45 protein-coding genes are annotated in these 45,120 nt (G+C 72.9%); 18 read left to right on the top strand and 27 right to left on the bottom strand.

What is annotated here, in order from left to right; genetic code table 11:
- Positions 1 to 73: 73 nt before the first annotated feature.
- The 5 genes from lpqB to A5643_RS07520 all read right to left on the bottom strand — a co-directional run bounded on the left by lpqB (position 74) and on the right by A5643_RS07520 (position 6,316).
- Positions 74 to 1,822 (bottom strand): MtrAB system accessory lipoprotein LpqB, encoded by a 1,749-nt coding sequence (gene lpqB / locus A5643_RS07500; RefSeq protein WP_066853544.1) that lies wholly within the window; start codon positions 1,820 to 1,822, stop codon positions 74 to 76.
- A complete protein-coding gene (gene mtrB, locus A5643_RS07505; protein WP_066853545.1) occupies positions 1,819 to 3,462 on the bottom strand; it encodes an MtrAB system histidine kinase MtrB in 1,644 nt (547 codons plus the stop codon). The genes lpqB and mtrB overlap by 4 nt, the downstream gene beginning before the upstream one ends.
- A 22-nt stretch (positions 3,463 to 3,484) precedes the next feature.
- The gene (mtrA, locus tag A5643_RS07510) at positions 3,485 to 4,171 is read right to left on the bottom strand and encodes a two-component system response regulator MtrA (protein WP_082948803.1); all 687 of its coding nucleotides are present in this window, start codon (positions 4,169 to 4,171) and stop codon (positions 3,485 to 3,487) included.
- Positions 4,172 to 4,251: 80 nt separating this feature from the next.
- On the bottom strand, positions 4,252 to 4,884 hold the full coding sequence (locus A5643_RS07515; protein ID WP_066853548.1) for a dTMP kinase: 633 nt from the start codon (positions 4,882 to 4,884) through the stop codon (positions 4,252 to 4,254).
- A 28-nt stretch (positions 4,885 to 4,912) separates the two neighbouring features.
- Positions 4,913 to 6,316, bottom strand: a complete 1,404-nt coding sequence (locus A5643_RS07520; RefSeq protein WP_066853550.1) for a WS/DGAT/MGAT family O-acyltransferase — start codon at positions 6,314 to 6,316, stop codon at positions 4,913 to 4,915.
- A 219-nt stretch (positions 6,317 to 6,535) separates the two neighbouring features.
- On the opposite strand from A5643_RS07520, the gene A5643_RS07525 reads away from it, so the two are divergent.
- Positions 6,536 to 7,591, top strand: a complete 1,056-nt coding sequence (locus A5643_RS07525; protein ID WP_066853551.1) for an Acg family FMN-binding oxidoreductase — start codon at positions 6,536 to 6,538, stop codon at positions 7,589 to 7,591.
- Here the strand turns inward: A5643_RS07525 and A5643_RS07530 are convergent.
- From A5643_RS07530 to A5643_RS07585, 12 genes are all read right to left on the bottom strand, one after another.
- The gene (locus A5643_RS07530) at positions 7,524 to 9,287 is read right to left on the bottom strand and encodes a GAF domain-containing sensor histidine kinase (RefSeq protein ID WP_066853553.1); all 1,764 of its coding nucleotides are present in this window, start codon (positions 9,285 to 9,287) and stop codon (positions 7,524 to 7,526) included. The two genes, A5643_RS07525 and A5643_RS07530, sit on opposite strands and share 68 nt — an antisense overlap.
- Before the next feature lie 7 nt (positions 9,288 to 9,294).
- Positions 9,295 to 9,939 (bottom strand): hypoxia response regulator transcription factor DosR/DevR, encoded by a 645-nt coding sequence (gene dosR / locus A5643_RS07535; protein WP_066853554.1) that lies wholly within the window; start codon positions 9,937 to 9,939, stop codon positions 9,295 to 9,297.
- A gap of 87 nt (positions 9,940 to 10,026) precedes the next feature.
- Positions 10,027 to 11,484: an adenosylhomocysteinase gene (gene ahcY / locus A5643_RS07540; RefSeq protein ID WP_066853556.1), complete on the bottom strand. Its 1,458-nt coding sequence runs from the start codon at positions 11,482 to 11,484 to the stop codon at positions 10,027 to 10,029.
- Between the two features lie 92 nt (positions 11,485 to 11,576).
- Complete coding sequence (gene alkX / locus A5643_RS07545) at positions 11,577 to 12,206, bottom strand: TetR family transcriptional regulator AlkX (RefSeq protein ID WP_066853558.1); 630 nt, start codon at positions 12,204 to 12,206, stop codon at positions 11,577 to 11,579.
- Between the two features lie 53 nt (positions 12,207 to 12,259).
- On the bottom strand, positions 12,260 to 12,442 hold the full coding sequence (locus A5643_RS07550) for a rubredoxin (protein WP_066853560.1): 183 nt from the start codon (positions 12,440 to 12,442) through the stop codon (positions 12,260 to 12,262).
- Positions 12,439 to 13,725, bottom strand: coding sequence for an alkane 1-monooxygenase (locus tag A5643_RS07555; protein WP_066853562.1), 1,287 nt, complete (start codon positions 13,723 to 13,725; stop codon positions 12,439 to 12,441). The genes A5643_RS07550 and A5643_RS07555 overlap by 4 nt, the downstream gene beginning before the upstream one ends.
- A 77-nt stretch (positions 13,726 to 13,802) precedes the next feature.
- On the bottom strand, positions 13,803 to 15,338 hold the full coding sequence (locus A5643_RS07560; protein ID WP_066853564.1) for an amino acid permease: 1,536 nt from the start codon (positions 15,336 to 15,338) through the stop codon (positions 13,803 to 13,805).
- Positions 15,335 to 16,261 (bottom strand): cation diffusion facilitator family transporter, encoded by a 927-nt coding sequence (locus A5643_RS07565; RefSeq protein WP_066853566.1) that lies wholly within the window; start codon positions 16,259 to 16,261, stop codon positions 15,335 to 15,337. Before A5643_RS07565 ends, A5643_RS07560 begins: the two co-directional genes overlap by 4 nt.
- Positions 16,258 to 17,499, bottom strand: coding sequence for a mannose-6-phosphate isomerase, class I (gene manA, locus A5643_RS07570; RefSeq protein WP_066853568.1), 1,242 nt, complete (start codon positions 17,497 to 17,499; stop codon positions 16,258 to 16,260). Before manA ends, A5643_RS07565 begins: the two co-directional genes overlap by 4 nt.
- Positions 17,500 to 17,508: 9 nt before the next feature.
- Positions 17,509 to 18,579, bottom strand: a complete 1,071-nt coding sequence (locus tag A5643_RS07575) for a TobH protein (protein ID WP_066853569.1) — start codon at positions 18,577 to 18,579, stop codon at positions 17,509 to 17,511.
- Between the two features lie 10 nt (positions 18,580 to 18,589).
- A complete protein-coding gene (locus A5643_RS07580) occupies positions 18,590 to 19,978 on the bottom strand; it encodes a phosphomannomutase/phosphoglucomutase (protein WP_066853571.1) in 1,389 nt (462 codons plus the stop codon).
- Between the two features lie 90 nt (positions 19,979 to 20,068).
- Positions 20,069 to 20,461, bottom strand: a complete 393-nt coding sequence (locus A5643_RS07585; RefSeq protein ID WP_082948800.1) for a DUF3499 domain-containing protein — start codon at positions 20,459 to 20,461, stop codon at positions 20,069 to 20,071.
- Positions 20,462 to 20,592: 131 nt separating this feature from the next.
- Here A5643_RS07585 and A5643_RS07590 point away from each other — a divergent pair, with 131 nt between their 5' ends.
- On the top strand, positions 20,593 to 21,015 hold the full coding sequence (locus tag A5643_RS07590) for a metallopeptidase family protein (protein ID WP_066853574.1): 423 nt from the start codon (positions 20,593 to 20,595) through the stop codon (positions 21,013 to 21,015).
- 38 nt (positions 21,016 to 21,053) lie between these two features.
- On the opposite strand, the gene A5643_RS07595 is transcribed toward A5643_RS07590, so the two are convergent.
- Positions 21,054 to 21,392, bottom strand: coding sequence for a WhiB family transcriptional regulator (locus A5643_RS07595; protein ID WP_156628624.1), 339 nt, complete (start codon positions 21,390 to 21,392; stop codon positions 21,054 to 21,056).
- 404 nt (positions 21,393 to 21,796) lie between these two features.
- Between A5643_RS07595 and cofD the strand changes: the two genes are divergently transcribed.
- The 4 genes from cofD to A5643_RS07615 all read left to right on the top strand — a co-directional run bounded on the left by cofD (position 21,797) and on the right by A5643_RS07615 (position 25,110).
- Positions 21,797 to 22,783, top strand: a complete 987-nt coding sequence (cofD, locus tag A5643_RS07600; RefSeq protein ID WP_066853578.1) for a 2-phospho-L-lactate transferase — start codon at positions 21,797 to 21,799, stop codon at positions 22,781 to 22,783.
- Positions 22,780 to 24,141, top strand: a complete 1,362-nt coding sequence (locus A5643_RS07605) for a coenzyme F420-0:L-glutamate ligase (RefSeq protein ID WP_066853580.1) — start codon at positions 22,780 to 22,782, stop codon at positions 24,139 to 24,141. Before cofD ends, A5643_RS07605 begins: the two co-directional genes overlap by 4 nt.
- Entirely contained in the window at positions 24,138 to 24,680 is a 543-nt protein-coding gene (locus A5643_RS07610) for an NUDIX hydrolase (RefSeq protein WP_066853582.1), read from the top strand. Before A5643_RS07605 ends, A5643_RS07610 begins: the two co-directional genes overlap by 4 nt.
- Before the next feature lie 145 nt (positions 24,681 to 24,825).
- Positions 24,826 to 25,110 (top strand): hypothetical protein, encoded by a 285-nt coding sequence (locus tag A5643_RS07615; protein WP_066853584.1) that lies wholly within the window; start codon positions 24,826 to 24,828, stop codon positions 25,108 to 25,110.
- 4 nt (positions 25,111 to 25,114) lie between these two features.
- Here the strand turns inward: A5643_RS07615 and manB are convergent, their stop codons facing one another.
- Genes manB through rfbD form a run of 3 tightly spaced genes read right to left on the bottom strand, consistent with a single transcriptional unit; the run spans position 25,115 to position 27,953 of the window.
- Positions 25,115 to 26,212, bottom strand: a complete 1,098-nt coding sequence (gene manB, locus A5643_RS07620; RefSeq protein ID WP_066853586.1) for a mannose-1-phosphate guanylyltransferase — start codon at positions 26,210 to 26,212, stop codon at positions 25,115 to 25,117.
- A complete protein-coding gene (locus tag A5643_RS07625) occupies positions 26,209 to 27,066 on the bottom strand; it encodes a glycosyltransferase family 2 protein (RefSeq protein WP_197497676.1) in 858 nt (285 codons plus the stop codon). Before A5643_RS07625 ends, manB begins: the two co-directional genes overlap by 4 nt.
- Positions 27,067 to 27,080: 14 nt before the next feature.
- Entirely contained in the window at positions 27,081 to 27,953 is an 873-nt protein-coding gene (gene rfbD / locus A5643_RS07630; RefSeq protein WP_231995489.1) for a dTDP-4-dehydrorhamnose reductase, read from the bottom strand.
- A 118-nt stretch (positions 27,954 to 28,071) separates the two neighbouring features.
- Between rfbD and A5643_RS07635 the strand changes: the two genes are divergently transcribed.
- The 7 genes from A5643_RS07635 (at position 28,072) to A5643_RS07665 (ending at position 35,732) form a co-directional block, all read left to right on the top strand.
- Positions 28,072 to 29,538, top strand: a complete 1,467-nt coding sequence (locus A5643_RS07635; protein ID WP_066853592.1) for an LCP family protein — start codon at positions 28,072 to 28,074, stop codon at positions 29,536 to 29,538.
- Positions 29,539 to 29,581: 43 nt separating this feature from the next.
- Positions 29,582 to 30,265: a TIGR03089 family protein gene (locus A5643_RS07640; RefSeq protein WP_066853594.1), complete on the top strand. Its 684-nt coding sequence runs from the start codon at positions 29,582 to 29,584 to the stop codon at positions 30,263 to 30,265.
- Between the two features lie 64 nt (positions 30,266 to 30,329).
- Positions 30,330 to 30,614, top strand: a complete 285-nt coding sequence (locus tag A5643_RS07645; protein WP_066853596.1) for a DUF1490 family protein — start codon at positions 30,330 to 30,332, stop codon at positions 30,612 to 30,614.
- 28 nt (positions 30,615 to 30,642) lie between these two features.
- On the top strand, positions 30,643 to 32,811 hold the full coding sequence (gene ctpC / locus A5643_RS07650) for a manganese-exporting P-type ATPase CtpC (protein WP_502686223.1): 2,169 nt from the start codon (positions 30,643 to 30,645) through the stop codon (positions 32,809 to 32,811).
- Positions 32,812 to 32,936: 125 nt separating this feature from the next.
- Positions 32,937 to 33,764, top strand: coding sequence for an SDR family oxidoreductase (locus A5643_RS07655; protein ID WP_066853600.1), 828 nt, complete (start codon positions 32,937 to 32,939; stop codon positions 33,762 to 33,764).
- Positions 33,751 to 34,977: an acyl-CoA dehydrogenase family protein gene (locus A5643_RS07660; protein ID WP_066853602.1), complete on the top strand. Its 1,227-nt coding sequence runs from the start codon at positions 33,751 to 33,753 to the stop codon at positions 34,975 to 34,977. The genes A5643_RS07655 and A5643_RS07660 overlap by 14 nt, the downstream gene beginning before the upstream one ends.
- 2 nt (positions 34,978 to 34,979) lie before the next feature.
- The gene (locus A5643_RS07665; RefSeq protein WP_066853603.1) at positions 34,980 to 35,732 is read left to right on the top strand and encodes an SDR family oxidoreductase; all 753 of its coding nucleotides are present in this window, start codon (positions 34,980 to 34,982) and stop codon (positions 35,730 to 35,732) included.
- Between the two features lie 16 nt (positions 35,733 to 35,748).
- Here the strand turns inward: A5643_RS07665 and A5643_RS07670 are convergent, their stop codons facing one another.
- Positions 35,749 to 36,411 carry a cation efflux transmembrane domain-containing protein gene (locus A5643_RS07670; RefSeq protein ID WP_066853617.1) on the bottom strand — a complete coding sequence of 221 codons (663 nt, stop codon included), beginning with the start codon at positions 36,409 to 36,411 and terminating at the stop codon, positions 35,749 to 35,751.
- A gap of 190 nt (positions 36,412 to 36,601) precedes the next feature.
- Here A5643_RS07670 and A5643_RS18415 point away from each other — a divergent pair, with 190 nt between their 5' ends.
- From A5643_RS18415 to A5643_RS07690, 4 genes are read left to right on the top strand one after another with little or no spacing between them, the layout of a single operon-like run.
- Positions 36,602 to 37,837: an ABC transporter substrate-binding protein gene (locus tag A5643_RS18415; protein ID WP_082948802.1), complete on the top strand. Its 1,236-nt coding sequence runs from the start codon at positions 36,602 to 36,604 to the stop codon at positions 37,835 to 37,837.
- A gap of 59 nt (positions 37,838 to 37,896) precedes the next feature.
- Positions 37,897 to 38,937 carry a FecCD family ABC transporter permease gene (locus A5643_RS18420; protein WP_066853622.1) on the top strand — a complete coding sequence of 347 codons (1,041 nt, stop codon included), beginning with the start codon at positions 37,897 to 37,899 and terminating at the stop codon, positions 38,935 to 38,937.
- Positions 38,934 to 40,667, top strand: a complete 1,734-nt coding sequence (locus A5643_RS07685) for an ATP-binding cassette domain-containing protein (RefSeq protein ID WP_066853605.1) — start codon at positions 38,934 to 38,936, stop codon at positions 40,665 to 40,667. Before A5643_RS18420 ends, A5643_RS07685 begins: the two co-directional genes overlap by 4 nt.
- The gene (locus A5643_RS07690; RefSeq protein WP_066853607.1) at positions 40,664 to 41,242 is read left to right on the top strand and encodes a DUF7676 family protein; all 579 of its coding nucleotides are present in this window, start codon (positions 40,664 to 40,666) and stop codon (positions 41,240 to 41,242) included. Before A5643_RS07685 ends, A5643_RS07690 begins: the two co-directional genes overlap by 4 nt.
- Before the next feature lie 131 nt (positions 41,243 to 41,373).
- Here the strand turns inward: A5643_RS07690 and A5643_RS07695 are convergent, their stop codons facing one another.
- The 3 genes from A5643_RS07695 to A5643_RS07705 are packed head-to-tail and all read right to left on the bottom strand — an operon-like array spanning position 41,374 to position 43,322.
- Positions 41,374 to 41,994, bottom strand: a complete 621-nt coding sequence (locus tag A5643_RS07695) for a TetR/AcrR family transcriptional regulator (protein ID WP_066853609.1) — start codon at positions 41,992 to 41,994, stop codon at positions 41,374 to 41,376.
- A gap of 6 nt (positions 41,995 to 42,000) precedes the next feature.
- Entirely contained in the window at positions 42,001 to 42,237 is a 237-nt protein-coding gene (locus tag A5643_RS07700; protein ID WP_066853624.1) for a hypothetical protein, read from the bottom strand.
- A gap of 11 nt (positions 42,238 to 42,248) precedes the next feature.
- Entirely contained in the window at positions 42,249 to 43,322 is a 1,074-nt protein-coding gene (locus A5643_RS07705) for an oxygenase MpaB family protein (RefSeq protein ID WP_066853611.1), read from the bottom strand.
- 102 nt (positions 43,323 to 43,424) lie between these two features.
- Between A5643_RS07705 and A5643_RS07710 the strand changes: the two genes are divergently transcribed.
- A complete protein-coding gene (locus A5643_RS07710; RefSeq protein WP_066853613.1) occupies positions 43,425 to 43,862 on the top strand; it encodes a hypothetical protein in 438 nt (145 codons plus the stop codon).
- A gap of 6 nt (positions 43,863 to 43,868) precedes the next feature.
- Here the strand turns inward: A5643_RS07710 and A5643_RS07715 are convergent, their stop codons facing one another.
- The gene (locus A5643_RS07715) at positions 43,869 to 44,453 is read right to left on the bottom strand and encodes a maleylpyruvate isomerase family mycothiol-dependent enzyme (protein ID WP_066853615.1); all 585 of its coding nucleotides are present in this window, start codon (positions 44,451 to 44,453) and stop codon (positions 43,869 to 43,871) included.
- Between the two features lie 97 nt (positions 44,454 to 44,550).
- Positions 44,551 to 45,120: acyl-CoA dehydrogenase family protein (locus tag A5643_RS07720; protein ID WP_286143646.1), on the bottom strand; the 570-nt coding region annotated here is incomplete at its 5' end.

Raw genomic sequence — 45,120 nt, forward strand, 5'->3', positions numbered from 1 at the left:
ACCACCGAGCCCACTCCGCCCTCGGAGGCCGGCCACCGGTCACCCGACTGACCAACCTCCCCGGACATCACAGCTAGCCGGGCAGCACCGGCACCGCGCCGGGGTCCTGGAACGGCGGCACCGGCGTCCAGGCCGGCTCCTCCGGCGGGTTGACCGCCGAGAGCACCATCACCCCGCGCGGGTCGGCGACGTAGACCGCCGACGGGTCCGCCGCGATCACCGACACCGGCATGGTCAGGTTGCGGCTGGTGGCGTCGGAGTTGACCCCGTCGAGGTTGACGTAGGACACCGGGTGGTCGGGGTCGGTGCGGCTGACCGCCATGTCGTCGCCGGTGCGCCAGGACAGCGACACCACTGACGAGCCCAGCCCGAAGCCCAGCCGGCGCGGATAGACCAGCGCGAACTGCCCGGTCGAGGTCTGCTCCACCCCGGCGAGCACCACCTGCCCCTCGATCACCATCGCCGCGCGGGTGCCGTCGCGGGAGAGCTGCAGTTCGCTGATCTCGCCGGGGAACCGGGCGGCGACCGCCGAGCTGTCCACCGGCAGGTGCGCGGGCCGACCGGAGCCGGCCTCCCGGATCACCCGCAGCACCAGTTTGCCGTCGACGACGACCCACACCGCGTCGTCCAGCGACCAGCTGGGCCGCGACAGGGTGCGGCCCTCGGCGGCCTGCCCGGCCCCGCCGCCGAGCTCCCCGATCCACAGCGACGCCTTGTCGGGCTCGCCGACCACCGAGGCGGCGCGGCGCCCGTCGCGCGACAGCGCCGCCGACAGCTGGTGGGTGGTGGCCCCGAACGCGCCGGGCACCACGACCGAGCGTTGGCCGTCGATGCCGGCCAGCGCCCCGCCGAGCAGGGCGTGGATGCCCGCGGCGGCGCCCTCCGCCGAGCCGGGGTCGGTGGCGGCCACGTCGCCGGTGCTCCAGCCGTCGGCGAACCGGTCATCGAGGGCGGTGCCGTCGGTGTCGATCACGTACGGACCCTTGATGTCGGCGCGCACCAGCGTCCAGATGAGTTGCGCGGCCAGCAGTTTGGTGCTCTGCGGGTCGGTGGTGGTCAATCCCTGCAGGTCGATGCGCGCCCCGCCGTAGCCGCGGCCGATGCCGGTGCTGCCGCCGTCGGCGCGGGTGACCGGGCCGTTGAGCCGCAGCGGCGCGGCCAGCAGGTTGCGCACGCTGCGCTCCATCTCCGGGCGCGGCCCGGCGATCAGCTTGGACACCAGCTCGGTGGCCAGCTGGTCGGGATCGGAGACCGCCACGTAGCGCGGGTCGGGCACCATGGTCTGCCCGGTGGGGTCGACGAAGTACAGGGTGTTGCGCTTGTAGGTCTCCTGGAACTGCTGCCAGTCCAGGAAGACGCCGTTGGGCAGCCGGTCGATCCGCCAACCCTCGGCGGTCTTGACCAGTTCGATCGGGCCCGGGTCGGGCAGCCGGCCGGCGGCGGTCTCGAACACCCCCATGTCCGACAGGGTGCCGAGGATGTCGGCGCTCATCGCCACCGACACCTGCTGCGGGCCGCCGGTTTGCACGAACTGCACGTTGTCGATCAGGGTGGCGCGCCCGGCGTCGTCCCAGCCGTCGGAGGCGGACTGGGTGAGGAACTGCCGGGCGGCCAGGTGCCGGTTGGCCGGGTCGGCGGTGGCCTTGAGGAATTCGCGCAGCAGCACCTCAGGGTCCATGTCCGGGGTGGGCTTGGGCAGGTTCGGCGGCGCGGCGCGCTTGACGGTGCCGATCGCCTGCGGCGCCGAGGAGCTCGGCACCCCGGCGCAGCCGGCCAGCGCCAGCATCGCGGCCAGCAGCACGCTCAGCAGCCGGGCGCTCATCGGCTGTCCTCGGCCGGTTCGGGCGCACGGTCGCCGGGGTTACGTTCGGGGGCAATGGGTTTCAGTGGAAGCGGGCTGGTGGTGACCTTGTGGCCGCGCACCAGCGGCAGGGTCAGCCGGAAGCAGGCGCCGTTGCCGGGCTCGCCCCAGGCTTCCAGCCGGCCCTGGTGCAGCCGGGCGTCCTCGACGCTGATGGCCAGCCCCAGCCCGGTACCGCCGGAGCGGCGCACCCGCGACGGGTCGGCCCGCCAGAACCGGCTGAACACCAGCTTCTCCTCGCCGGGGCGCAACCCCACGCCGTGGTCGCGGACGGTGACCGCGACGGTGTCCACGTCGGCGGCCATCCGGATCTGCACCGGCTTGTGCTCGGCGTGGTCGATGGCGTTGGCGATCAGGTTGCGCAGGATGCGTTCCACCCGGCGGGTGTCGACCTCGGCGATCACCTCGTGGTCGGGCAGGTCCTGGCGCAGTTCGACTCCGGCGTCGGCGGCCAGGTGCCCGACGCTCTCCAGCGCCCCGCTGACCGTGGCCCGCAGGTCGATGGCCTCCACCGACAGCTCGGCGACGCCCGCGTCGTGGCGGGAGATCTCCAGCAGGTCGCCCAGCAGCAGTTCGAACCGGTCGAGTTCGTTGACCATCAGCTCGGTGGAGCGGCGTAGCGCCGGATCCAGTTCGTCGACGTGGTCGTAGATGAGGTCGGCGGCCATCCGCACCGTGGTCAGCGGGGTGCGCAGCTCGTGGCTGACGTCGGAGGTGAAGCGACGCTGCAGGTTTCCGAACTCCTCCAGCTGCTCGATCTGCCGGGACAGGCTTTCGGCCATGTCGTTGAACGACACCGCGAGCCGGGCCATGTCGTCCTCGCCGCGCACCGGCATCCGCTCGGACAGGTAGCCCTCGGCGAACCGTTCGGCGGTGCGGGCCGCCGCCCGCACCGGCAGCACCACCTGCCGCGACACCAGCAGCGCGATGCCGGCCAGCAGCACCAGCAACACCAGTCCCCCGGTGGCCATCGTGCCGCGCACCAGTTTGATCGTGGTCTGCTCGCTGTTGAGCGGGAAGATCAGGTACAGCTCGAGGTTGCTGACCTTGGACATGGTCGGGCTGCCCACGATCAGCGCCGGCCCGGAGAAGCCGTCGGTGTGCACGGTGGTGTATTGGTAGCTGACCTGCCCGGCACGCACGAAGTCGCGCAGCGCGTCGGGGACCTGGTCGACCGGGCCCGCGGCGGTGGCCGCGCGCGGGCCGTCGCCGGGCACCACCAGCACCGCGTCGAACGGGCCGGCCAGCCCCGCCCCCGAACTCGGGTCGGTCTTGGAGGTCAAGGTGTTGCGGCCCAGCTGCAGGCTCGAGGAGAGCGAGCGGGCCTCCTCCCCGCCGACGATGCCGCTGACCGTGGTGCGGGCGTGCTCGATCTGCTCGGTGGCCGCGCGCACCTTCACGTCGAGCACCCGGTCGGTGACCTGGCTGGTGAGCACGAACCCCAGCGCCAGGATCACCGCCAGCGACAGCCCCAGGGTCAGCACCACCACCCGCAACTGCAGGGAGCGGCGCCACACCACGCTCACCGCGCGGCTCAGCGCCGTCAGGCCCCGCAGCAGCGGGGTGGAACGACGGATGCGCCGCCGTGAGCTCCAGATCATCGGCGGCGCTCCCGGGCACCGGTCACGGAGGTCCGGCCTTGTACCCCACTCCCCGGACGGTCAGCACCACCTGCGGGTTCTCCGGGTCCTTCTCCACCTTGGCCCGCAACCGCTGCACGTGCACGTTCACCAGCCGGGTGTCGGCCGGGTGCCGGTATCCCCACACCTGCTCGAGGAGCACATCCCGAGTAAACACCTGCCGCGGCTTGCGGGCCAGCGCCACCAGCAGGTCGAACTCCAGCGGGGTGAGCGAGATCTGCTCCCCCTGGCGGGTCACCTTGTGGGCGGGCACGTCGATCTCGATGTCGCCGATCGAGAGCAGCTCGGCGGGCTCGTCGTCGTTGCGCCGCAGCCGCGCCCGCACCCGGGCCACCAGCTCCTTGGGTTTGAACGGTTTGACGATGTAGTCGTCGGCGCCGGACTCCAGGCCCAGCACCACGTCGACCGTGTCGCTCTTGGCGGTGAGCATCACGATCGGCACGCCGGAGTCGGCGCGCAGCACCCGGCAGACGTCGATGCCGTTCATGCCGGGCAACATCAAATCCAGCAGCACCAGATCCGGCCGCAACTCGCGCACGGCGGTCAGCGCCTGGGTGCCGTCACCGACGACCGCGGTGTCGAAACCCTCCCCACGCAGCACGATGGTGAGCATCTCGGCCAACGAGGCGTCGTCGTCGACGACAAGGATCCTTTGTTTCATGGCGTCTATGGTGTCACCAGATCGTGACAAAACCCGGCTACCACACGCCGGTAGCTGCACCGATCAGCCCGAAACGGGTGTTCGGCCGCTCACTCGGCGATGAGCTCGCCGGCCAGCTCCGCCGGGTCGGTGTCGGCGCCGGCCACCTGCCAGCGTCCGCCCCAGCCGGCGGCGGCCAGCTCCGCGTAGACCGCCCCGGTGCGCGCCTGCAGGCCGGTGTCGCGTTCGTAGCTGTCGCGGGCCCGGTCGGCCTCCTGCTGCGCGCGGCGCCGGGCCCGCTGGCCGGCCACTTCGGTGGGCACCGCCAACAGCAGCTGCCGGTCCGGGGCGGGCAGGTCCAGCCGGCCGTACTCCAGCCGGTGCACCCAGTCGACCACCGGCCCGCCGGCGTCCTGGTGGAGGCGGGCGGCGCTGTAGGCGGCGTTGGAGGCGACGTAGCGGTCCAGGATGACCACGTCGTGGTCGCGGCGGGCGGCGGCGATCTCCGCGCGGGCGGCGGCGCGGTCCAGGGCGAACAGCACCGCCATCGCATACACCGAATCGGCCAGGTCGCCGTGCTCGCCGTGCAGCGCCTCGGCGGCCAGGTCGGCGGTGATCGACTGCCGGTAGCGGGGGAACGCCAGGGTGGCCACCGTGCGGCCCTGCCGCTCCCAGCGCGCCCGCAGCCCCGCCGACAGCGTGCGCTTGCCCGCGCCGTCCACCCCTTCGATCGCGATCAGCATCCGCGCAGCGTAGCGCGGCGCCGCGCGGTCAGGCGTTGACCACCAGTTGCAGGCCGCGGCGATCGCGCGCGGTCTTGCGCCGCTTGCTGGCCGCCACCAGCCGGGCGACCGCGACCCGGATACCGCCGACCAGGTCGTCGATGTCGGGCAGCGCGTCGAAGTCGGCCAGCACCCCGAAATACAGGTCGTCGGCGTAGCTGAGGATCGCCACCCCGGTGCGCAACCGCATCGCGATCGGCGGCACCGGCAGCACCGCCAGCACCCGGCAGCCCAGGATCGACAGCGGCCGGGGCGGCCCGGGCACGTTGGTGGCCAGCGCGACCACGCCGCGCTGCGGCAGCCGGGTAGCCAGCCGCACCGCCCACGCGGTCAGCGGGTAGGGCACCACCGCGTTGGCGATCCCCACCGCCGCGCTGCCGGCCTGCTGCTGCCCGGCGGACTTGGTCCGCGCCATCCGGGCGCGCACCATTCGCAGCCGCTGCACCGGGTTCGCCTCCTCCACCGGCAGATACGGCAGCATCACCGAGACCCGGTTGTCGGTGCGGTCCGCCTCGCCGTCCCCGCGCACCGAGACCGGCACCAGGGTGCGCAGCGAATCGTGCTGCGGGATCTCGCCGTGCCGGATCAGGGTGTCGCGGTAGCTCTCGGCGAGCGCCGCCAGTGCCACATCGTTGACGGTGACGTCGAAAGTGCGGCAGACCCGCCGGATGTCGGCCAGCGGCACCCGGACCGCCGCGTAGCGGCGGCGGCCCGACATCGGGCCGTTGAGCGACGAGGTGGCGGCCGGCCGCAGCAGCCCCGCGGTGATCTCCCCCGCCCCGCGCACCGCGCGGGCGGTGGCCGCGGCCGCCGCCACCGACGCGTCACGCAGCCCGGCCAGCCAGCCGGGGGAATCGCCGGCGGGGCGCGCGGGCGGTCGCACCGCCGGCGGGTCGCCGTCGGGTGCCGGGTAGGCGGCGGCCACACCGTCGTCGGACAGCCCGGCGAGCATGTGCGCGGTGGCGATGCCGTCGGCGATGCAGTGGTGGACCTTCATCAGCATCGCCCACCGGTGCTCGGCGAGGCCTTCGATGACCCAGATCTCCCACAGCGGCCGGGCGCGGTCCAGTCGCCACGACATCATCTCGGCGACCAGCGCGTGCAGTTCGGTCTCGCCGCCGGGGGCGGGCACGCCGATGCGTCGCACGTGGCGGGTCAGGTCGAAATCGTCGTCGTCGACCCATTCGGGGGGACCGATGTCCAACGGGCGCAACCGGACCCGCTGCTTGAACCGGGGGCAGGCGGACATCCGCGCACCCAGCGTCGTCAGCAGCCGGTCGTAGTCGGGCGCCGGCCCGTCCAGCACCGCCAGCCCGCCGATGGCCAGGCTGACGTGGCGGTCGGAATCCTCGGCGTGCAGGAAGCCCGCGTCGAGTACTCCCATGCGATCCATGGCGGTGACCTCCCGGGAACTCGGGGTTGATGCGCTACGACCCACGACTTCACTATCGGCGGTGCCGGGTCGTCGTCACCAGGGCCGGAAGTCCCGACCTGGCGGGGAAAGTCCCTCCCGGGCGGGACCTTCGGCCCCTGCCGGTCGCGGCCGGGGCGCCGCCATGCTGAGAGCAGCAGCCGGGCGGCACGCCCGGCGCCACCGGAAAGAGGGCCGCCCATGGACGCCGAATTCCCCGACGCCGCAACGGTGGACACCGCTGTGGAGTTGGCCGTGCGGGCGCCGTCGGTGCACAACTCGCAGCCGTGGCGCTGGCGAGCCGACCCCCGCGACCGGGCGCGGGTGCACCTGCTCGCCGACCCTGCGCGCCGGCTGCACCGGGTCGACCCCGCCGGCCGGGATCTGCTGATCAGCTGTGGCGCCGCCCTGCACCACGCGGTGGTGGCGTTCGCCGCGCTGGGCTGGCACGCCACGGTGCGCCGCCTGCCCGACCCGGCGGACCCGACGCACCTGGCGGTGCTGGAGTTGCGGCGCGACCGGGCCGAGGCGGCGACGGTCGGGCTGGCCGCGGCGATCCCGCGGCGCCGCACCGACCGCAGGCTCTACAGCAGCTGGCCGGTCGCCGACGGCGACATCGCCCTGATGGCGGCCCGGGTCGCGCGCGGCGGGGTGATGCTGCGCCGGCTTGTGGCGATGGACACCCTGCGGCCGCTGATCGCGGCGGCGGTGCGCCACCACGTCGCGGACGCGGCGTATCTGGCCGAGCTGACCGCGTGGAGCGGGCGGTACGGCTCGACCGCGGGGGTCCCGGCGAGCAACACGCCCCGCCCCGAGCCGGCGGCCGGGGTGCCGGCCCGGGTGTTCGCCGGTCCGGCGTTGGCGCAGCCGCCCGGGGCCGAGCCCGCCGACGACCACTCGGTGCTGCTGGCGCTGGGCACCGCGGCCGACGACGCGACGGCGTGGCTGCGGGCCGGGGAGGCCACCAGCGTGGTGCTGTTGACCGCCACGGCGCTGGGGTTGGCCAGTTGCCCAGTGACCGAGCCGCTCGAGGTCGAGCAGACCCGTGCGGCGGTGCGCACCGACGTGTTCGGCGACGCCGGCTACCCGCAGATGCTGGTGCGGGTCGGGTGGGCGCCGGTCAACGCCGATCCGCTGCCCGCCACCCCGCGCCGGGCGCTGGCCGAGGTGTGGCAGCCGGCCGACTCCGCTACCCGGTCACCAGCGGCGCCGACCACCGCAGCACGGTCCCGCCTGCCGGCCGGCTGTTCACACTGAATCGGCCGCCGCTCTGTTCAGCGCGCCGGGCCAGGTTGCGCAGCCCGCTGCGGCACACCACCTCGGGCATGCCGCACCCGTTGTCGCTGACCTCGATGCACAATTCGTCGTCGACGCGCACCTGCACCGCCAGCGTCGACGCCTGCGCGTGACGCACCGCGTTGCTCACGGCTTCGCGGACCACCGCCGCGGCGTGGTCGGCCAACTCCCCGTCGACCACCGACAGCGGGCCGGTGTACTGCACGCTGCTGCGCGGCCCGGCCCCGGCGAAATGCGCGATCACCTCGTCGATGCGCTGCCGCAGTCCGGGGGTGTCGCTGCCGTGCAGGTCGAAGATGGTGGTGCGGATGTCGGAGATGACGTCCTGCAGGTCGTCGACGGCGGCGGAGAGCCGGTCGGCGACCTCCCCGGCGCGCAGCCGCGGGATCGTGCCCTGCAGCGACAGTCCGACCGCGAACAGCCGCTGGATGACCTGGTCGTGCAGGTCGCGGGCGATGCGCTCCCGGTCGGCGACCACGTCGAGCTCGCGCATCCGGCGCTGCGAGGTGGCCAGCTGCCAGGCCAGGGCCGCCTGGTCGGCGAAGGCGGCCGCCATCTCCAGGTGGTCGTCGCGAAACGGCACCGCGTCGGGTCCGCGCAGCACCACCACCACACCGGCGACGGTGTCGGTGGCCCGCATCGGCAGCACCAGCGCCGGGCCGAGCGGGCCGGCCTCCGCCAGCACGGGCGCCGGGGCGGGCGCCAGAACGGCCTCCGGGACGGGATCGAGGGTGAGCCGGTCCAGCCGCTGGGGGGCGCGGTCGGTGAAGGCTTGCCCGATCACGGTGCCGGCCACCGGCAGGTCCCGGCCGGCCAGCGCGGCGAGGGCCGGGCCGGTGGTCTCGACCACCCGCAGCACTTCGGGGTGGGCGTTGTCGGTGTCGGTAGGGACCGCGACCAGGGCCGCGTCGGCGCCGGTCAGTTTCGCCGCGTCCTCGGCGATGACCCGGAACGCGTCGGCCGGGTCGGACCCGGAGAGCAGTTCGGTGGCGATGTCGCGGGTGGATTCGATCCAGGACTGGCGGGCCTTGGCCTGCTCGTAGAGCCGGGCATTGGCGATGGCGCTGCCCGCGGCCGCGGCCAGCGCCTGCACCAGCACCTCGTCATCCTCGGTGAACGGCTGGCCGCCGGCCTTGTCGGTGAGGTACAGGTTGCCCAGCACCCGGGTGCGGATCCGGATCGGCACCCCCAGGAAGGTGCGCATCTGCGGGTGGTGCGGCGGGAAGCCCACCGCCGCGGGGTGCTCGGCGATGTCGTCGAGCCGGGTCGGTCGCGGGTCGGTCATCAGCGCCCCGACCACGCCGCGGCCGCGCGGGCGTTGGCCGATGCGCGCCACGGTCTCCGCGTCGACGCCCTCGTGGACGAACTCCATCAGCCGGTTGTCGCGGCTGTGCACCTCGATCGCGCCGTAGCGGGCGTCGACGAGGTTGGTGGCGGCGTGCACGATCGCGCGCAGGGTGGCGTCGAGGTCCAGCCCGGAGGTCACCAGCAGCATCGCCTCGATCAACCCGTCGAGGCGGTCGCGGCCCTCGGCGATCTGCTCGACGCGCTCCTGCACCTCGCCGAGCAGCTCCCGCAACCGCAGCTGCGAGAGGGTGTCGCGCATCTGCCGGTGCGGGTCGGCGGGGTCGCTGCCGGGGCCGGGTGCGGTGGTCATCGTCGGCTCATCGGGGCGGCTGGTTCTGGGCCAGTTTGGTGGCGAACACCGCGGCCTGGGTGCGCCGCTGCATGCCGAGTTTGGCCAGCAGCCGCGACACGTAGTTCTTGACGGTCTTCTCCGCGAGGAACATCCGGTCGGCGATCTGCTTGTTGGTCAGGCCCTCGGCGAGCAACCCGAGCAGGGTGCGTTCCTGGGCGGTGAGGTTCGACAGCGGGTCGGCGGGCTCGTCGGTGCGGCGCAGCGTGGCCATCAGGGCCGCCGCGGCCCGGTTGTCCAGCAGCGAGCGGCCGGCGCCGACCTCTTTGACCGCCCGCGCCAACTCCATGCCCTTGATGTCTTTGACCACATAGCCGCTGGCGCCGGCCAGGATGGCGTCCAGCATCGCCTCGTCGGAGGTGAACGACGTCAGGATCAGGCACCGCAGGTCGGGCAGGCGCGACAACAGCTCCCGGCACAGTTCGATGCCGTTGCCGTCGGGCAGCCGGACGTCGAGCACGGCGACATCGGGGCGGGCGGCCGGGATGCGGGCCAGCGCCTCGGCCACCGTGCCGGCCTCCCCGACCACCTCGAGCTCCGGGTCGGCGCCGAGCAGGTCGATCAGGCCGCGGCGCACCACCTCGTGGTCATCGACCAGGAACACCGTGACCACGCCTGCCTCCTCGCCTACCCCGGGACGTCGCACCAATTGTCCGATGCGACGGCGGCGGGGGCAACGAGGTCCGCCCCGGCGGGTCGGTCAGTAGCGGTAGTGGTCGGGCTTGTAGGGGCCCTCGACGTCGACGCCGATGTACTCGGCCTGGTCCTTGGTCAGCTTGGTCAGCGTGCCGCCGAGCGCCTCGACGTGGATGCGGGCCACCTTCTCGTCGAGGTGCTTGGGCAGCCGGTACACCTCGTTGTCGTACTCGTCGTTCTTGGTCCACAGCTCGATCTGGGCGATGACCTGGTTGGAGAAGCTGTTGCTCATCACGAACGACGGGTGGCCGGTGGCGTTGCCCAGGTTGAGCAGCCGGCCCTCGGAGAGCACGATGATCGAGCGGCCGGTGTCCGGGAAGGTCCACTGGTCGACCTGCGGCTTGATGGTGTCGCGGACGGCGCCGGAGCGTTCCAGGGCGGCCATCTGGATCTCGTTGTCGAAGTGGCCGATGTTGCCCAGGATGGCCTGTTCCTTCATCGCCTTCATGTGCTCGAGGGTGATGATGTCCTTGTTGCCGGTGGTGGTGATGACGATGTCGGCCTCGCCGATCGCCTGCTCGACGGTCTTGACGTCGAAGCCCTCCATCAGCGCCTGCAGCGCGTTGATCGGGTCGATCTCGGTGACGATCACCCGGGCGCCCTGCCCCTTGAGCGACTCCGCGGAGCCCTTGCCGACGTCGCCGTAGCCGCAGATCAGCGCGGTCTTGCCGCCGATCATGACGTCGGTGCCGCGGTTGATGCCGTCGATCAGGGAGTGCCGGCAGCCGTACTTGTTGTCGAACTTGGATTTGGTGACCGAGTCGTTGACGTTGATCGCCGGGAAGGTCAGCTCACCGGCGGCGGCGAACTGGTAGAGCCGCAGCACCCCGGTGGTGGTCTCCTCGGTGACGCCCTTGACCGACTCGGCGATGCGGGTCCACTTGGTCTTGTCGGTCTCGAACCGCTGCGCGAGCCGGGTGAGGAAGACCTTCCACTCGGCCGGGTCGTCCTCCTCGATCGGCGGCACCACGCCGGCCTTCTCGTACTGGGCGCCGCGCAGCACCATCATGGTGGCGTCGCCGCCGTCGTCGAGGATCATGTTGGCCGGTTCGTCCGGCCAGGTCAGCGCCTGCTCGGCGGCCCACCAGTACTCCTCGAGGGTCTCGCCCTTCCACGCGAAGACCGGGGTGCCCTGGGGTTCCTCCGGGGTGCCGTGCGGGCCGACGACGACCGCGGCGGCGGCGTGGTCCTGGGTGGAGAAGATGTTGCAGGAGGCCCACCGGACCTCGGCGCCCAGGCTCACCAGCGTCTCGATCAGCACCGCGGTCTGCACGGTCATGTGCAGCGACCCGGAGATGCGCGCCCCCCGCAGCGGGTTGACGTCGGCGTACTCGCGCCGCAGCGCCATCAGGCCCGGCATCTCGTGTTCGGCCAGCCGGATCTCCTTGCGGCCGAACTCGGCCAGCGACAGGTCGGCGACCTTGTACTCGATGCCGTTGCGGCTGTCGGCGGTCACAGTCATCAGGGGCCCTTCGTCGATGTCGAATCGGATAGCTCGCCTACACGTTACCGACGGCGCTGGGCGCCCCCGCTGCCGGTGCGGGTGCCGGTGCGCTAGGGGTGGCCGCCGTCGGGACCCCAGGCCGCCGCGTCGTCGCGCACGGTGCCGTAGGCCTCGGCCGCCGGGGTGAACAACCGGGCCAGATCGGCGGCGACGTCGTGGTCGGATTCCGGCGGCATCGACACGTAGCTGATCGCCAGCCGCACGATCGCGCGGGCCAGGATCCCGGCGTCGGTGTCGCTGACCTGCACCCAGCTGCGGGTGAAGGTGGCGGTCAGCCGCTGCGAGCAGTGGGTGATGATCGGGGCGCTGTCGGTGGTGATGATCTGCAGCAGGTCCGGTTTGGCGACACCGGTGAGCAGCGAGATCACCAGCGGGTCGGCGGCCGACTGGGCGAAGAACAGCCGGAAGCCCTCCAGGAAGGCGCCGTGGATGTCGCCGACGTTGTTGTCCAGGGCGGCGTCGATGACGTCGACGAGTTGGTCGGCCAGGCGCAGCGCGTAGCCCTGCGCCAAGCCCTGGCGCGACCCGAACTCGTTGTAGATGGTCTGGCGGCTCACCCCGGCCGCCCCGGCCACGTCGGCCAGGGTGACCGCCGACCAGTCCCGGTTGAGCAGCAGTTCGCGCATCGCGTCGAGCACCGAGTCCCGCAACAGCGCGCGGGATGCCTCGGCGTAGGGCATCCGCGGGTTTCGGCTCACCCGGGCGAGACTAGTCGCTGCCGGCCCTGCGGCGGTCACGGCCGGACGACTTCGACCATCTCGAAGTCGGCTTTGGCGGCGCCGCAGTCCGGGCAGCTCCAGTCCTCGGGGATGTCGGCCCAGCGGGTGCCGGGCTCGATGCCGTCCTCGGGCCAGCCCTTGGCCTCGTCGTACTCGAAGCCGCACTGTACGCAGACGAACAGTTTGTAGTCGCTCATCGGGTCACCTCCAGGGCGGGTCCGGCCGCGGCGGCCGGGGCGTAGCGGGCGAGCACCTTGTCGCGCACCCGCGGGTGGATGTTGGCCCGGGTGATGTCGCCGTCGTAGTGGTCGAGCACCCGGTGGTCCATCAGCCGGCGCCACAGCGGCGGGAAGTAGGTCAGCCCGATCAGCGACGCGTAGCCGCTGGGCAGGTTCGGCGCCCCGTCCATGCTGCGCAGCGTCTGGTAGCGCCGGGTCGGGTTGGCGTGGTGGTCACTGTGGCGCTGCAGGTGGTAGAGGAACAGGTTGGTCACGATGTGGTCGGAGTTCCAGCTGTGTTCGGGGGTGCAGCGCTCGTAGCGGCCACTGTCGCGTTTGCGGCGCAGCAGCCCGTAGTGCTCGAGGTAGTTCACCGACTCCAGCAGCGAGAACCCGTAGACGGCCTGGATGAGCACGAACGGGATCAGGCCGGGCCCGAAGACCGCGATGAGCGCTCCCCACAGCACGATCGACATCGCCCAGGCGTTGAGCACGTCGTTGCCCGGCCAGGTCAGCGGGTTCCACGGGTTCTTGCCGGCCCGGCGGATGCGCTGGGCCTCCAGGTGCAGCGCCGAGCGCAGGCTGCCGAACACGGTGCGCGGCAAGAACTCCCAGAACGTCTCGCCGAAGCGGGCCGACGCCGGGTCCTCCGGGGTGGCCACCCGCACGTGGTGGCCGCGGTTGTGCTCGACGTAGAAGTGGCCGTAGCCGGATTGCGCCAGGGTGATCTTGGACAGCCACCGCTCCAGGGACTCCTTCTTGTGCCCCATCTCGTGGGCGGTGTTGATGCCGATGCCGCCGAGCGCGCCGATCGACAGGGCCAGCCCGATCTTGGCCGGCCAGCCCAGGGCGCCGTCGAAGCCCAGCCAGCTCAGGTTCGCGGCGGTGAACAGGTAGGCGCCCAGCACCACGCTGGCGTACTGGAACGGAATGTAGGCGTAGGTGCAGTAGCGGTAGTACTTGTCGTTCTCCAGCTGCGCCATCACCTCGTCGGGGGCGTTCTGGCCGTCGGCGCCGAACCGCAGGTCCAGGATCGGCAGCAGCACGTAGATCAGGACCGGCCCGATCCAGAACAGGGACTGCGCGGCGGTGTGCCAGCCGGCCTGGTTGAGCGCCCACACGATCGGCAGCACCAGGAACAGCGCGGTGGGCGCGATCAGGCCGAGCAGCCACAGGTAGCGCTTCTTGTCCCGCCAAGCCGGTGTCTCGGCGCTCGCGGGGGTGATCGCTTCGGTCGCCTGGGCCGGCGATTGGGTGCTCATCGGCAAACCTCCTTGTGAGTACCACCACTCACCAGTGGACGTTACTGCCGTCTATGTCTTTTGTCTAGACATTTGCCCTACGTTTGTAAAACTCGTTGGTCGGGGCTGTCCGGGTCGCTGTCGGGGTCGCTGTCCGGCTCCGCCCGCTGGCCGGCGAGGCGGGCCGCCAGCACCGAGTGCCGCCTGCCGTAGCCGAGGTAGACCGCCACCCCGGCGACCATCCAGACCCCGAACCGCACCCAGGTCAGGGCGGTCAGGTTGAGCATCAGCCACAGGCAGGCCGCGATCGACACGATCGGCAGCACCGGCACCCACGGCGCCCGGAAGCCGCGGGGCAGCTCCGGGCGGGTGCGGCGCAGCACCAGCACGCCCGCCGAGACCAGCACGAAGGCGAACAGCGTGCCGACGTTGACCATCTCTTCGAGCTTGTCCATCGGGAACACCGACGCGGCGACGGCCACCAGCACCGCGACCAGCACCGTGATGCGCACCGGGGTGCCGCGCGCGCCGGTGCGGGCCAGCGGCCGCGGCAGCAGCCCGTCGCGCGACATCGCGAACAGCACCCGCGACTGGCCGAGCATGAGCACCATGACCACGGTGGTCAGTCCCGCCAGCGCGCCGATCGAGATCACCCCGCTGGCCCAGCCGACCCCGTTGAGCACGAAGGCGGTGGCCAGGTTCGGCGGGGCGCCGCCCGCGCCGGCGCGCAGTTCGGTGTAGGACACCATCCCCGAGAGCACCACCGAGACCGCGAGGTAGAGCACGGTCACCACCCCGAGGGTGGCCAGGATGCCGCGCGCGACGTCCTTCTGCGGGTTACGGGTCTCCTCGGCGGTGGTGGCCACCACGTCGAAACCGATGAAGGCGAAGAACACGATCGCGGCGCCCGCCAGCATCCCGTACCAGCCGTACTGGCTGCCCTGCGCGCCGGTCAGCAGCGACAGCACCGACTGGTCCATCCCGGTGCCGGTGGTGCCGCCGGTCTCGGGCGGTGGCACGAACGGGGTGAAGTTGGCCGCCTTGACGTAGCCGGCGCCGACCACCACCACCAGCAGCACCACGCCCACTTTGATCGCGGTGACCACCGCGGAGAACCGGGAGGACAGTTTGGTGCCCGCGGCCAGCAGCACCGCGACCAGCACCACGATCAGCAGCGCGCCCCAGTCCACGGTGAGCGAGCCCAGCGCCACGGTGCCGCCGCCGAAACCGAAGACGGTGCCCAGATAGCTCGACCAGCCCTTGGCGACCACCGCGGTGCCCAGGGCGAACTCCAGCACCAGGTTCCAGCCGACGATCCAGGCGACGAACTCGCCGAAGGTGGCGTAGGAGAAGGTGTAGGCGCTGCCGGCCACCGGCACCGTCGAGGCGAACTCGGCGTAGCACAGTGCCGCGAGCCCGCAGGTGACCGCCGCGATCACGAACGACACCGAGATGGCCGGGCCGGTCAGGTCGGCTGCGGTCGAGGCGGTGACGGTGAAGATGCCCGCACCGACGACCACCGAGACGCCGAAGACGGTCAGGTCCCGCCAGGTCAGGTCGCGGCGCAGCCGGGTGCCGGCCTCCTCGGTGTCGGCGATGGACTGTTCCACCGACTTGGTGCGCCACCGGTTCATCGCTCACCTCCGGTTGTCGAGCGGTCCAGGTCCGGTTCCAGGTAGATCAGCCGCGCGGCGGGCACCGCGGCCCGGATGCGCGCCTCGGCGGCGTCGATGGTGGCGGCGACGGTGGCCAGGTCGACGTGGGCGCCCAGCGCGATCTTGGCCGCCACCAGCAGTTCGTCGGGGCCCAGGTACTGGGTGCGCAGGTGGATCAGCCGCTCGACGTGTTCGGTGCCGGCCACCGCGGCGCGGATCGCGGCGTCCTCGGCGCCGGTCGCGCCCTCCCCGATGAGCAGGCTGTACATCTCGACCATCAGGATCACCGCGATCACCCCGAGCAGCGCCCCGATCCCGACGGTGGCCACGCCGTCCCAGACCGGGTCGCCGGTGAGCACGGTCAGCCCCACCCCGGCCGCCGCGAAGACCAGCCCGACCAGCGCCCCGGTGTCCTCCAGCAGCACGACCGGCAGCTCCGGGCTGCGGGAGGTGCGGATGAACTGCCACCAGCTGCCGGATCCGCGCAGCGGCCGCGACTCGCGGACCGCGGTGGTGAAGCTGTAGGTCTCCAGCCCGATGGCGACCGCCAGGATGCCCAGCGCCACCACCGGAGCGGTGACCGGGGTGGGGGCGACGATCTTGTGGTAGCCCTCGTAGAGCGCGAAGACCGCGCCGAGGGTGAACAGCACCAGCGCCACCACGAACGACCAGAAGTAGCGGGAGCGGCCGTAGCCGAACGGGTGGGTGGGGTCGGCGGCGCGGCGGGCGGCGCGCTGGCCCCACAGCAGCAGCGCCTGGTTGCCGGTGTCGGCCACCGAGTGCACGGCTTCGGCCAGCAGCGCCGAACTGCCGGTGATCGCGAACCCGGCGAACTTGGCGGCGGCGATGCCGGCGTTGGCGGTCAACGCCGCCAGGATGGCGCGGGTGCTGCCGCTGCTCACGCGCCCACGGTGACCCGGAACACCGTCGCAGGCCCGCGGGCCAGCAACCGGATCGGCCCGTCCTCGGCACCGACCCAGGCGGCCATGCCCCGCTCCAGGGTCAGGGTGGTGGCCTTGGCGTGCACCGTCATCGCGCCCTCGGTGCAGACCAGGATCTGCGGCCCGTCGTAGGGGCAGGGCGCGTCGACCTCGTGGCCCAGGTCGGCCCCGTCGAGGCGGAGGGCGGCCACCGCGAACTCCTCGGCCGGGGTCTGGTAGATCCGGGCGAAGCCGTCGCAGCGGGTCGGGGTGCGTAGCGCCGCCTCGGCGGTGGGGCTGAAGTCGAGCACCCGCAGCAGTTCGGGGACATCGACGTGCTTGGGGGTCAGCCCGCCGCGCAGCACGTTGTCGGAGTTGGCCATCACCTCCAGCCCGACACCGTTGAGGTAGGTGTGCAGGTTGCCGGCGGGCAGGAACAGCCCCTCCCCCGGCGCCAGCCGGATCCGGTTGAGCAGCAGTGCGGCCAGCACCCCCGCGTCGCCGGGGTAGCGTTCGCCCAGCTCCAGCAGGGTGCGCACCTCGGCGCTGAACTCCTCGGCGCCCGAGGCCGCGTAGTGGATCGCGCCGTCGAGCACCGCGGGCACCAAGACGTCGAGGTCGGGCTGCGGTGCGGTGATCCAGGTGGTGAACAGGGCGCGCAGCCCGTCGGCGTCGGACTGGCCGCCGTCTGAATTGGCACCGAGCAGGTCGATGAACGGGTCCAGGTCGGAGACCGCCAGCGCGCGCAGCAACCCGATGGTGCGGGCCACCGGGCGGAACCCGGCCAGCGCTTCGAACGGCTGCAGCGCCACCAGCAGTTCGGGCTTGTGGCTGCTGTCGCGGTAGTTGCGGACCGGGGCGTTGACCGGCACCCCGGCCGCCTCCTCCCGTCGGAAGCCGTCCACCGCCTGCGCGGCGCTGGGGTGGGCCTGCAGCGACAGCGGTTCGTCGGCGGCGAGGATCTTGACCAGAAACGGCAGGGTGTCGCCGAACCGGTCGCAGGTGGCCGCGCCGAGTTGCCCCTCCGGGTCGGCGGCCAGGGTCTCCAGCAGGGAGGTCTCCCCGCCCTCGGTGGCCAGATAGGCCGAGTCGCCGGGGTGGGCGCCCAGCCACAGCTCGGCCTCGGGATGCACGGTCGGGACCGGACGGCCGGTGAATTCGGCGATGGCGGTCCGCGACCCCCAGGCGTAGGTGCGTATCGCACCGCGTAGCAGTTCCACTGTCTTGAACTATCCCCGTCTCTCCCCGCGCAGCCGCAGGTACACCGCGGCCAACTCCAGCCGGACGGCCAGCACGGCCGCCTGCTGCTCGGCGGGCACCCGGTCCGCCGCGGCGGCCGGGTCGCGGTCGTCGGCGGCGGTGTCGTCTGCGGTGACCAGGTCGACGTCGGCGAGCCCGGCGACCCGGGCGGCCACCACCGTCCGGTGCTCGGCCAGCGCCAGCGCCAGCACGCGCAGCCGGGCCGGTGCCGGCCCGTCGATCTGATCGTCGTGGAAGATGCTAGCGGTCGGCGCCGACCGCAGCGCCGCAACCGCGTCGCCGAGCCCGCCCGCCGCGGCCGGGGTGCGGGCGATGCGCAGCAGGGCGGCGCTGCCGTGCCGGGCCAGCGCGAGCGTGGTGGGGTCGTCCCCGGCGAGCGCGACCGACCGTCCGGCCAGCCGCTCGGCCAGGTTCTTCGCCGGGTTGGTGAACACCTCGCGGGCCGGCCCGTCGCGCAGCGCCTCGGCGTCGAGCGCATCGGCCACCGCCGCCAGGTCGGCCCGGGTGCGCGGTCCGACGGCACCGAGCGCCGCCAGCCCGGCGGCCAGGTGCCCGGCGAGCCGGAATTCGTCGGGGACCGCGATGCGCGGCGCCAGCACCGCCGCCCGGCCGGCGGCGGCGTCGCGCAACGGCCCCTCGTACGGCGCGGCGATCACCACCCGGGCGCCGCGGCGCACCCCGGTCGCCGCGCCGGTGACCAGCGCCGGGTCAGCGGGATCGTCGCCGGCGACCAGCAGCACGTCCAGCGGGCCGATCCACGGCGGCACCTCGCCGGCCTGCACCAGCGGGGTGGCCGACGAGCCGGACTGGGTGGCGGCCAGCAGCGCGCCCGCGGTGCCGGCGCCGCCCCGCCCGGCCAGGTGGATCAGGGTGCGCGCCGGGTCGTCGCCCAGCGTCGCGAGCGCGCCCTCCTCGACCGCGGCGGCGACCGCCCGCACCTGCGCGCCGGCCATGGCGGTCGCCCGCAGCAGGCCGTCGGTGTCCGCGGCGAGCAGGTCGTCGCCGTCATCGAGGTCGATCGCCGCGTGGCGGGCGGTCACCGCGGCGCCTTCACCGCGGTGCCTTCTGGGAGGCGGTGATCTCCGCGCCGACCCGGTCCACCAGTTCGGTCACCTCGTCGACGCCGGGGGCTTCGACATTGAGACGCAGCAGCGGCTCGGTGTTGGAGCTGCGCAGGTTGAACCAGCTGCCGTCGGTGAGGTCCACGGTCACCCCGTCGAGGCGGTCGACGTCGCGGACGCGCCCGTCGAGGGCGGCCAGCACCGCGGCCACCGCGGCGTCGGCGTCGGCGACGGTGAAGTTGATCTCGCCGGACGCCGCGTAGCGCTGGTAGTCGGCGGTCAGCTCCGACAGCGGCCGCTGCTGCCCGCCGAGCGCGGCCAGCATGTGCAGGGCGGCCAGCATGCCCGAGTCCGCGCCCCAGAAGTCGCGGAAGTAGTAGTGCGCGGAGTGCTCCCCGCCGAAGACCGCGCCGGTCTCGGCCATCAGCGCCTTGATGTAGGAGTGCCCGACCCGCGAGCGCACCGGGGTGCCGCCGCGTTCGGTGACCAACTCGGGTACGGCGCGCGAGGTGATCAGGTTGTGGATCACCGTGGCGCCCGGTTCCCGGTCCAGCTCGCGGGCGGCCACCAGCGCGGTCACCGCCGACGGCGAGACCGGCTCGCCGCGTTCGTCGATGACGAAGCACCGGTCGGCGTCGCCGTCGAACGCCAGCCCGATGTCGGCGCCGGTCTCGCGGACGTAGGCCTGCAGGTCGCGCAGGTTCGCCGGGTCCAGCGGGTTGGCCTCGTGGTTGGGAAAGGAGCCGTCGAGCTCGAAGTACAGCGGCAGCACGGTGAGCCCGGCGATCGGGTCGAGCACCGCCGGCGCGGTGTGCCCGGCCATCCCGTTGCCCGCGTCGACCGCCACCCGCAGCGGGCGCAGCCCGGTGGTGTCGACCAGCGAGCGCAGGTGGGTGCCGTAGTCGGCCAGCACGTCGGTGTCGGTGATCGAGCCGGCCGGGCCGTGGTGGACGGGCACCCCGGCGATGACGGCGTCGCCGATCTCGCGGAGCCCGGTGTCGGCGCCGACCGGCCGCGCCGCCGCCCGGCACAGCTTGATGCCGTTGTAGGCGGCCGGGTTATGGCTGGCGGTGAACATCGCGCCGGGGCAGTCGAGCGCCCCGGAGGCGAAGTACAACTGGTCGGTGGAGGCCAGCCCGATCCGCACCACGTCCAGGCCCTGCGCGCGCACCCCGCCGGCGAACGCGGCCGCCAGCGACGGCGAGCTGTCGCGCATGTCGTGGCCGATCACGACTTGGCTTGCGCCCTCGGCGCGCATCAACGCCGCGAACGCGGCGCCCACCTCGGCGACGAACGCCTCGTCGAGTTCGCTGCCGACCAGACCGCGCACGTCGTACGCCTTGATCACGCGGTGGACAGCCGCGGCGGGCCGGGACATGGCGGTGCTCCTGACGGTGACGGACTCGACTCGTGTGGCTGTCAGCCTACCGGCCGGCCTCCGCGGTGCGGGCCACCTCACCGCGTGAAATCAGCTGGGGTCGGGCAACACCCGCAGGTGCCCGCGGCGCCGGCCGCCGCCGCGCGGCGGACCACCGGGCTCGTGGGGCTGCGGGCCGGGCGGCGGGACGAATCCGGCCGCCGTGGCGGCGACCCCGGTGCGGCTCTCCCGCACCGCGTCGGCCAGGGCGACCAGGTCGTCGTCTTCGGAGGGCGCGGTCAGCGGCCCGGCGTGGCGGACCAGCTCCCAGCCGCGGGGAGCGGTGATTCGCCCGGCGTGGCTGACGCACAGATCCCAGGAGTGCGGTTCGCGTGCGGTCGCCAGCGGGCCGACCACCGCGGTGGAATCCGAGTAGACGAACGTCAACGTCGCCACCGCGTAGTGCGGGCATCCGGGCCGACAGCAGCGACGAACAACAGTCACGCCGGAAGGCTATCGTGGGCACCCAGCCGCGCCGCGCCGGACACGCGCGGGCGGGGGTGCGGCGATGTGGAACCGTTATCATCGGCCCGATGAGGGATCGGCGTGCCGCCGCCGCCCGGCGCGGCCGCGAAGTGCGGGGCCCGCTGTTGCCGCCGACGGTGCCGGGCTGGCGCAGCCGGGCGGAACGTTTCGACATGGCGGTGCTGGAGGCCTACGAGCCCATCGAGCAGCGGCTCGGCTCGCGGATCGCGGAGTTGGACATCGCGGTCGATGAGATTCCGCGGATCTCCCCGCGCGACCCGGAGAACGTGCAGTGGCCGCCGGAGGTGGTCGCCGATGGACCGATCGCCCTGGCCCGGCTGATTCCCGCGGGGGTGGACGTGCGCGGCAACGCAACCCGCGCGCGGGTCTTGTTGTTCCGCAAGCCGATCGAGCGGCGCGCCAAGGATTCCGAGGATCTCACCGACTTGCTGCACGAGATTCTGGTGGCCCAGGTCGCCACCTATCTGGACGTGGATCCGTCGGTCATCGACCCCACCATCGACGACCGGTGAGCGCCGCGGGTTAGCCGCTGCGGGTTAGACGTTGCCGGCTAGACGATGCCGCGCTTGAGGCGGCGCCGCTCGCGTTCGGAGAGCCCGCCCCAGATCCCGAACCGCTCGTCGTGGGCCAAGGCGTACTCCAGGCATTCGCCGCGCACCGGGCAGCGCTGGCAGATCTTCTTGGCCTCCCGGGTCGACCCGCCCTTCTCCGGGAAGAAGGCTTCCGGGTCGGTCTGGGCGCACAGCGCCTGGTCCTGCCACTCCTCGCGGGTGGCGGTCCCGCCGTCGAACAGGTCCTCATCGAAGCCCCCGGCGAAACCGGCATCGAAGCCTCCCTCGAAGGCTCCGGGGGCCGGTTCGGACACCAGGCTCAGATGCGGTCGTGTCATTCCCCCCGTGGTCGGCAAATCGGTATTAGTGTGCGGTGCTGGTCCCGTGACGCCCGGAAGGTGTTCGATCGACACGCTCCGCCTCCTCACCCTGGTCTCGTTGGTCAATCTCGCGCACTGTGTGTTGATGTCCGGCCACTTCACTTCGAACAGGTGATCGAAACTCGGTCTGCGACACCGATTTCGGCTGGCCAACCGGGAAATGACACTGATGTGATTAGACACGGGATGTCTGCTCCGGTCAAGCTTTCGCGCGCGTTTCCATATCATCTCGTGACCGAACCCGGGCGTGTCCGTGATCGGCGAGTCGGTGTCGTGTTGGCCACATCCGCCCCCGCGCCCGCTTCCGCACCCCGGTGCCGCCCTCGAATGCCGGCCCCGAACGGGCAGTACTGTCGTGCGGTGTGAAGGTCACGGTACTCGTCGGCGGCGTCGGCGGCGCCCGCTTTCTGCTCGGCGTGCAACGGCTGCTCGGACTCGGCCGGTTCGGCGCCGGGGACGGTTCGGCCCATGAGCTGACCGCGGTGGTCAACGTCGGCGACGACGCCTGGATGCACGGCGTGCGCATCTGCCCCGACCTGGACACCTGCATGTACACCCTGGCCGGCGTGGTCGATCCGGAGCGCGGCTGGGGGCACCGCGACGAAACCTGGAACGCCAAGGAGGAGCTGGCCCGCTACGGGGTGCAGCCGGACTGGTTCGCCCTGGGCGACCGCGATCTGGCCACCCACCTGGTGCGCAGCCAGATGCTGCGGGCGGACTACCCGCTCTCCCAGATCACCGCCGCGCTCAGCGACCGCTGGCCGCTGGGGGCGCGGCTGCTGCCGGCCAGCGACGACCGCTGTGAGACCCACGTGGTGATCACCGACCCCGACGACGGCGAACAACGCGCGATCCACTTCCAGGAGTGGTGGGTGCGCCACCGGGCCCGGGTGCCGACCCACAGCTTCGCGTTCGTCGGCGCCGAAGGCGCCACCGCCGCCCCCGGGGTCGCCGAGGCGATCGCCGAGGCCGACGTGGTCCTGCTGGCCCCGTCGAACCCGGTGGTCTCCATCGGGGCGGTGCTGGCCGTGCCCGGGATCCGCGGGGCGTTGCGCTCCACGGCCGCACCGGTGGTCGGCTACTCCCCCATCGTCTCGGGAAAACCGGTGCGCGGCATGGCCGACATCTGCCTGGAGACGATCGGGGTCCCCACCACCGCGGCCGCGGTCGGCGCCCTGTACGGCTCCCGGCGCGGCACCGGGATCCTGGACTACTGGCTGGTCCACGACGGCGAGCAGGCCGAGATCGACGGCGTCACGGTGCGTTCGGCACCCCTGTTGATGACCGATCCCGACGCGACCGCGGCCATGGTCCGCGCCGGCCTCGACCTCGCCGGCGTGGCCCCGTGAGCGCGCCGGCCGAGCACGGCAGCGCCGCCGTGATCGAGTTGCTGCCGGTGCCGGGTCTACCCGAGTTCGCCCCGGGTGACGACCTCGCCGCCGCCCTCGCCGACGCCGCGCCCTGGCTGCGCGACGGCGACGTCGTGGTGGTCACCAGCAAGGTGGTCTCCAAGTGCGAGGGCCGCATGGTGACCGCCCCACGCGATCCCGAAAAGCGAGACGCCCTGCGGCGCAAGCTGATCGACCAGGAGGCGGTCCGGGTGCTGGCCCGCAAGGGGCGCACCCTGATCACCGAGAACCGGATCGGTCTGGTGCAGGCCGCCGCCGGGGTGGACGGCTCCAACGTCGGCGCCGACGAGTTGGCGCTGCTGCCGATCGACCCCGACGGCTCGGCGGCCGCGCTGCGCGCCGGGCTGCATGCGCTGCTCGGCGTCGACGTCGCGGTCGTGATCACCGACACGATGGGCCGGGCCTGGCGCAACGGGCAGATCGACGTCGCGATCGGCGCTGCGGGCCTGGCCGTCCTGCACGGCTATGCCGGCGCGGCCGACCGGCACGGAAACGAACTGCTGGTCACCGAGATCGCGGTGGCCGACGAGATCGCCGCCGCCGCCGACCTGGTCAAGGGCAAGCTGACCGGGATCCCGGTGGCGGTGCTGCGCGGCTTCGGCCCGGCCGACGACGGTTCGACCGCGCAGGCGCTGATCCGCCGCGGCAGCGACGACCTGTTCTGGCTCGGCACCGCCGAGGCGGTGGAGCTGGGCCGCAGCCAGGCCCTGCTGATGCGCCGCTCGGTGCGCCGCTTCGCCGCCACCGCGGTGCCCGATCAGCTGATCACCGCGGCCGTCGCCGACGCCCTCACCGCCCCCGCGCCCCACCACACCCGCCCGGTGCGGTTTCTGTGGCTGCAGACCGCGGCGCTGCGCACCCGGCTGCTCGACGCGATGGCCGACAAGTGGCGCGCCGACCTGGCCGGCGACGGCAAGTCCGCCGAGTCCATCGAACGTCGGGTGGCGCGCGGCCGGATCCTCTACGACGCACCGGAAGTCGTCATCCCGTTCCTGGTTCCCGATGGCGCGCACCACTATCCCGACCAGACGCGAACCGCCGCCGAACACACCATGTTCACGGTGGCCGTCGGCGCCGCCGTGCAGGGGCTGCTGGTCGGATTGGCGGTACGCGGTCTGGGCAGCTGCTGGATCGGGTCGACGATCTTCGCCGCCGAGGTGGTACGCGCCGAACTCGACCTGCCCGAAGACTGGGAACCGTTGGGCGCCATCGCGATCGGCTACCCCGACGACGATTCCGACACGCCGGCGCAGCCGCGCCCGCCCGCCGCCACCGAGAACCTGCTGGTGCGCAAGTGAGCGTGCGGGATTCGGCGATCCGGCTGCTGACCGATTGGGCTGCACCCGATCCCGGCCAGGATGCGCTACGCCATGCCGTGCTCACCTTCCTGCACGCCCGCGACGATGCGTGTCTGCGCGAATGCGTGCCCGGCCATATCACCGCCTCCACCCTGGTGCTCGACGACACCGGCGGGCAGGTGCTGCTGACCTTGCATCCGCGGCTGGGCCGCTGGGTGCAACTCGGCGGGCACTGCGAGCCTGAGGACCGCGACATCTTCGCCGCCGCACTGCGCGAGGCCACCGAGGAATCCGGCATCGACGATCTGGCGCTCGATGCGGGCTTGGCCGCCATCCATGTCCACCCGGTGACCTGTTCACTGGGAGTCCCGACCCGTCATCTGGACCTGCAATTCGTCGCCCGCGCTCCGGCCGGCGCGACGATCGGGATCAGCGCGGAGTCGCTGGATCTGCGGTGGTGGCCGGCGACCGGGCTGCCCGACGGCACCGACGCCGCATTGGCCTATCTGGTGGCCACCGCGACCCACCGCGGCAGCTGACCGGGCCCGCCGCGGCGACCGCGAAATACGACCGCTACGCGGTTTTTCTACGCGCTTTGGCCGATGTTTCGGGTCATCCGGCCCGGCAGAGTCGGCATCAGGCGACGCGTGGGCGATCGCCGCCCGGACGCGAAGGAGAACCATCATGAAGCTGGCCGGAATCGCCGTCGCGGCGCTGGTGGGTACCGGAACGCTGTTGGGTGCCGGCGCGATGAGCGGCGCCGCAGCGGCGCACGCCGACAAGATGTGCGGCAGCTACGAGCAGCCCGTGCAGATGCCGGACTGGTATCAATGCGACGCGCTCCCGGGGGTGGCGGTGCCGATGGACTCCGGCATGCACGGCTGCTCCTTCATTCCGTTTCCGCCCTTCCCGATCGCGAAGGGCCAACCGTGCCCGTGGGGAGCGGTCGACACCGGGAGATGGCCCTAAGGGCTCACACGTCCGAGGAGTAGCGGATCCCGCCGTCGGGGATCGTCACCCCGGGCCAGACCCGGGCGCCGCGCAGCAGCTCGCAGCGGGCGCCGATGTCGGCGCCGTCGCCGATCACCCCGTCGCGGATCAGCGCGCGCGGCCCGATCCGGGCGCCGAACCCGATGATGGACCGCTCGATCACCGCGCCGGCCTCGATGCGGGCGCCGTCGAAGATCACCGCCCCGTCGAGGCGCACCCCGGGGCCGATCTCGGCGCCGCGGCCGACCGCGGTGCCGCCGATCAGGGCGGCACCCGGGGCGACCGCGGCCCCGTCGTGCACGAGTTTCTCCCCGCGCTGGCCGGCCAGCGCCGGTGAGGGCGCCAGCCCGCGCACCAGATCCGCCGAGCCGCGGACGAAGTCCTCCGGGGTGCCCATGTCGCGCCAGTAGGTGGTGTCGACGTGGCCGCAGACCTCGACCTGCCCGTCGGCCAGCAGGGCGGGGAAGACCTCCCGCTCCACCGAGACCTCCCGCCCGCGCGGGATCCGGTCGATGATGTCGCGGGAGAACACGTAGCAGCCGGCGTTGATCTGGTCGGTCGGCGGGTCCTCGGTCTTCTCCAGGAACGCGGTCACCCGGCCGTGCTCGTCGGTGGGCACGCAGCCGAACGCGCGCGGATCGCCCACCCGGACCAGGTGCAGGGTCACGTCGGCGTTCTTGTCCTGGTGCGCCGCGAGCAGCTCGGCCGGGTCGGCGCCGGAGAGCACGTCGCCGTTGAACACCATCGCGGTGTCGTGGCGCAGCTTCGAGGCCACGTTGGCGATGGCCCCGCCGGTGCCCAGCGGCACATCCTCGGTGACGTAGTCGATCTGCAGGCCCAGCTTGGAGCCGTCGCCGAACTCGGTCTCGAACACGTCGGGCTTGTAGGACGTGCCCAAGATCACGTGCTCGATGCCCGATTGGGCGATCCGCGACAGCAGGTGGGTTAGGAACGGCAGCCCGGCGGTCGGCAGCATCGGCTTGGGCGCCGACAGGGTCAGCGGCCGCAGCCGGGTGCCCTTGCCGCCGACCAGCACCACCGCGTCAACACCGGCGCCGCCCGGGCTCAACTGTGCTGTCATTGCCGCCCTTTCGCTGTTCTGCGTCGTGAACTGCGCACCACCGCGCGGGCGCGAGCCGCCAGCGCACCCCGCATCGTCCAGCGCAGCGGTGCCCGCCACCAGCCGGGGTGGCGGTCCGCGAGGAATAGATAAGTGCTGCGATGGTGGGCGGCGAGGTTGCGGGCCGGGTCACGCCCGGTGGAATGGCCCTTGTCGTGCAACACCTCCGAGGACGGCACGTAGACGTTCTGCCAGCCGGCCCGCCCGAACCGATCACCGAGGTCGACGTCCTCCATGTACATGAAGTAGCGCTCGTCGAAACCGCCGACCGCGTCGAAAGCGGTGCGCCGCACCAGCAGACAGGCGCCGGAGAGCCAGCCCACCGGCCGTTCGCTGGGTTCGAGGCGTTCCTGGCGGTAGGCCAGTGACCACGGGTTGCGCGGCCACACCGGCCCGACCACCGCGTGCATCCCGCCGCGGATCAGGCTCGGCAGGTGGCGGGCCGAGGGGTACACCGACCCGTCGGGGTCGCGGATGAGCGGTCCGAGGGTGGCCGCCCGCGGCCATCGCTGCGCCGCCGTCAGCAGCGCGTCGATGCTGCCCGGGCCCCACTGGACGTCGGGGTTGGCCACCACCACGAACTCCGCGGCGGGGTCCACCTGCGCCATCGCCCGGTTGATCGCGGTGCCGTAGCCCAGGTTGCCGCCGGTGTCGAACAGGGTGACGCCCTCGTGATCGCGTACCGCCGCCTGCGGCGCCCCGTCGGTGGAGCCGTTGTCGGCCATCACCACCGCCACCGGGCGGTCGGTGGCCAGCGACAGCGACGCCAGGAACCGGTCCAGGTGCGACCCCGGCGAATAGGTCACCGTCACCACCGGCAGCACGTCAGTCACGGCGTCGAGGATAGAGGGCGCTCCGCCAGCGCCGCGGCCAGCGCCTCCCGCCAGCCGCGCAGCGGGGCCACCCCGGCCGCCGCCAGCGCCGAATACCCGGGCCGGCGGGCCGGGCGCGGCCGGTGGCTGCTGGGCACCGGGCGCACCCGCTGCGGATCGGCGCCGACCTCGGCGAACACCGCGCGGGCCTGCTCGAATCGGCTCACCGCGCCCCGGTTGGCGGCGTGCCGGATCGCCTCGCCGGCGCCGGGGTCCTCGTCGGCGACCGCCAGCAGCGCGGCGACCAGGTCGGCGACGTAGGTCGGCGAGCCGATCTGGTCGTCGACCATCTCCACCGGCTCCGACCCGGCCGCCAGCCGGCGCATCGCGGCCACGAAGTCGTTGCCGGCGCCGCCGGTGTAGACCCAGGCGGTGCGCACGATGCGCGCCTGCGGCAGCGCGGCCAGCACCGCCTGCTCACCGGCCAGCTTGGTCTGCCCGTAGACGTTGAGCGGGCCGGTCGGATCCGGCGGCCGGTACGGGCGCGGCGGGCCGGCGAACTCGCCGCTGAACACGTAATCGGTGGAGATGTGGATCAGCCTCGCGCCGGCCCGCGCGCACGCCGCCGCCAGGTGGCCGGGACCGGTGGTGTTGACCGCCGCGGCCCGCGCCCGGTCGGTTTCGGCGCCGTCGACGTCGGTGTAGGCGGCGCAGTTGATCACCACGTCACCGCGGTGCAGCCGGCCGGTGGCGGCCGCCGGGTCGGTGATGTCCCAGTCGGCGGAGGTGAACGCCGCCACCGGGCGGGCCCGTCGGGCCGCCTCGGCGGCCAGCGCCGTGCCGACTTGTCCGCCGGCCCCGGTGATCACCAGCCTGTCGGATCGGGACACCGTCGCGCCGCCTCCTCCTGCCCGTTTCCTGGTTCGCCGGTCGTCGCCGGAGGTCACAAGTGTGGCACGCCGTCCGTCGCTACCGGGTTTGCGGGCGTGGTCGCAGTAGCCTGAATCGATGCCCAAGGAGCGTCTGGCCCGCGTCATCGCCACGGTCGCCGCCGTCGCGGTCGTGCTCGGCACCGGGGTGGCGTGGACCACGATCCGGTCGTTCGAGGGCGGCATCTTCCACATGTCCAGCCCGCTGCTGGGCCAGGGCGGCGACGACGGCGCCATCGACATCCTGCTGGTGGGCAGCGACAGCCGCACCGACGCGCACGGCAACCCGCTGACCGCCCAGGAGTTGGCGATGCTGCGCGCCGGCGACGAGGAGGCGACCAACACCGACACCATCATCTTGGTCCGTATCCCCAACAACGGGAAGTCGGCGACGGCGATCTCGATTCCGCGGGATTCCTACGTCGCCGCACCGGGACTGGGCAAGACCAAGATCAACGGCGTCTACGGCGAGGTCAAGCTCAGTGAGCGGGAACGCCTGGTCGACGCCGGCTACACCGACCCGGAGGTGGAGCAGCGCGCCGTCGAAGCGGGCCGCGAGGCGCTGATCCAGACCGTGACCGACTTGACCGGGGTGACGGTCGACCATTACGCCGAGATCGGCCTGCTGGGGTTCGCGCTGATCACCGACGCCCTCGGTGGGGTCGAGGTCTGTTTGAAAGAGCCGGTCTACGAACCGCTTTCGGGTGCGGACTTCGCTGCCGGGTGGCAACGGCTCAGCGGCGCGGAGGCGTTGAGCTTCGTGCGGCAGCGCCACGACCTGCCCCGCGGCGACTTGGATCGGGTGGTGCGGCAGCAGGCCGTGATGGCCGAACTGGCCCACAAGGTGATCTCCGGGAAGACGCTGTCCAGCCCGGCCACCATGAACCAGCTGCAGCACGCCATCCAGCGGTCGGTGGTGATCTCCTCCGGTTGGGACATCATGGATTTCGCCACCCAACTGCAGCAGCTCTCGGCGGGCAACGTCGCGTTCGCCACCATCCCGGTGATCCGCGAGAACGGCTGGAGCGACGACGGCATGCACAGTGTGGTGCAGGTGGACCCGCACGAGGTGGCCGAGTGGGTGCGCGGCCTGCTGCACGACCAGGACGAGGGCAAGACCGCCGAGCTGGCCTACTCGCCCGCCGACACCACCGTCAGCGTGTTCAACGACACCGACATCAACGGCCTGGCCGCCGCGGTCTCCGATGTGCTCGCGGCCCAGGGCTTCAACACCGCCACGGTGGCCAACAACGAGGGCGCGCCGGTGCCGACCAGCCAGGTGCAGGCCGCCGACAGCGGCGATCTGGGGGTGCAGGCGGTCGCCGAGGCACTCGGCGGGCTGCAGGTCGTTCCGGACAGCTCGCTGCCGCCGCGCACCGTGCGGGTGCTGCTGGCCGCCGATTACACCGGGCCCGGCTCCGACGGCGGCTACATCGCCACCGACGCCGGCGGTTACTCGACGGCCGGCTACCAGCAGGACGAGGCCGTCCCGCCGCCCTCCCCGATCCTCACCGCGGGATCGGCCGATCCCAAGTGCGTCAACTAGCCTTTGGGCCGTGACGACGGTCAGCGGAGCGATTCTGGATCCCATGCTGCGCGCCGACCCGGTCGGCCCGCGCATCACCTACTACGACGACGCCACCGGGGAACGGATCGAGCTGTCGGCCGCCACCCTGGCGAACTGGGCGGCCAAGTCCGGCAACCTGTTGCGCGACGAGCTCGGTGCCGGCCCGGGTGACCGGGTGGCGGTGCTGCTGCCCGCGCACTGGCAGACCGCCGCGGTGCTGTTCGGGGTGTGGTGGATCGGCGCCGAGGTGGTGCTCGACGGCGGCGCGGCCGAGATCGCCCTGTGCACCCGGGACCGTCTCGAGCAGGCCGACGCCGCCGCCGGCGACGGCGAGGTGGCGGTGCTGTCGCTGGACCCGTTCGGCCGGCCGGTGGCCGACCTGCCGATCGGGGTGACCGACTACGCCACCGCGGTACGGGTGCACGGCGACCAGATCGCGGCCGAACCCGCCCCCGGGCCCGCGTTGGCGGGCCGGTCGGTGCCCGAACTGTTGACGGCCGTGGCGCACTCCGCGGCGGCCCAGAACCTGACCGCTGCCGACCGGTTGCTGTGCACCGGCGGCTGGGCGGATCCCGAGCAGGTGGTGGACCGGCTGCTGGCGGTGCTCTCGGTGGGCGGGTCGCTGGTGCAGGTCGCGCACCCGGACCCGCAGGCGATGGCGCGGCGGCAGCAGACCGAGAAGACCACCCGCACCGATATATGTTGATATAGCAATGTTTCAATGCTAGGGTCGGGCGATACCGATTCGGCGCTACGCGAGAGGGAAATCGATGGCGGTTTACGGCCTGTTGGGGAAGGCGGCGACCACCGTGGTCACCGGTGTGGTCGGCGTCACTGCCTACGAGGCGCTGAAGAAAGCGCTGGCCAAGGCGCCCATCCACGAGACCGCGGTGACCGCCACCGAGTGGGGTCTGCGCGGCACCAGGCGCGCCGAGGAGGCCGCCGAGTCCGCCCGGCTGAAGGTCGCCGACGTGGTGGCCGAGGCCCGCGAACGCCTCGGCGAGGAGGCGCCCGCCCCCGCCGTCGAGGTGCACGACCACGACCACGAGCACTGATCCGGTGGGCACCGACACCGCCCCGGTCCTGCGTTCGGACGCGGCCGGGCGGCTGCGGGTGCAGGTCGGCTGGCTGCGCGCCGACCCGCGCCGCGCGGTCGCCGTGGAGGAGGCGGTCGACAAGCTGGCCGGGGTGCGCACCGTGCACGCCTACCCGCGAACCGGGTCGGTGGTGGTCTGGTACTCCCCGGCCCGCACCGACCGGGCCGCCCTGCTCGCCGCCATCGCCGAGGCCGAACACGTTGCCGCCGAACTGATCCCGGCGCGGCAGCCGCGCTCGGCCGACGTGCGCAACACCGACCTGCTGCGGATGGCGGTCGGCGGCGCGGCGCTGGCCCTGCTGGGGATCCGCCGCTACGTCTTCGCCCGCCCGCCGCTGCTGGGCCCGTCCGGGAGGCTGGCCGCCACCGGCGTGACCATCTTCACCGGCTATCCGTTCCTGCGCGGTGCGCTGCGATCGCTGCGCTCCGGGCGGGCCGGCACCGACGCGCTGGTGTCGGCGGCCACCGTCGCCAGCCTGGTGCTGCGCGAGAACGTCGTGGCCCTCACCGTGCTGTGGCTGCTCAACATCGGCGAATACCTGCAAGACCTCACGCTGCGCCGCACCCGCCGGGCGATCTCCGAACTGCTGCGCGGCCAGCAGGACACCGCCTGGCTGCGGCTGGCCGACGGCACCGAGGTGCAGGTGCCGATCGACACCGTGCAGGTCGGCGACGAGGTCGTCATCCACGAGCAGGTCGCGATCCCGGTCGACGGTGACATCGTCGACGGCGAGGCGGTCGTCGACCAGTCGGCGATCACCGGCGAGACGCTGCCGGTCAGCGTCACCGCCGGCGCGCGGGTGCACGCCGGATCGGTGGTGATGCGCGGGCGGCTGGTGGTGCGCGCCCGCGCCGTGGGCAGCCAGACCGTCATCGGCCGGATCATCACCCGCGTCGAGGAGGCCCAGAACGACCGGGCCCCGATCCAGACCATCGGCGAGAACTTCTCCCGCCGTTTCGTTCCGGCCTCGTTCATCCTCTCCGCGGCCACCCTGCTGGTCACCGGCGACATCCGCCGCGCCATGACCATGCTGCTGGTGGCCTGCCCGTGCGCGGTCGGGCTGGCCACCCCCACCGCGATCAGCGCGGCGATCGGCAACGGCGCCCGCCGCGGCATCCTGATCAAGGGCGGCTCGCACCTCGAACAGGCCGGCCGGGTGGACGCGATCGTGTTCGACAAGACCGGCACCCTGACCGTGGGCCGCCCGGTCGTGACCAACATCGTTGCCCTGCACCCGGACTGGGAACCCGAACAGGTGCTGGCCTACGCGGCGAGCTCGGAGATCCACTCCCGGCACCCGTTGGCCGAGGCGGTGATCCGCTCCACCGAGGAGCGGCACATCACCATCCCCGCGCACGAGGAATGCGAGGTGCTCGTCGGGCTGGGCATGCGCACCTGGGCCGACGGCCGCATCCTGCTGCTGGGCAGCCCGTCGCTGCTGGCCAGCGAGAACGTCACCGTGCCCGCCGAGGCCACCCGCTGGATCGAGAAGCTGCGCAGGCAGGCCGAGACGCCGCTGCTGCTGGCCGTCGACGGGGTGTTCGTCGGGCTGATCAGCCTGCGCGACGAAGTCCGGCCGGAGGCCACCGAGGTGCTCACCAAACTGCGCGCCCAGGGCATCCGCCGGATCGTGATGCTCACCGGTGACCACCCGCAGACCGCCGCCGCGGTCGCCGCCGAACTCGGCATCGACGAATGGCGCGCCGAGGTGCTGCCCGAGGACAAGCTCGAGGTGGTCCGAGCCCTGCAGGACGACGGCTTCGTGGTCGGCATGGTCGGCGACGGCATCAACGACGCACCCGCGCTGGCCGCCGCCGACATCGGCATCGCGATGGGCCTGGCCGGCACCGACGTGGCCGTCGAAACCGCCGACGTGGCCCTGGCCAACGACGACCTGCGCCGGCTGCTCGACGTCCGCGACCTCGGCGCCCGCGCGGTGGACGTGATCCGGCAGAACTACGGCATGTCGATCGCGGTCAACGCCGCCGGGCTGCTCATCGGCGCCGGTGGCGCGCTCTCCCCGGTGCTGGCCGCCATCCTGCATAACGCCTCCTCGGTGGCGGTGGTGGCCAACAGCTCCCGGCTGATCCGCTACCGGCTGCCGGCGGGCACCGGATCGGCCAATACCCCACCCGCACTGCCCGCGGCAGGATAAGAAGGAAGGCGACCCCGCGGGGGCCGCCGCGCCTCCGCCCCGCCACCGCGAGGAGGCCGCGTGATCGCCGTCGACGCCGCACCCGGCGCCGCCCCCCGCCGCCACGCCGCCCCGGTGCCGCGGGCATGAGGATCACCGGCCGCGTCGCCGTCGTCACCGGCGGCGGCGGCGGAATCGGCGCCGCGATCGGGACCGCCCTGGCCGACGGTGGCGCGAAGGTGGTGCTGGCCGACATCGACGAGGCCGCCGCCCGCCGCGCCGCCACCGCGATCACCGCCGCCCACCCGCAGGCCGCGATCGCCGTCGGCGCGGACGTGACCGACAGCGCGGCGATCGCCGGGCTGATCGCGACCGCGCAGCAGACCTTCGGGCCGGTCGACCTCTACTTCGCCAACGCCGGCACCATGGGCGCGCCCGGGCTGGCCGCCGACGCCGACTGGGACCGCGCGCTGGCGGTCAACCTGCGCGCCCACATCCGCGCGGCCGAACAACTCCTGCCGCACTGGCTGGAACGCGGCGAGGGCTACTTCGTCGCGACCGCATCGGCGGCCGGGCTGCTGACCCAGATCGGCGGCGCCGCCTACGCCGTCAGCAAGCACGCGGCGGTCGGGTTCGCCGAATGGCTGGCGGTCACCTACGGCGACCGCGGCGTGCGGGTCAGCTGCCTGTGCCCGATGGGGGTGGAGACCCCGCTGCTCTACGCCGGGCAGCACTCCGGGGACCCGCTCGGCGCGGCCGCCACCCGGGCGGTCACCACCGCGGGCGCGGTGCTCTCCCCCGACCGGGTGGCCCGCGACGTGCTGGCGGCGATCGAGGAGGAGCGGTTCTTGATACTGCCGCACCCGCAGGTGCGGGAGATGTTCGCGCAGAAGGGCTCCGACTACGACCGCTGGCTGCGCGGGATGCGCCGCTACCAGGCGATGCTGTTAGGAGACGCCGATGACACTGTTTGACCTCTCCGACCGGGCCCGGGACCTGCAGGACCGGCTGGGCGAATTCATGGCCGCCCACGTCTACCCGGCCGAGCCGGTCTACGCCCAGCAGATGGCCGCGGCCGCCGACCCACACGCCCAGCCGCCGATCGTCGAGGAACTCAAAGCCGAGGCACGGAAACGCGGGCTGTGGAACCTGTTTCACCCGCACCCACAGACCGGTGCCGGGCTGACCAACCTGGAGTACGCGCCGCTGGCCGAGATCATGGGCCGCAGCCCGCTGGCCTCCGAGGCCTGCAACTGCAGCGCCCCGGACACCGGCAACATGGAGGTGCTCGAGTTGTTCGGCACCGACGAGCACCGCACCAGATACCTGGAACCGTTGCTGGCCGGCACCATCCGCTCGGCGTTCGCGATGACCGAGCCGGCGGTGGCCAGCTCCGACGCCACCAACATCGAGCTGTCGATGGTCCGCGACGGCGACGACTACCTACTCAACGGCCGGAAGTGGTTCACCTCCAACGCGTTACATCCGCATTGCGCCGTGCTGATCGTGATGGGCAAGACCGACCCGACCGCGCCGATCCACCGCCAGCAGACCATGATGGTGGTGCCGATCGACGCGCCCGGGCTCACCATCCTGCGCGGGGTGACGGTCTTCGGCTACCAGGACCGCGGCGGGCACGCCGAGATCGACTTCGCCGACGTGCGGGTGCCGGCGAGCGACGTGCTCAAAGGCGAGGGCGAGGGCTTCGCGATCGCGCAGGCCCGACTCGGCCCGGGCCGCATCCACCACTGCATGCGGGCGATCGGCATGGCCGAGCGCGCCCTGGAACTGCTGTGCCGGCGCGCCCAGTCGCGGGTAACCTTCGGAAAGCCGTTGGCCGACAACGCCAACATCGGCGACTGGATCGCCGAGGCACGCATCGAGATCGAGATGACCCGGCTGCTCACCCTCAAGGCCGCCTACCTGATGGACACCGTCGGCAACAAGGGCGCGCAGACCGAGATCGCCGCCATCAAGGTCGCCGCCCCGGCCATGGCGCTGACGATCGTCGACCGGGCCATCCAGGTGCACGGCGCCGCCGGGGTGACCGAGGACTTCCCGCTGGCGATGGCCTACGCCTACCTGCGCACGCTGCGGCTGGCCGACGGCCCCGACGAGGTGCACAAGCGCGCGATCGCGCGCAACGAACTGCGCGCCTACCGCCACCTCCGACCGCAGAAAGGCTGAGCATGGGCCGGCTGGACGGCAAGACCGCGATCATCACCGGAGCCTCCCGCGGCATCGGGCTGGCCGCCGCGCAGGCGCTGGCCGAGGCCGGCGCCAACGTCGTGGTGACCTCCCGCACCCAGGAGGCCGCCGACGCGGCCGCCGCCCGGATCGGCGATGCCGCGGTGGGGGTGGGCGCCCACGCCGTCGACGAGGCGGCGGCCCGCCGCTGCATCGACGACACCCTGGCCCGGTTCGGCAGCCTCGACATCCTGGTCAACAACGCCGGCACCAACCCGGCCCACGGCCCGCTGATCGAGCAGGACCACGCCCGGTTCGCCAAGATCTTCGACGTCAACCTGTGGGCGCCGCTGCTGTGGACCGGCCTGGCCGCCACGGCGTGGATGGGCGAGCACGGCGGCGCGGTGATCAACACCGCCTCCATCGGCGGGCTGACCCACGGCGCCGGGCTGGGCCTGTACAACACCACCAAGGCGGCGCTGATCTACCTGACCCGCCAGCTCGCGCTGGAGCTGTCCCCGACGATCCGGGTCAACGCCGTCGCCCCCGGCGTGGTGCGCACCCGGATGGCCGAACTGCTGTGGAAGGACCACGAACCGCTGGTGGCGGCCAGCACCCCGCTGAACCGCATCGGTGAGCCCGACGACGTCGCCGCCGCCATCGCCTATCTGGCGTCGGCGTCGTGGGTCACCGGCGAGACCCTGGTGATCGACGGCGGGCAGCGCCTCGGCGACGCCCAGCGGTTCCGGTCCTGAGCCGCCGGCGGCCCGTTCAGCAGCCGCAGTCCTCGCCGCGCCAGGCCCGCACGCCCTGCCACACCGCGACCCCGGCCACCCCGAGCCCGATGATCGGGTCCAGCCACCAGCCGCCGGCCCACTCGGCGGTGACCGCCAGGGTCAGCAGCACCGCGGCGGCCTGCACACCGCACAGGTAGTTCTGGATGCCCTCGCCCTTGGTGGCCGCCGACCCCAGCCGGGTGCCCAGCTTGTGCTGGACCCGGCCGATGGCGGGCATCTGCACCAGCGCCACCACCGTGATGATGATCCCGAGGGTGGTGGCGTCGGTCTGGCGCTCCTCGAACAGGTGGCGCACCGATTCCGCGGCGATGTAGGGCGCCAGCAGCCAGAACGAGACCGCCACCCCGATCTGGGCGCGCCGCTCGGCGGTCGACGACAGGGTGCGTGACCCGGTGAACCGCCACAGCACCATCACGCTGGCCAGGCCCTCGGGCACCGCGCCCAGCGCCCAGCCGGTCAGCGCGATCGACTGCGACTCCAGGCCCTGCCACAGCCCGACGGTGCCCTCGACGGCCACGAACGCCAGCGTCACCCAGGCCAGGCGCCGCGCCCAGGCGGCCGCCCGGTGCCATCCCGCGTCGGGCGCGGTACGGGCCGGCGCGTGGTCGGCCCCGGCGCAGGCCGTCGCTGTCTTCACGGTGGCGATGGTAGTCGCCGCTGCGCTGTGATCGCGCTCGCGCTCGCCGCGCGGCACCGCGCCCGACCCCGTCCGGGCCCGCGACCGGGGCGGCGAATGCAACAATGTCGCCCGTATGCGACCCGCCGAATCGGATCAGACCGCCTTGCCGACCCGGGGTGGCGCGCCCCGAGAAGGAGCCGACCGACCTATGTCCCGCAGCTTCCGGACAGCCGCCGCGGTGACCGGCTGCCTGGCGGTCCTGGCCACCGCCTGCGGCACCCCCGCCGACGAGCACACCAGCACCGGCAGCAGCGGCACCACCACCGCGACCACCACCGCGACCAAGGCGACCGCCGGGGACTGCATCACCGATTTCGACGCCAACACCGACTACTTCCCCACCAAGTCCACGATCGTCGACGCCACCAACTTCACGCTGCGCTACCACAAGAGCTACCAGGTGCTCACCGTCAACCAGCCCTACCCCGGCGGCGCCCCGCAGTCCTATGTGCTGGTGCACTGCGGCGCACCGGACCCCGAACTCACCGGGGAACTGGCCGACGCGCCGCGCATCGAGGTCCCGGTCGCCAGCGTCTACTCCGGCTCCACCTCCCAGCTGGGCATGTTCGCCGAGCTGGAAAAAACCGGGGTGGTCACCGGGGTGGCCGGCGCCGACAACGTCGTCAACGACAAGATCCGCGGCCGCATCAACGACGGGGAGGTGCTGGACTTCGCCCCCGGCGGCCAGATCAACACCGAGCTGGTGGCCACCGAGCGACCCGACGTGCTGCTCACCGACGGGCTGGACAACCCCGGCTACGCCAAGATCGCCGACGCCGGGACCGCGGTGGTCGCCGACGCCGAATGGCTGGAGCAGACCCCGCTGGGCCGCGCCGAGTGGGTCAAGGTGATCGCCGCGCTCACCGGCGCGGAGGACAACGCCGCGGAGGTCTACAGCCGGATCCGCAACGACTACGAGGTGCTCGTCGACAAGGTCGCCGACGCCCCGCCGACCCAGGCGCTGCCCGGGACCATGGACCAGGGCACCTGGTCGATGCCGACCGGGCGCGAATACACCGGCCGGCTGATCGTCGACGCCGGCGGCGACTACCCGTGGGCCGCCGACCCCGGCACCAACCTGAAGCTGAGCTTCGAGGCGGTCTACGCCGAGGCCGGCCGCGCGCCGGTGTGGCTGGTCAACACCGACTGGGAGACGCTGGCCGACGCCCTGGCCGCCGACCCTCGCTACGGCGAGCTGGCCGCGCTGCGCGACGGCGGGGTGTGGTCGGCGGACAAGGCGATCGGGCCGGCCGGCGGCAACGACTACTGGGAGCGCGGGGTGGCCCGCCCGGATCTGGTGCTGGCCGACCTGATCGCGATCCTGCACCCCGACCTGCAACCGGAGCACCAGTTCGAGTTCTACCGGCAGGTACCGCGCGGGTGACCGTCCTGGCCCCGCGGGCCGTCCCGGTCCCCCCGCCGGGGACGGCGCCGCGCCGCTCGGTGCGCGGGCGCACGCTGGCGGTGCTGGTGGCGCTGGCCGGCGCGGTCGTGGTGCTGACCCTGCTGGGCATCGCGCTCGGGCCGGTGCGGGTGCCGCTGGACGACACGGTGCGCATCCTGCTCGGCGCGGCCCCCTCGGATCCGCGCTGGGAGGTGGTGGTGACCACGATGCGGCTGCCGCGGGTGCTCACCGCGATCGCCGCCGGGGCCGCGCTGGCGGTGGCCGGGCTGCAGATGCAGACCCTGTTCCGCAACATCCTGGCCGACCCGTATGTGCTCGGGGTGAGCTCCGGGGCGAGCCTGGGGGTGGCGTTGACCGTGGTCGGCTCCGGGTCGGCGGCCGCCGGGTTCACCGCCGGATTCGGCGGCGGGGGGCGAACCGGGATGGTGCTGGCCGCCGCGGTGGGCGCCGGGGCGGTGCTCGCGCTGGTGCTGGGGTTGGCGCGCTGGGTGCGCTCGGCGGCCACCTTGCTGCTGATCGGGGTGATGGTCGGGGCGGCGAGCACCGCGATCGTCAGTGTGCTGCTCATCTACGCCGACCCGCGCCGGGTCCAGCAGTTCCTGGTCTGGAGCCTGGGCAGTTTCGCCGGCACCTCCTGGGCGGACCTGCGGCTGCTGTTGCCGCTGACCGCGGCCGGGGTGGCGGTGGCCGCGCTGACGGTGCGCCCGCTCAACGCGCTGCTGCTCGGCGAGGGCTACGCCCGCACGATGGGTGTGCGGGTGCAGGGGGCGCGGGTGGTCACCTGCGTGTCGGCGGCGCTGCTGGCCGGGGCCGTGACCGCGTTCTGCGGCCCGGTCGCGTTTCTCGGGCTGGTCGTGCCGCATCTGTGCCGGATCGCGCTGGGCACCTCCGATCACCGGGTGCTGATCCCGGCCGCGGTGCTGATGGGCGCGGCGGTCGCGCTGGCCTGCGGGGTGGTCAGCCAGTCGCCGGGCAGCGGGGCGGTGCTGCCGGTCAACGCGGTCACCGCCATCGTGGGCGCGCCGATCGTCATCGTGGTGTTGTTGCGCAGCCGCCGCGGCCTGGGGATCGAGCGATGAGCGTCGAACTGGTCGACCTCGCCGTCGGCTACCGCAGCCGCCGCCGGTCCACCGTGGTGGCCGCAGGGCTGACCGCCCGGGCCCGCCGCGGTGAGTTGACCGTGCTGCTGGGGCCCAACGGCTGCGGCAAGTCCACCCTGATCCGCACGCTGTGCGGGCTGCAGCCCGCCCTGGCCGGGCGGGTCCGGCTCGACGGCACCGACCTGACCGCGCTGGCCGGCGACGAACGGGCCCGCCGGGTGGGGGTGGTGCTCACCGAGCGGGTCGATCCCGGGCTGCTGTCGGCGCGCGAGCTGGCCGGGCTGGGCCGCATCCCGCACCTGGGTTTGAGCGGGCGGCTGCGCCCGAGCGACCACGCCGTCGTCGACTGGGCGCTGGCCGCGGTGGGGGCGGCGCACCTGGCCGACCGGCCGGCCGCCCAGCTCTCCGACGGGGAGCGGCAGCGGGTGCTGACCGCCCGGGCCCTGGCCCAGCAGCCGGGCCTGCTGGTGCTCGACGAGCCGACCGCGTTTCTGGACGTGTCGTCGCGGGCCGGTCTGATCGAGTTGCTGCGGGACCTGGCCCGCCAACAGCAGCTCACCGTGGTGATGTCCACCCACGACCTGGAGTTGGCGCTGCAGGTGGCCGACCGGGTGTGGCTGATGACCCCGGCCGGGCAGCTGCTCGACGCCGTGCCCGAGGAGCTCATGCTCGCCGGGCACATCGGCGCGGTCTTCGACGGCGACACGCTGCGCTTCGACCCGGGCAGCGGGATCTTCGTGCTGCGCGACACCGCCGCCACCCCCCGCCCGGCCCGCATCGAGGCGGCCGAGCCGCTGCGCACCGCGATCAGCCGGGTGCTGGCCCGGGAGGGCTGGCAGGTCGACGACGCCGGCGGCCCGGCCGAGATCGTCGTCGCCGCCGACCCGGCGGCCGCGCTGACCGTGCGCACCGGCCCGGACACCGCGCTACCCACCGACCTGGGCGGGTTGGCCACCCTGCTGCGCACATTGGCGCCCACGGCCCACCGCTGCGTGCCCACCGCGACCGCCGCGGCCGCACTCGCCGAGATCGGCGCGGCCAGCCCCTATTTCACCATCGGCGCCGGCGCCACCGACGAGCCGGGCTGGCAGCCGCTGGCCGCGCTCTACCGCGACCCGGCCGAACTCGGTGCCGCCGTCGCCGAGGTGGCCGACCGGATCGGGGCCACCGAGCCGCGGGTGGCGGCCTCCACCTTCCACCTGTCGGTGGCGGCCCGGGTGTGGTCGGTGTGGCTCGGCATGCTCATCGGCCACGGCCTGCACCTGGACCTGTCGCCCACCGCGCTGCACTACCACTCGGTCGACGGGCAGCTTCGGCTCCACCTGCCGCGCGTGCACGCCTGGCAGGTCGAAGCGGCACAGCCGGCGCTGGCCGCGACCGTGTTCGACGGGCATCTCGACCCGTTCGCCGCGGCGCTGCGCCGGGCGGTGCCGATCTCGGCGAACCTGTTGCGCGGCAACGTCGCATCGGCGCTGATGGGGGCTGCGCGGGTGTTCGACCGGCATCGCGGCGCCGGCGCCACCGGGCCGGCGTGGCGTCTGGCGGCCGCGGTGTGCGACGAAAACCTCGCCGGCGCGGTAGTTTTCACCGCGGACGCCACCGCCTACCGGCGGACCAGTTGCTGTCTGTACTACCGCACGTCCGACGCCGGGCTGTGCGGCGACTGCGCCCTGGACCGCCGGCCCGAGCCCAGAAAGGTGACCCGATGACCGACCCCTCCCCCGCCGTCGACGCGCCGGCGATCGTCACCGACGAGACCGGCGGCCGCGAGCAGCGCTGGGCGCTGCCCACCGACGAGCAGAACCTGCTGAACCTGTTGCACCTGTGCTTCGAGGAGTACTGGGACGACATCTGGTTCGGCATCATCATGGAGGGCGCGGCCTGGGAGGTGGCCGCCCCCAACGCGCCCCGCCGGATCTCGATGTACGACGGCTACGCCACGGTCGACTTCGGCCGCTGGCATTTCCACCTGTGCATCGGCGAGCACACCGAGAGCGGCCCGGAACGCGGCCGCATCCGCCGCTGCTCGCGCGCCGAGATGTACCGCCGCCTCGACGACGCCGACGCCCCGCGCTCCTGGGGGGTGCGGTTGTTCAACGGCCGTGACGAGCAGATGATGACGATCCTGCTGCCCAACCCGTTCCTCACCAACGACCAGCAGTTGCGCGAGCACCCCGACTGGCGGCAACTGGAGTTGTGGGACCGGCTGCGGCAGGTGTTTCTGGGCCTGCCCGCCGATGATCGGGACCGGGCCAGCTTGGGCTATCACCGCAGCGCGACGTAAGAAGGGCGCGCGCACCGACGACGGCTGGAATCTGGCCGCCGGGGTAGGGGCCACCGCCGCCATGGTGGCCGCGGGCCGGGCCCGCGCCACCCGCGCCGGGCTGGTCGGCTGAGCGCGGCGGGCGCTGGCGTTCAACCGGTGGCGCGCAACGCCCGGTAGGCGGCCGGGCCGACGATGGCGGCGAGCGCCTCGGGACTCCAGTCCCCGTCGAGCATCATCCGCACCGCGGACTCGCAGATCGCCAGGAACACCTCGACCAGCGGCGGCAGGGTCCGGTCGACGTCGGCGACCCCGCGCCGCTCCAGCAGCGGGCGCAGCGCCACCGCGAACCGGTCGGCGATCTGGGCACGGCCCCGCCGCACCGCCTCGGCCAGCACCGGGTCGGGGTCGGCGACGAACATGATCCGCCAGGACTCCGGGCGTTCGGCCACCGTCTGCAGCAGGGTGCGGAAGCCGTCGATGAACAGCTGCTCGATCGACCCGGTGCGCTGCGGGGGCAGCATCGCGAACAGCCGCTGCAGCAGCAGCTCGGTTTCGCGGTCCAGCAACGCGGCCAACACCTCGCCGCGGCCGCCGTAGCAGGCGTAGACCACCGGGCGGGTGACCTGCAGCCGCTCGGCGATGGCGGCCATCGTCACCGCCGCCACCCCGTCGTGCGCCGCGATCGCCAGGGCGGCGTCGAGCACCTGCGGGCGGCGCCGCTGCGGCCCGAGGTGCTCGGCGCGGGCGCGTCCGGTGGCGGCGGCGGACATGGGCGGTCAGACCAGGCAGACGTCGGCGATGAGCAGCACCGGCCAGGCCACGACCTCCCCGAGCGCCGAGAACACCTTGTCCGCGCCGGTGAGCGCACCCAGATGGTCGGCGTGGGTGAGCGCCCAGATCAGCCCGACGGTGAGATACGGGACCAAGACCACCACGGCCGCGACAATACCGAGGTAGAGCAGTTGGCGGATGCTGAGCCGACGGTCGAGGAACGCGTTGATCGGGTCGAGCACGGCCACCCCCTTCAGCCGACCGGGCCGAGCACGGGCTCGGATTCGCGGATGCCCTCGTCGCTGGGGGCGGCACCGGCGCCGAACACCCGCTCGTGCTGCTTGCGGCGCAGCTGCCGGTGGGCCTCGGCGGGCGGGGCGAAACCGTAGCGGGCCTGCGCCTCGCGCGGGGTGGTGGCCACCGGGCTGGCCGGCGGGACCGCGCGCAGCACCCGCGCCCCGATCGGCAGCGTCGTCGGCGACAGCAGCCGCAGCAGGATCAGTTGCAGGCGGGTGCTCATGCTGATGACGGTGAACGCCGCGCTCAGCGGCGGGACCACCAGGGCGTCGAGCAGCGGTGAGGTGGGCAGCCCGGCCATGCTCCGCATCCAGCGCGGCATGGTCGCCAGGGTGCCGCGGCGCAGGACCGCGGTGATCACCCGGGTGAACGGGCGCAACGCCAGCGGCATCGGCGGCAGCATCACCTCGGCGCGCAGCAGGTGGTTCATCGCCCGCTTGGCGATGTCGGAGCCGATCAGCTGCGGTTTCATCGCCGCGAAGTAGGCGCGCACCCCGGCCCGGTCGCGGGGGACGTCGGCGGGGTCGCAGGTCTGCAGTTCGGCGGCGCGGGCGCACTCCGCCCAGTACCGGCGCTCCTCGTCCGCGGTGAGTTTGCCCGGGCCGTACTTCTCGTAGGCCACCAGGATCGAGTGCCAGGCGGTCAGGTGGATCCACAGCTGGGAGGCCGGGTCGTTGGCGTCGTAGGCCGCGCCGGTGACCGGGTCGGTGCCGATCGCCTTGGAGTGGATCTTGACCAGCACGTCGGCGATCTCGGCGGTCGAGCGGGCGTCGCCGAACGCCACCATCGCGAAGTAGCGCAGGGTGCGGTCGTAGCGGGCGCGCGGCCGCTCATAGATCTGGCTCGTGGTGTCCACCGAGGCGACCAGCGCCGGGTCGAGTTCCTCGATGACCACCGCGCGCTGGAACCCCACCGACAGCGAGGTCGGGTAGCTCCACACCTTCCAGGTGACCGAATCGGGGCCGAAGAACCCGTAGTCCTCGGCGGGTTCGGCCGGCGGCAGCGCCAGCCATTCGCGAAGTGTGCTCACTGCCGATGTCCCTTTCCATTTTCCTACACTGTGTAGGATTCTGCGTCGTGAACCCACCCCCGTCAAGACCCGACCGCCGGGCGTACTGAGAAACTCGGGGCCATGAAGTGGATCTTCGCCGCGATCGGCGTGGCGCTGGTGGCGGTCGCCGCCCTGCAGCCGTGGTTTCACGCCCGCACCCTCGACGGCACGGCGGTGATGTCGGCGTGGGGGCACTGGAGCCGCGACGGGGCGATCGACGCCCGGCTGGCCCCGATCCCGGTGGGGCTGCTCATCTGCGCCCCGGCGGTGTGGATGCTGGTCGCGGCGCTCCGCGACCGCTACGGGCAGGCGTTTTTGGGTGCGGTGCTCAGCGCGGTGGGATCGATGCTGGCGATCGCGCTGCGCCAGCGGGTGGCCGCCAGCGCGCCCGGCGGCGACGCCGTCTTCGTCAGCCTGGGCTGGGCGCCGACGATCGTGCTGATCCTGGCGCTGGCCGCCGCCGTCGTCGGCTGGTATCTGTTCGCGCGCACCGAGTTACGCGACCCGCCGCGGGAATGACGCCGCTCAGCGCTCGATCTCGACGTCGGTGATGTCGCGGCCGCCCAGCCACAGTCCGAGCGCTTCGGCGGTGCCGCGCACCCGGGTGCCGCGCCCGCGGGGCCGGCCGATGCCGTTGGTCGGTTCCACCCGGTAGCGCAGCAGGGTGGGCTGCAGTTTCTGCACGGTCAGGCTGATGCCCTCGGCGAAGACGGCGGCTTCCTCCACCGGCGGGATTTCCCGGCTGCGCCCCAGCCCGCGCAGCACGTCCTGGTGGTGCATCGCGACGTCGCCCATCAGCAGCCCGGCTAGCGCCCGGTCGATGCGGGTGGGCAGGTCGGCCCAGGCCCGGCCGGCCGCGGTCAGCTCGGCCCGGCTGCGCCGGTGCGCGGCGGCGGCGGCCTCCTCGTTGATCTTGTGCAGCCGCCACGGCGCCCGCAGGTACGGGCCGACCTCGGCGGTGCCCAGCAGATGCCCCAGCACGTCGCGGGGCGCCCAGCCCGCACACAGGGTGGGGCCGGTGTCGAATTCGGCGTCGCTGAGCGACTCGAGGGTGTCGAGGAACGCGTGGCGGGCGGCGCGGGCCGCGGCCCGCTTGTCCTGAGCGGCCATGGCTCCACCGTAGTGCCCCACCGTGAAGCAGGGTTCACGTTCGAGCGCGAAAGTGAACCTGCGTTCACGCTCGGCGGGTGGGGCGGGGCGCCGCGGCTCAGCGCAGCAGCGCCCGGCTCATCACCACCCGCTGGATCTGGTTGGTGCCCTCATAGATCTGGGTGATCTTGGCGTCGCGCATCATCCGCTCGACCGGGAAGTCGATGGTGTAGCCGGCCCCGCCGAACAGCTGCACCGCGTCGGTGGTGATCTCCATCGCCACATCCGAGGCGAAGCACTTGCTGGCCGCGGAGATGAACCCCAGATCCGGCTCGCCGCGCTCGGCGCGCGCCGCGGCCCGGTAGACCATCAGCCGGGCGGCCTCCAGTTTCATCGCCATGTCGGCGATCATGAACTGCACACCCTGGTTGTCGGCGACCGGACGGCCGAACTGCTTGCGGTCCTTGGTGTATTCGATCGCCGCGTCCAGCGCGCCCTGCGCGATCCCGACCGCCTGCGCGCCGATCGTCGGGCGGGTGTGATCCAGGGTGCGCAGCGCGGTCTTGAACCCGGTGCCCGGCTCCCCGATCATCCGGTCGCCGGGGATGCGGCAGTCCTCGAAGTACAACTCGGTGGTCGGCGAGCCCTTGATGCCCAGCTTCTTCTCCTTGGGCCCCACCGTGAAACC

The sequence above is a fragment of the Mycobacterium sp. 1274756.6 genome, assembly GCF_001668625.1.
Taxonomy (GTDB): domain Bacteria; phylum Actinomycetota; class Actinomycetes; order Mycobacteriales; family Mycobacteriaceae; genus Mycobacterium.

Coding starts and splice junctions, on each gene's coding strand:
- lpqB (WP_066853544.1), bottom strand. CDS start 1,822: ATGAGCGCCCGGCTGCTGAGCGTGCTGCTGGCCGCGATGCTGGCGCTG.
- mtrB (WP_066853545.1), bottom strand. CDS start 3,462: ATGATCTGGAGCTCACGGCGGCGCATCCGTCGTTCCACCCCGCTGCTG.
- A5643_RS07515 (WP_066853548.1), bottom strand. CDS start 4,884: ATGCTGATCGCGATCGAAGGGGTGGACGGCGCGGGCAAGCGCACGCTG.
- A5643_RS07520 (WP_066853550.1), bottom strand. CDS start 6,316: ATGGATCGCATGGGAGTACTCGACGCGGGCTTCCTGCACGCCGAGGAT.
- A5643_RS07525 (WP_066853551.1), top strand. CDS start 6,536: ATGGACGCCGAATTCCCCGACGCCGCAACGGTGGACACCGCTGTGGAG.
- A5643_RS07530 (WP_066853553.1), bottom strand. CDS start 9,287: ATGACCACCGCACCCGGCCCCGGCAGCGACCCCGCCGACCCGCACCGG.
- ahcY (WP_066853556.1), bottom strand. CDS start 11,484: ATGACTGTGACCGCCGACAGCCGCAACGGCATCGAGTACAAGGTCGCC.
- alkX (WP_066853558.1), bottom strand. CDS start 12,206: ATGCCCTACGCCGAGGCATCCCGCGCGCTGTTGCGGGACTCGGTGCTC.
- A5643_RS07550 (WP_066853560.1), bottom strand. CDS start 12,442: ATGAGCGACTACAAACTGTTCGTCTGCGTACAGTGCGGCTTCGAGTAC.
- A5643_RS07555 (WP_066853562.1), bottom strand. CDS start 13,725: ATGAGCACCCAATCGCCGGCCCAGGCGACCGAAGCGATCACCCCCGCG.
- A5643_RS07560 (WP_066853564.1), bottom strand. CDS start 15,338: ATGAACCGGTGGCGCACCAAGTCGGTGGAACAGTCCATCGCCGACACC.
- A5643_RS07580 (WP_066853571.1), bottom strand. CDS start 19,978: ATGTCCCGGCCCGCCGCGGCTGTCCACCGCGTGATCAAGGCGTACGAC.
- A5643_RS07595 (WP_156628624.1), bottom strand. CDS start 21,392: ATGACACGACCGCATCTGAGCCTGGTGTCCGAACCGGCCCCCGGAGCC.
- A5643_RS07615 (WP_066853584.1), top strand. CDS start 24,826: ATGAAGCTGGCCGGAATCGCCGTCGCGGCGCTGGTGGGTACCGGAACG.
- manB (WP_066853586.1), bottom strand. CDS start 26,212: ATGACAGCACAGTTGAGCCCGGGCGGCGCCGGTGTTGACGCGGTGGTG.
- A5643_RS07635 (WP_066853592.1), top strand. CDS start 28,072: ATGCCCAAGGAGCGTCTGGCCCGCGTCATCGCCACGGTCGCCGCCGTC.
- A5643_RS07640 (WP_066853594.1), top strand. CDS start 29,582: ATGCTGCGCGCCGACCCGGTCGGCCCGCGCATCACCTACTACGACGAC.
- A5643_RS07645 (WP_066853596.1), top strand. CDS start 30,330: ATGGCGGTTTACGGCCTGTTGGGGAAGGCGGCGACCACCGTGGTCACC.
- A5643_RS07655 (WP_066853600.1), top strand. CDS start 32,937: ATGAGGATCACCGGCCGCGTCGCCGTCGTCACCGGCGGCGGCGGCGGA.
- A5643_RS07660 (WP_066853602.1), top strand. CDS start 33,751: ATGACACTGTTTGACCTCTCCGACCGGGCCCGGGACCTGCAGGACCGG.
- A5643_RS07665 (WP_066853603.1), top strand. CDS start 34,980: ATGGGCCGGCTGGACGGCAAGACCGCGATCATCACCGGAGCCTCCCGC.
- A5643_RS18415 (WP_082948802.1), top strand. CDS start 36,602: ATGTCCCGCAGCTTCCGGACAGCCGCCGCGGTGACCGGCTGCCTGGCG.
- A5643_RS07685 (WP_066853605.1), top strand. CDS start 38,934: ATGAGCGTCGAACTGGTCGACCTCGCCGTCGGCTACCGCAGCCGCCGC.
- A5643_RS07690 (WP_066853607.1), top strand. CDS start 40,664: ATGACCGACCCCTCCCCCGCCGTCGACGCGCCGGCGATCGTCACCGAC.
- A5643_RS07695 (WP_066853609.1), bottom strand. CDS start 41,994: ATGTCCGCCGCCGCCACCGGACGCGCCCGCGCCGAGCACCTCGGGCCG.
- A5643_RS07710 (WP_066853613.1), top strand. CDS start 43,425: ATGAAGTGGATCTTCGCCGCGATCGGCGTGGCGCTGGTGGCGGTCGCC.
- A5643_RS07715 (WP_066853615.1), bottom strand. CDS start 44,453: ATGGCCGCTCAGGACAAGCGGGCCGCGGCCCGCGCCGCCCGCCACGCG.